Source organism: Kineococcus esterisolvens (genome assembly GCF_050871405.1).
Lineage (GTDB): Bacteria > Actinomycetota > Actinomycetes > Actinomycetales > Kineococcaceae > Kineococcus.
Map to the genome: position 1 here is coordinate 1 of NZ_JBJLRI010000030.1, position 45,189 is coordinate 45,189.

General features: G+C 73.9%; 37 protein-coding genes and 1 pseudogene. 18 read left to right on the plus strand and 20 right to left on the minus strand.

Annotated features, from left to right (window positions below; all coding sequences use genetic code 11):
- Positions 1 to 138: 138 nt before the first annotated feature.
- On the minus strand, positions 139 to 861 hold the full coding sequence (locus ACRYR8_RS11195; RefSeq protein ID WP_432484613.1) for a GntR family transcriptional regulator: 723 nt from the start codon (positions 859 to 861) through the stop codon (positions 139 to 141).
- Positions 862 to 923: 62 nt separating this feature from the next.
- The gene (pdxR, locus tag ACRYR8_RS11200; protein ID WP_432484615.1) at positions 924 to 2,378 is read right to left on the minus strand and encodes a MocR-like pyridoxine biosynthesis transcription factor PdxR; all 1,455 of its coding nucleotides are present in this window, start codon (positions 2,376 to 2,378) and stop codon (positions 924 to 926) included.
- A 156-nt stretch (positions 2,379 to 2,534) separates the two neighbouring features.
- Here pdxR and ACRYR8_RS11205 point away from each other — a divergent pair, with 156 nt between their 5' ends.
- The gene (locus ACRYR8_RS11205; protein ID WP_459078902.1) at positions 2,535 to 3,362 is read left to right on the plus strand and encodes an EamA family transporter; all 828 of its coding nucleotides are present in this window, start codon (positions 2,535 to 2,537) and stop codon (positions 3,360 to 3,362) included.
- Between the two features lie 125 nt (positions 3,363 to 3,487).
- On the opposite strand, the gene ACRYR8_RS11210 is transcribed toward ACRYR8_RS11205, so the two are convergent.
- Both ACRYR8_RS11210 and ACRYR8_RS11215 read right to left on the minus strand, forming a co-directional pair.
- Positions 3,488 to 3,898 carry a hypothetical protein gene (locus ACRYR8_RS11210; RefSeq protein ID WP_432484617.1) on the minus strand — a complete coding sequence of 137 codons (411 nt, stop codon included), beginning with the start codon at positions 3,896 to 3,898 and terminating at the stop codon, positions 3,488 to 3,490.
- The gene (locus tag ACRYR8_RS11215; protein ID WP_432484619.1) at positions 3,895 to 4,524 is read right to left on the minus strand and encodes a nucleotidyltransferase domain-containing protein; all 630 of its coding nucleotides are present in this window, start codon (positions 4,522 to 4,524) and stop codon (positions 3,895 to 3,897) included. The genes ACRYR8_RS11210 and ACRYR8_RS11215 overlap by 4 nt, the downstream gene beginning before the upstream one ends.
- A 185-nt stretch (positions 4,525 to 4,709) precedes the next feature.
- Between ACRYR8_RS11215 and ACRYR8_RS11220 the strand changes: the two genes are divergently transcribed.
- The gene (locus ACRYR8_RS11220) at positions 4,710 to 6,617 is read left to right on the plus strand and encodes an ABC transporter ATP-binding protein (RefSeq protein ID WP_432484621.1); all 1,908 of its coding nucleotides are present in this window, start codon (positions 4,710 to 4,712) and stop codon (positions 6,615 to 6,617) included.
- Entirely contained in the window at positions 6,614 to 8,404 is a 1,791-nt protein-coding gene (locus ACRYR8_RS11225; RefSeq protein WP_432484622.1) for an ABC transporter ATP-binding protein, read from the plus strand. Before ACRYR8_RS11220 ends, ACRYR8_RS11225 begins: the two co-directional genes overlap by 4 nt.
- A gap of 27 nt (positions 8,405 to 8,431) precedes the next feature.
- On the opposite strand, the gene ACRYR8_RS11230 is transcribed toward ACRYR8_RS11225, so the two are convergent.
- From ACRYR8_RS11230 to ACRYR8_RS11265, 8 genes are all read right to left on the minus strand, one after another.
- Positions 8,432 to 9,196, minus strand: coding sequence for an SDR family NAD(P)-dependent oxidoreductase (locus tag ACRYR8_RS11230; RefSeq protein WP_432484623.1), 765 nt, complete (start codon positions 9,194 to 9,196; stop codon positions 8,432 to 8,434).
- 84 nt (positions 9,197 to 9,280) lie between these two features.
- On the minus strand, positions 9,281 to 10,726 hold the full coding sequence (locus ACRYR8_RS11235; protein ID WP_432484624.1) for an ABC transporter substrate-binding protein: 1,446 nt from the start codon (positions 10,724 to 10,726) through the stop codon (positions 9,281 to 9,283).
- 50 nt (positions 10,727 to 10,776) lie between these two features.
- Positions 10,777 to 11,676: a carbohydrate ABC transporter permease gene (locus ACRYR8_RS11240; protein ID WP_242123479.1), complete on the minus strand. Its 900-nt coding sequence runs from the start codon at positions 11,674 to 11,676 to the stop codon at positions 10,777 to 10,779.
- Complete coding sequence (locus tag ACRYR8_RS11245) at positions 11,673 to 12,659, minus strand: carbohydrate ABC transporter permease (RefSeq protein WP_432484625.1); 987 nt, start codon at positions 12,657 to 12,659, stop codon at positions 11,673 to 11,675. Before ACRYR8_RS11245 ends, ACRYR8_RS11240 begins: the two co-directional genes overlap by 4 nt.
- A gap of 13 nt (positions 12,660 to 12,672) precedes the next feature.
- A complete protein-coding gene (locus ACRYR8_RS11250) occupies positions 12,673 to 13,527 on the minus strand; it encodes an aldo/keto reductase (RefSeq protein WP_432484626.1) in 855 nt (284 codons plus the stop codon).
- Entirely contained in the window at positions 13,524 to 15,251 is a 1,728-nt protein-coding gene (locus ACRYR8_RS11255) for a GH39 family glycosyl hydrolase (protein ID WP_432484627.1), read from the minus strand. Before ACRYR8_RS11255 ends, ACRYR8_RS11250 begins: the two co-directional genes overlap by 4 nt.
- 83 nt (positions 15,252 to 15,334) lie before the next feature.
- Positions 15,335 to 16,054: a GntR family transcriptional regulator gene (locus ACRYR8_RS11260; RefSeq protein WP_374115801.1), complete on the minus strand. Its 720-nt coding sequence runs from the start codon at positions 16,052 to 16,054 to the stop codon at positions 15,335 to 15,337.
- Positions 16,055 to 16,307: 253 nt separating this feature from the next.
- Positions 16,308 to 17,177: a helix-turn-helix domain-containing protein gene (locus ACRYR8_RS11265; protein ID WP_432484628.1), complete on the minus strand. Its 870-nt coding sequence runs from the start codon at positions 17,175 to 17,177 to the stop codon at positions 16,308 to 16,310.
- 106 nt (positions 17,178 to 17,283) lie between these two features.
- Here ACRYR8_RS11265 and ACRYR8_RS11270 point away from each other — a divergent pair, with 106 nt between their 5' ends.
- The 9 genes from ACRYR8_RS11270 to ACRYR8_RS11310 all read left to right on the plus strand — a co-directional run bounded on the left by ACRYR8_RS11270 (position 17,284) and on the right by ACRYR8_RS11310 (position 29,367).
- Positions 17,284 to 20,742 carry a DUF5107 domain-containing protein gene (locus ACRYR8_RS11270; protein WP_432484629.1) on the plus strand — a complete coding sequence of 1,153 codons (3,459 nt, stop codon included), beginning with the start codon at positions 17,284 to 17,286 and terminating at the stop codon, positions 20,740 to 20,742.
- Positions 20,739 to 22,103, plus strand: a complete 1,365-nt coding sequence (locus ACRYR8_RS11275) for a cellulase-like family protein (protein ID WP_432484630.1) — start codon at positions 20,739 to 20,741, stop codon at positions 22,101 to 22,103. The genes ACRYR8_RS11270 and ACRYR8_RS11275 overlap by 4 nt, the downstream gene beginning before the upstream one ends.
- On the plus strand, positions 22,100 to 23,398 hold the full coding sequence (locus ACRYR8_RS11280; RefSeq protein WP_432484631.1) for an ABC transporter substrate-binding protein: 1,299 nt from the start codon (positions 22,100 to 22,102) through the stop codon (positions 23,396 to 23,398). Before ACRYR8_RS11275 ends, ACRYR8_RS11280 begins: the two co-directional genes overlap by 4 nt.
- Positions 23,395 to 24,381 (plus strand): carbohydrate ABC transporter permease, encoded by a 987-nt coding sequence (locus ACRYR8_RS11285; protein ID WP_242123462.1) that lies wholly within the window; start codon positions 23,395 to 23,397, stop codon positions 24,379 to 24,381. Before ACRYR8_RS11280 ends, ACRYR8_RS11285 begins: the two co-directional genes overlap by 4 nt.
- 86 nt (positions 24,382 to 24,467) lie before the next feature.
- Complete coding sequence (locus ACRYR8_RS11290) at positions 24,468 to 25,253, plus strand: carbohydrate ABC transporter permease (RefSeq protein WP_432484651.1); 786 nt, start codon at positions 24,468 to 24,470, stop codon at positions 25,251 to 25,253.
- The gene (locus ACRYR8_RS11295; protein WP_432484633.1) at positions 25,250 to 27,292 is read left to right on the plus strand and encodes an alpha-galactosidase; all 2,043 of its coding nucleotides are present in this window, start codon (positions 25,250 to 25,252) and stop codon (positions 27,290 to 27,292) included. The genes ACRYR8_RS11290 and ACRYR8_RS11295 overlap by 4 nt, the downstream gene beginning before the upstream one ends.
- On the plus strand, positions 27,289 to 28,107 hold the full coding sequence (locus ACRYR8_RS11300; protein WP_432484634.1) for a hypothetical protein: 819 nt from the start codon (positions 27,289 to 27,291) through the stop codon (positions 28,105 to 28,107). The genes ACRYR8_RS11295 and ACRYR8_RS11300 overlap by 4 nt, the downstream gene beginning before the upstream one ends.
- A gap of 169 nt (positions 28,108 to 28,276) precedes the next feature.
- Positions 28,277 to 28,822, plus strand: coding sequence for a helix-turn-helix domain-containing protein (locus ACRYR8_RS11305; RefSeq protein ID WP_432484635.1), 546 nt, complete (start codon positions 28,277 to 28,279; stop codon positions 28,820 to 28,822).
- Positions 28,819 to 29,367, plus strand: a complete 549-nt coding sequence (locus tag ACRYR8_RS11310) for a DUF6036 family nucleotidyltransferase (RefSeq protein ID WP_432484636.1) — start codon at positions 28,819 to 28,821, stop codon at positions 29,365 to 29,367. Before ACRYR8_RS11305 ends, ACRYR8_RS11310 begins: the two co-directional genes overlap by 4 nt.
- Before the next feature lie 147 nt (positions 29,368 to 29,514).
- On the opposite strand, the gene ACRYR8_RS11315 is transcribed toward ACRYR8_RS11310, so the two are convergent.
- The gene (locus ACRYR8_RS11315; protein WP_432484637.1) at positions 29,515 to 31,395 is read right to left on the minus strand and encodes a DNA/RNA helicase domain-containing protein; all 1,881 of its coding nucleotides are present in this window, start codon (positions 31,393 to 31,395) and stop codon (positions 29,515 to 29,517) included.
- Between the two features lie 220 nt (positions 31,396 to 31,615).
- On the opposite strand from ACRYR8_RS11315, the gene ACRYR8_RS11320 reads away from it, so the two are divergent.
- Positions 31,616 to 34,708, plus strand: coding sequence for a DEAD/DEAH box helicase (locus tag ACRYR8_RS11320; protein WP_432484652.1), 3,093 nt, complete (start codon positions 31,616 to 31,618; stop codon positions 34,706 to 34,708).
- A gap of 230 nt (positions 34,709 to 34,938) precedes the next feature.
- Here the strand turns inward: ACRYR8_RS11320 and ACRYR8_RS11325 are convergent, their stop codons facing one another.
- From ACRYR8_RS11325 to ACRYR8_RS11335, 3 genes are all read right to left on the minus strand, one after another.
- A complete protein-coding gene (locus ACRYR8_RS11325; RefSeq protein ID WP_432484638.1) occupies positions 34,939 to 36,198 on the minus strand; it encodes a HipA domain-containing protein in 1,260 nt (419 codons plus the stop codon).
- Positions 36,195 to 36,455 (minus strand): type II toxin-antitoxin system RelB family anti-toxin, encoded by a 261-nt coding sequence (locus ACRYR8_RS11330; RefSeq protein ID WP_432484639.1) that lies wholly within the window; start codon positions 36,453 to 36,455, stop codon positions 36,195 to 36,197. The genes ACRYR8_RS11325 and ACRYR8_RS11330 overlap by 4 nt, the downstream gene beginning before the upstream one ends.
- 219 nt (positions 36,456 to 36,674) lie before the next feature.
- Positions 36,675 to 37,640 (minus strand): exonuclease domain-containing protein, encoded by a 966-nt coding sequence (locus tag ACRYR8_RS11335; RefSeq protein WP_432484640.1) that lies wholly within the window; start codon positions 37,638 to 37,640, stop codon positions 36,675 to 36,677.
- A 107-nt stretch (positions 37,641 to 37,747) separates the two neighbouring features.
- Here ACRYR8_RS11335 and ACRYR8_RS11340 point away from each other — a divergent pair, with 107 nt between their 5' ends.
- Positions 37,748 to 39,277 (plus strand): ATP-binding protein, encoded by a 1,530-nt coding sequence (locus tag ACRYR8_RS11340; RefSeq protein WP_432484641.1) that lies wholly within the window; start codon positions 37,748 to 37,750, stop codon positions 39,275 to 39,277.
- Positions 39,278 to 39,289: 12 nt separating this feature from the next.
- Here the strand turns inward: ACRYR8_RS11340 and ACRYR8_RS11345 are convergent, their stop codons facing one another.
- A complete protein-coding gene (locus tag ACRYR8_RS11345) occupies positions 39,290 to 40,066 on the minus strand; it encodes a hypothetical protein (protein WP_432484642.1) in 777 nt (258 codons plus the stop codon).
- Between the two features lie 102 nt (positions 40,067 to 40,168).
- On the minus strand, positions 40,169 to 40,702 hold the full coding sequence (locus tag ACRYR8_RS11350; protein ID WP_432484643.1) for a DinB family protein: 534 nt from the start codon (positions 40,700 to 40,702) through the stop codon (positions 40,169 to 40,171).
- Positions 40,703 to 40,782: 80 nt separating this feature from the next.
- Here ACRYR8_RS11350 and ACRYR8_RS11355 point away from each other — a divergent pair, with 80 nt between their 5' ends.
- Complete coding sequence (locus ACRYR8_RS11355) at positions 40,783 to 41,568, plus strand: hypothetical protein (protein WP_432484644.1); 786 nt, start codon at positions 40,783 to 40,785, stop codon at positions 41,566 to 41,568.
- 31 nt (positions 41,569 to 41,599) lie between these two features.
- A complete protein-coding gene (locus ACRYR8_RS11360; RefSeq protein WP_432484645.1) occupies positions 41,600 to 42,052 on the plus strand; it encodes a macro domain-containing protein in 453 nt (150 codons plus the stop codon).
- 44 nt (positions 42,053 to 42,096) lie between these two features.
- Here the strand turns inward: ACRYR8_RS11360 and ACRYR8_RS11365 are convergent.
- Positions 42,097 to 42,447, minus strand: a pseudogene (locus ACRYR8_RS11365) (very short patch repair endonuclease); the annotation flags it as partial.
- Between the two features lie 166 nt (positions 42,448 to 42,613).
- Here ACRYR8_RS11365 and ACRYR8_RS11370 point away from each other — a divergent pair.
- Positions 42,614 to 42,997 (plus strand): MmcQ/YjbR family DNA-binding protein, encoded by a 384-nt coding sequence (locus tag ACRYR8_RS11370; RefSeq protein ID WP_432484646.1) that lies wholly within the window; start codon positions 42,614 to 42,616, stop codon positions 42,995 to 42,997.
- An 82-nt stretch (positions 42,998 to 43,079) separates the two neighbouring features.
- Positions 43,080 to 43,886 (plus strand): nuclease-related domain-containing protein, encoded by an 807-nt coding sequence (locus ACRYR8_RS11375; protein ID WP_432484647.1) that lies wholly within the window; start codon positions 43,080 to 43,082, stop codon positions 43,884 to 43,886.
- Here ACRYR8_RS11375 and ACRYR8_RS11380 read toward each other — a convergent pair.
- A partial coding sequence (locus ACRYR8_RS11380) for a thiamine pyrophosphate-binding protein (RefSeq protein ID WP_432484649.1) occupies positions 43,873 to 45,189 on the minus strand: 1,317 nt, incomplete at its 5' end. The genes ACRYR8_RS11375 and ACRYR8_RS11380 overlap by 14 nt on opposite strands.

Genomic DNA, 45,189 nt, shown 5'->3' on the forward strand with positions numbered 1-45,189 from the left:
CGCCCACCCCCCCCCCCCCCACCGCCCCACCCCCCACCACCAGGCGCCGCCCCCCCCCCCCCCCCCCCCCCCCCCCCCCCCCCCCCCCCCCCCCCCCCCCCCCCCCCCCCCCCCGGGTGGGCGAGGGGTGGGGCGTGGTCACGAGTGGTGCTCCTGGTGGTCGCGGGCCATGCGGGTCATGGCGAGGGACTGGGCGGCGCGGGCCATGACGACCTGTTGTGACGCTCCGACGTGCTCACGGAGGCGTTGCAGCGCAGCGGGGAGGCGGCCGGAGAGGACGAGTTCGGCGATCTCGACGTGCTCGGCGATCGTCGCCGCCATGCGGTCCTCGGTGAGGTAGTCGTGCATGCGCACCGAGCGGATGCGCCCGTTGACGGTGGTCAGCGCCTGCACGAGCTGCTCGTTGCCGGCCGAGCGCAGCAGCGTGACGTGGAACTGCTCGTCGTGGGTGACGAACCCGGCGTCCGGTGCGGGAGGCTGCTCCCGCATCGAGCACCACCGGTGCAGTTCCGGCTCCAGGACCGCGCGGTCGTGCTTGACGGTGGGGTCCTCGATGGCACGTTCGACGCCGCGCCGCTCCAGCGTGATCCGCAGCTCGTACAACCCGGTCAGCTCGGAGTGGCTGGGGGTGTAGACGAAGAGGGTGCTCCCCCGCTTCACGAGGAGCCCGTCAGCCTCCAGGCGGGCGAGGGCGTCGCGCACGGGGGTGCGCGACACCTCCATGCGATCGGCGATGCGCTCCTCGGTCAGCGGCTCGAACGGCGACCACAGGCCCGTCATGACCTCGTCGCGCAGTTCGCGGTACACGCGCGCCCGGGCCGGCTCCTTGCGGCCCCGAACGGGAGCCGCTGCTGTGTCCATGCCTGGATACATTGCTGCATCCATCTTTCAGCCCGGTTAACCGCTGTGACGCTCGTGTTACGTCACGGACGGGCGGCGGTGACGAGCGGAGCGATCCGCCGCACCGCCTCGCGCAACCCGTCGGGCGTGGTCGCCGCGTACCCCAGCAGCAACCCCGGCGGCCCCGGCCGCACCCGGTGCCACGACAACGGGTGCACGAGGACCCCCACCTCGGCGGCACGGACGGCGATCTCCACGTCGCTGCCGGGTTCGCGGTGCGGCAGCGTCACGAGCAGGTGCAACCCGGCCGCGACCCCCTCGACCCGCGCCGCGGGCAGGTGGCGGTGCAGCGCCGCCAGCAGCGCGTCCCGGCGGGTGCGCTGGCGGGCGCGGACCCGCCGCACGTGGCGTTCCAGGTCGCCGGCGGCGATGAGCTCGGCGAGGACGAGTTGCGGCAGAGCGGGGTTGCCGAGGTCGGCGGCGTGCTTGGCCGCCACCAGGTCCGCCCGCAACCGGTGCGGTGCGACGAGCCAGCCGATGCGCGCACCGGGCACCAGGGTCTTCGAGGTGCTGCCGGTGCAGGCGACGTGCTCGGGGGCGGAGGCGTGCAGCGCGGGGACGGGCGCCCGGTCGTAGCGGTGCTCGGCGTCGTAGTCGTCCTCGACGACGAGGTTCCCGGCGCGCGCCCACTCCAGCAGTTCGCGGCGGCGCTGCGGCGCGAGCACCACCCCGGTGGGGAACTGGTGCGCGGGCGTGAGCAGCACCGCCTCCACCCCGCTGCGCGCGAGCGCGTCGACGCATGCGCCGTGCCCGTCCACCGGGACGGGTTCGAGCTGCAGGCCCCAGTGCGCCAGGGTTTCGCGAGCACCGCGCGCCCCGGGGTCCTCCACGCCGATCCGCGTCGCACCCCGGGCGTGCAGCGACTGCGCCAGCAGCGCGAGGGACTGCGCGACGCCCGCGACCACGAGGACGTCGTCGGCGCCGACCCGCATCCCGCGGGTTCGGGCGAGCCACCCGGCGAGCTGCGCCCGCAGCCGGAGGTGGCCGCGCGGGTCGCCGTAGCCGAGGTCGGCGCTGGTGGCGTCCCGCAGCACGGTGCGCTCGGCGCGCAGCCACGCAGCGCGCGGGAACGCCGCCAGGTCCGGAGCGCCCGGCGCCAGGTCGAACTCCACGTTCGTCGTGCGCAGCGGCAGCCGCGGGGGTTCCGCGGGGAACACCGGGTCCGCCGGCGGGCCGGTCGGGGCGGGGCCAGCGGGGACCGCACCCGCCAGCACCCGCGTCGCCGAGCCGGTGCGGGCGCCGACGAGCCCCTCGTCGGCGAGGCGCCGGTACACCTCGACGACCACGCCGCGCGAGACGCCCAGCTCACCGGCGAGCACCCGGGTGGGCGGCAGCGCGTCGCCCGGTGCGAGGCGGTTCGCGGTGATCGCGGCCCGCAGGCGCCGCACCAGCTCGTCGGTGATCCGCCCGCGCGGCACGCAGCGCACGTCGAGGGACAGGAAGTCGGCGCCCAGCCCGTCCACCGGCGCTCCCCTCATCGGTCCACTCGGCCCGGTCGCGATCGGACCTGTCGACCGGTCCAACGCACGGTCAGCATCCCACCCGTGACTGCTCCCGCCTCCCCCGCGCGCTCTCTGCCCACCGGCCCCGCCCCCGCCCGTCGGTGGCCCGCGGTGCTCACCGGCACGGCCGCGATGGCCCTGGTCGGCAGCAGCGCCGCCGTGTCGGGTGCGCTGGGCGACGCGCCGCTGTGGACGGTGCAGGCGCTGCGCTACGCGGCGGCGTCCCTCCTGCTGCTCGCCGCCGCCCGCGCGAGCGGGCAGCGCCTGCACCGCCCGCACGGTGCGGAGTGGGCCTGGCTGGTGGGGGTCTGCGCGGTCGGGCTGATGGTGTTCAACGTGGCGCTGGTGCGCGGCGCCGCGCACGCCGAGCCCGTGGTGCTCGGCGTCGCCGTGGCCGGGGTCCCGCTGCTGCTGGCGCTGATCGGGCCGCTGCTGGAACGGCGGCGGCCGGGAACCCGCGCCGTGGCGGCGGCCGCGGTCGTCACCGGTGGGGCGGTGCTCGTGCAGGGGTTCGGCCGCAGCGACACCACCGGGCTGGCGTGGGCGCTGCTCGTCTTGGCCTGCGAGGCGGGTTTCACCCTGCTCGCCGTGCCGGTGCTCGCCCGGCACGGCGCGTGGGGCGTGTCCGTGCACGCGACGTGGCTGGCGGCGCTCGGCTTCGGCGCGCTCGCCGTGCTCGTCGACGGCCCGTCCGCCGTGCTCGCCCTCACGGCCGCGGACCTGCTCGCCGTCGCCCACCTCGCCGTCGGGGTGACCGCCGTGGCGTTCGTGCTCTGGTACTCCGCCGTGCGGCGCCTCGGCGCGGGCCGGGCCGGGTTGCTCACCGGGGTGGCGCCGGTGGCAGCCGCGGGCAGCGGGGTGCTGCTGGGCGGGGCGGTGCCCGGAGCGGTGGTGTGGGCGGGGGTCGCGGTGGTGGCCGGCGGGCTGGTGCTGGGTCTCGCACCGCGTTCCCCGCGGTGACGCCCCCGACCCGCTCCCCACTCCCCTTCGGTGATCAAGGAAGTTGTCACTTCCTTGATAACCGAGACTCGGTCGAGCCGGGAGGGCGCGGGGGCGAGCCGTCGTCGACGAGCAGTACCGCTTGCTCAGCCGATGCGGACAGCCAGGTCGTAGAGCCGACGGGCCCACTGGACGGCCTGCTCTGCTCGCGGTGGGGAGACCATCGTGGCGGCGTAGTGGGCCTGATCCTTGATCTCCAGCAGCCGTCGCAGGTCCTTCGCCATCGCTGGACCGTCAGGTCGCACGGCGGACAGCAGGTCGACGGCTTGACGGTGGTCCTGGCCGCGGGAACGCTGCCCGAGGCGCGCGCAGCACACGGCGTCGGACGCAGCGATGCCGCACAGCACGGCGAGCGACGCGGCGACCTGCGGGGTCGCGAGGCCGTCGTCGGCCTCGTCGAGGACCAGCTCGGCGACTTCGAGGAAGGCTCGGGCCTGCTCCAACCGGACACGGCCCTCGGCGGGCGAGCAGGCGTTGACGCGGCCGGCGGGGCTCACCGCGCCACGCTGCGCAGGACCGCGGTGACGTCCCGACCGGCGAGGGTGATGGCCTCTCGCTGCCAGGACTGGACGATCGGTTCACCGGCGTCGACGTGCGCACGCAGCTCTTGCACGGAGATGTCGTACGGCTGCGCCCGGTTGCCGGTCCACGCCTGGACCGCGGTGACCAGCGCGTCCACCTGTTCCTCCCACACTTGCGACTGCTCGCCGGTGAGGTCGTCGGCGCGCACGAGCAGCAGGTCGACGTCGGAGTCGATGTTCCCCTCGCCACGGGCCAGAGAACCGAACACCGCCGCCGTGTGCACCGGCACGGACCACGCCTGCACCCGTTCTGCGATCCGGCCCAGGAGCTCTCGGCGCAGACCGGCGAGGACCTCCACGGCCGGCCACGCCAGGTGCTCGCGGTTCGCGCTGTAGTACACGGTGTTCGTGCGTCGCTCGGCGTGGACGACCCCCTCCGCCGCGAGGCGGGTCAGGACCCGCTGCACGCCGGCCGGCGACGCCGTTCCGACCAGGCGGCCGACCTCCCGCCCGGAGATCGGAGTGGCGAGGCCCGCCAAGACGGTCAGCACCGGGCCGTCCAAGGACGGCACGACAGCTCGCACCGGCTGCCCCAGATCCATGTGCTCACTATAAGAGTCAAGTGACTGGAATAGTGGTCAAGCCGAGGTGGTCGAGAGCCCCACCAGCGGCTGGACTTCACCGAGCACCAGCGTCCCCGAGCCGAGGCGCTCCGCGACCGGCTCGCCCTCGTGATCGGGAAAGCCTCATCCAGCACCGCGCACGCACCCGTGCCAGGCTTCATCCAGTGAGCGGCACCTTCGTCAGCGGCATGCGCACCATGGCCCGCGGCGCCCGGGAAGAGCCACGCCTCTTCACCATCGCGATCATCGGCTCGGCCCTGTACGGCGTGGGCACCGCCGCCAGCGGCTGGCTCGTGGGGCGGGTGACGGAGCGGGTCGTCGTGCCCGCCGTCACCGGCTCCGGCGAGGCGGTCAGCACGGCGGACGTGTGGCTGGCCGGGGCGACGCTGATGGCCGTCACCGTGGTGACGGTCGCGGCGATCCTCGTGCGGCGCATCTGGGCCGGCATGGTCGCGTTCGCCCTGCAGGCGCGCTACCGCCGCTCGCTGGCGCGCCGCTACCTGGAGCTGCCGCTGTCGTGGCACCACGCCCACCCGGCGGGGCGGCTGCTGGCGACGGCCAGCTCGGACGTGGAGGCCACCTGGCAGGCGATGTTCATCCTGCCGTTCGCGCTCGGCGTCGTCGTCCTCATCGCGGTGGCGGGCGTGGCGATGGCGGCGGCGGACCCGGTGCTGGCGGCGGTGGGGCTGCTGGTGCTGCCGGCGCTGGTGGCCGCGAACGTCGTCTACCAGCGGCGCATGTCCCCGCGGGTCACGCGCGTGCAGCAGCTGCGCGGGGAGGTCTCCGCCACCGCGCACGAGAGCTTCGAGGGCTCGCTGGTCGTGAAGACCCTCGGCCTGGCCGACGAGGAGGTGGAGCGGTTCGCGGGCGACGCCGACCGGTTGCGCGCGGCGAACGTGGCGGCCGGCCGCACCCGCGGCACGTTCGACCCGGTGATCGACGCCCTGCCGAACCTGGGCACCCTCGCGGTCCTCGTGGTCGGCACGGTCCGCGCCGCGAACGGGGCGGTGGGCGTCGGCGACCTCGTGCAGATCGCGTACCTGCTGGGCCTGCTGGCGTTCCCGGTGCGCTCCTTCGGGTGGCTGCTGTCGGAACTGCCGCGCACCGTCGCCGGGGACGCGCGCGTGCAGGCGGTGCTGCAGGAGGAGGCGACGACCCCGTGGGGGGACCGCCCCGCTCCCGGCACCGGTCCCCTGGCGGTCGCGGCGAAGGACCTCACCTACCGCCACCCCGCCCCCGCCACCGACCCGCTGGCCGAACGCCCCGACGTCCCCGGGCAGTTCGTGCGCCGCGACGAGGCACCCGCACCCCGGCGCGAGGCCGCCCCGGCGCTCGCGGACGTCACCCTCGACGTGGCGGCCGGGACGACGGTGGCGGTCGTGGGCGGCACCGGGTCGGGCAAGTCGACGCTGGCGGGGATGCTCGTGCGCCTGGTCGACCCCACGTCCGGGCAGGTGCTCCTCGACGGGGTGGACGTGCGCGACCTGGCCGCCGGCGAGGTGGCGGGCGCGGCGGCACTGGTGCCGCAGTCGACGTTCGTGTTCGACGACACGGTGCGCGGCAACATCGCCCTGGGCCTGGACGCCGACGACGTGCCCGCCGAGCGCCGCGTGGACGACGACGACGTGTGGGAGGCGCTGCGCCTGGCGCGCGCCGAGGACTTCGTGAAGTCCCTGCCGGGCGGCCTGGACGAGCTGGTCGGTGAGCGCGGTTCCACCCTGTCGGGCGGGCAGCGGCAGCGCCTGGCGCTGGCTCGGGCGCTGGTGCGCAAGCCGCGGCTGCTGGTCCTGGACGACGCCACCAGCGCCCTGGACCCGGCGGTGGAGCGGGCGGTGCTGGACGGGCTGGCCTCGTCGGGTTCCGGCACGACGGTCGTGGTGGTGGCGTACCGGCCGGCGACGATCGCGCTGGCCGACGAGGTGGTGCACCTGGAACGCGGCCGGGTCGTGGACCGCGGGCCGGCGGCGGAGGTCGAGGCCCGCGACGCGGGCTACCGGGACCTGGTGACGGCGTACGCGCGGGCGGCGCGCGACCGGGCGGACGAAGCGGCGAACAAGGCGGGGATGGCGTGAGCGCGACCACCATCGGGGCGGCGGCCGGTTCCCCCGACCGCGGCGGGGTGCTGCACCGCGCCCGGGAACTGACCCCGCAGATCGCCGAGGGCCTGGGCGTCACCCTGGCCATCGCGGCGGCCACGACGGTCGGCAAGCTCGTCGTGCCGATCGCGGTGCAGCAGACCGTCGACACCGGCGTCATGGGCCCCGGCGGGCCGGACGTCGGCAGGGTCGCGGTGCTGTGCTCGATCGCGGCCGTCGTCGTGCTGCTCACCGTGGTCACGGCGTGGGTGGTGAACGTGCGGCTGTTCCGCGCCACCGAGGCGGGGCTGGCGAGCCTGCGCACCCGCGCGTTCCGCCACGTGCACGACCTGGCGGTGCTCACCCAGTCCGGGGAGCGGCGCGGCGCGCTCGTCAGCCGCGTCACCAGCGACGTGGACACGATCTCCACGTTCCTGCAGACCGGCATGCTGGTGCTGGTGCTCTCGTTGGGGCAGGTGGTCCTGGCGACGGCGGTGATGTTCGTCTACTCGTGGCAGCTGGCGCTCGTGGTGCTCGGCTGCTTCGTGCCGTTGGTCCTCGTCCGCAACAAGCTGCAGCGGCCGGTGGCGCAGGCGTACGCCGGGGTGCGGGTGCGGATGGGCGAGATGCTCGCCGCGGTCTCCGAGACGGTCGTGGGGGCGGACGTGATCCGTGCGCACGCCGCCGAGGCGCGCTCGCGCCGCACCGTCGACGCGGCCGTGGAGGCGCACCGCAAGCAGGCCGTGAAGGCGCAGGTGGCGACCGCGGCGACGTTCACCACCGGCGTGTTCGTCTCCGGGCTCGTGGTGGCGCTCGTCATCGTGGTCGGCACCCTGCTGGGCGTCGACGGCGACATCACCCTGGGGCGGTTGCTGGCGTTCCTGTTCCTCGCGCAGCTGTGGGTGGGGCCGGTGCAGGCCGCGACGGAGGTGCTCAACGAGCTGCAGAACGCCCTCGCCGGCTGGCGCCGCGTCGTCGACCTCATCGACACCCCCGTCACCGTCCCCGAACCGCCGAAGGAACGCGTGAAGGAACTGCCGGCGGGGCCGGTGGACGTGCGCGTCGAGGACGTCGCCTACACCTACCCCGGCACCGACAAGGTCGTCCTGACCGGCGTCACCCTGCACCTGCCCGCGGGTTCGCGCACCGCCGTCGTCGGAGAGACCGGCTCCGGCAAGACGACCCTCGCCCGGCTGGTGACCCGCCTGGTGGACCCCGCCTCCGGGCGGGTGCTGCTGAACGGTGTGGACGCGCGCGACCTGCCCAGCCGGGAACTGCACCGCCGCGTCGTCGCGGTTCCGCAGGAGGGGTTCCTCTTCGACGCCACCGTCGGGGAGAACGTGCGCCGCGGGAAGCCCGGCGCCACGGAGGAGGACGTGCGGGCGGCGTTCGAGGACCTCGGCCTGGCGGGCTGGCTCGACGGGCTGCCCGACGGGCTGGACACCCCCGTCGGCCAGCGCGGTGAGCGCCTCTCCGCCGGGGAGCGGCAGCTCGTCGCGCTCGCGCGGGCGCACCTGGCGGACCCGGACCTGCTGGTGCTGGACGAGGCGACGTCCTCCGTCGACCCGGCCACCGAGGTGCGGTTGCAGCGGGCGCTGGAAGGGGTGCTCAGCGGGCGGACGTCCGTGGCGATCGCGCACCGGCTCTCCACGGCGGAGGCCGCGGACACGGTGGTGGTCGTGGACTCGGGACGGGTCGTGGAGGTGGGGCCGGCCGTGGAGCTGGCGAACGCCGGGGGGCCGTACTCGCGGCTGCACGCGGCGTGGACGGCGCAGCACGCCTGACGACGCTGGGTGGAGCGCTGATCCGCGTCAGTGGATGAGCTTGCCCCCGTCGATCTGGAAGCTGGCACCGTTGACGTACCCGGCCTCCTCACCGAGCAGGAAGGAGACGGCCGCGGCGATGTCGTCCGGCTGGCCGACACGCCCCACCGGGATGCCCGCGGCCATCCCCGCCTTGCGTTCCTCGGTGAGCTGCCCACCCATGATGTCGGTGTCCACGGGGCCGGGCAGCAGCACGTTCGCGGTGATGCCGAGCGGGCCCAGTTCCCGGGCGGCGCCCTTGGTGAGCCCGAGAACGGCGGCCTTCGACGCGGCGTAGGCGGTCTTGGAGAACGTGCCGCCGCCGTCGAGGGCAGTGATCGAGGAGGTGTTGACGATGCGGCCGACCCCGACGGCGGCCATCCGCCGCGCGGCCTCCTGGATCATCAGCAGGGACCCCGTGGCGTTGACGGCGAAGCTGGTGTTCCACTCCTGCACCGTCAGCTCCAGCAGGGGTGTCGGGCAGGCGGTGCCGGCGAGGTTGACGAGGCCCACGACGGGCGGCAGCGCGTCGTCGACGCGGTCGAAAACCGCCCGGACCTCCACGGGAGAGGTGATGTCGGCGGGCACGCCCAGCACGTCGGTCGTGCCGCTGAGCTCGTCGGCGATCTCCGAGACGCCGTCGGGCCGGACGTCGACGAGCGCGAGGCTCCAGCCCTCGCGGGCCAGCCTGCGCGCGACGACGCGGCCGATGCCGCGGGGTGCTCCGACACCGGTGACGACGGCGGTGCGCGCGGCGGGGAACGGGACGGTCATCAGCGATCTCCTCGGCGGTTCTCTCGGTGGTGCCGGCCGGGCGCGGTCCGCCCGGCCGGCGGGTGCTGCGCGTCGCGCGGCCGGTCAGCCGGCGGCCGGCGGGGTCCAGTCCTGCCCCGGCACCCACTCGGGGAACGCGTAGTCGTCCAACGACACCTGCGCACCGGCGGCGGTCGCGGTGGCGATGGCCTGCTCCCGGTCCGCGGAGAACGCGTCGCTGAGCGACTTCAGGGCCCCGCGCAGGTCGGTGATGTCCCCACCGAGGTAACCCTGGACGATGTCGCCGAGGTGGGGGCTGATGGGCTTCGACGCCGCCTCGACCTGCGCGATCTGCGGGTTGGCGACGACGGCCTCGGGGCCGCGCCGCACGGTCTCCTCGAACCAGCCGGCGAGCTTGCGGTAGGGCTCGACGACGTCGGCGTCCTGGACGACGGACAGGTCCAGCGGGGGCTGGTCCATGCCGCCGGCCAGGCCGGCCTGGTACTCGGTCGTGGTCATGGACTCGACGAGCCGGCTCGCCGCCTCCGGGTCGGCGGAGGACCCGGCGACGAAGAACTGCGCCCCGGGCGCACCCCGGTAGGTGACGACGGGGGTGCCGGCCTCGGGGACGAGGATCGGCCCGACCCCCAGCTTCTCCACGAACGCCGGCGCGACGTTCTTCACGCCACCGGCGCACCAGGGGCCGTCGGGGAAGAAGCCGGCCACACCCGCCCCCCAGCGGCTGCGGGCATCGGCGACGGTGAGCCCTCCGCTGCCGGCGAGGATGAGGCCGGAGTCGTTGAGCTCCTTCCAGAACTCGATGGCGTTGACGTAGGTGTCGTCGTCGTAGGCGTACTCGCCGGTGGCGTACTTCATGCCCTGGAACCCGGGGAACCCGGCGACCTGGGCGAGGTCGTCGATCTGCTCGCGCATGCGGGCGGTCCCGCCGAGGGCGAGGATCATCGGCGCGGCCCCGTCGCCCTTCGCCTTGATGGCTTCCAGAGCAGCGCGGTACTCGTCGTACGTGGTGGGCGGGTCGTCGGGGTCCAGGCCCGCGGCGGTGGTGATGTCGGTGTTGAACCAGTGCGCGGCGGCGTACTGCTGGGAGGTGAACAGCGGCAGGCCGTACACCTTGCCGTCGAGGCTGGTGATCCCCTCGGTGAGCGAGCCCTCCGGCAGTCTCGCCAGCGCCTCGTCGCTGAGCTGGAGCTCGTGGACCCACCCCTCGGCGACGAGGGCGGACAGCGGCAGGTCCAGCACGTTGGAGTAGACGTCGGGCAGCTGGTTGCTCTGGTTGGCGAGCTGCAGGGCCTCGGCGGAGCGGGAGACGTCGTTGTAGGTGTACTCCACCTGCTTGCCGAGGTCCTGGGACTGCTGGGCGGCCCAGTCGGCGTGGAACTTCTGCAGGGCGCTGAAGTGGTCCCACCAGCGCAGGGACCCGCTGGGCCCGGGGCCGGCGCTCTCCCCTCCTCCGCCGCAGGCGGCGAGCGCTGCGGTGCTGAGCAGGGCACCGCTGCCGACCAGCAGCGAGCGGCGGGTGACGTGTGCCATGGCGATCTCCTCATCGAGACGGTGGTTCGGAACGGTGGTGCGGGTGGTGCTCAGGACTTGACGGCTCCGGCGATGCCTTCGACGAAGAAGCGCTGGAGGAAGAGGAAGAGCGCGACGATCGGCAGGATCGAGACGACGCCGGCGGCGGCCATGCCGGACCAGTCGGTCGCGTTCTCCCCGACGAACGCCTGCATGCCGACGCTGAGCGTCCGCAGCTCGGGGCGGCTGAACGAGAAGACGAGGGGCAGGAAGAAGGCGTTCCAGGTGAAGAGGAAGGTCAGGAGCCCGACCGTCGCGGTGACGGGCATGGACAGCGGGAGCATGATGCGGAAGAAGACCCGCAGGAACCCGGCCCCGTCGACGACGGCGGCCTCCTCGAGCTCCTTGGGGAGCTGGCGGAAGTACCCGGCGTAGATGAGGATGGCCGACACGTTCGACGCCCCGGCCAGCGCCAGCACCATGCCGGTCAGCGAGTTCAGCAGCCCCAGCTCCATGGAGAGCTTGACGACGGGGATGATGGTGTACCCGGTGGGGACGAACAGGGTCGCGATGAGGATGCCGATGATGAGCTTGGACCCGCGGAACGAGTACCGCCCGAGCACGTACCCGCACAGCGCGCACCGGACGACGACGATGGCGACGGTCGCGAGCGTCACGATCACCGTGTTGATCATGTACCGGCCGAAGCCGGCGTCGGTCCAGGCCCGACTGTAGTTCTCCCAGGCGAAGTCCTCCGGGATGAGCGTCAGGCCCGCGGTAAAGACCTCCATGGAGCTCTTCAGGGAGGCCGACACCATCCACACGAACGGGTAGACCCACAGGACGGCGACGCCCGCGAGGAAGAGGACGGCGATCCACCAGGGGGCGCGGTGGGCGGCGCGCCGGGCGAGGGACGTGCGTGGCGGGGCGCTGACGGGTCGACTGCTGGTGGCGGGGGTGGTGGTGGTCACGACAGCTCCCTCCTGCTCTTGCGGCCGGCGTACAGCGCCCAGGCCTGCAGGACGCCGACGACCATGACGAGGACCCCGAAGAGGACGGCGGCCGCCGAGGCGAAGCCGAGCTGCGGGATGGAGGCGCTGAACGCCCAGCGGTAGATGTAGATCTCGATGATCTCGGTGGAGAAGAACGGCCCGCCGCCGGTCATGGTCTGCATGAGGTCGAAGGCGTGGAAGGTGTCCTCCACGGTGAGCACGGTGATGATGAGCAGGAACGGGGTGAGCAGCGGCAGGGTGATGTGCCGGAAGATGTGCCACGCCCCGGCGCCGTCGATGCGCGCCGCTTCGTACAGCTCGGACGGGATGGTCTGCAGCGCGGCCATCCAGTACACCATCGTGATGCCGAAGAACTTCCAGACGTAGACGGCCGCCGCGGTGGTGAGCGCCGTGCCGGAGTCGCCGAGGAAGTCGACGCCCTGCTCGACGCCCACCAGGCGCAGCATGCTCGTGACCGGGCCGCTGCTGGGGTCGAACACGAACTGCATGACGACACCGACGATGGCCGTGGTGGTGACGACGGGCAGGAAGTAGACGGTGCGGAACAGGTTGCGGAACGGCAGCTTGGGCGAGTTCAGGGCGATGGCGAGCAGCAGGCTGAGCAGGATGCGTGCCGGCGCCACGAGCAGCATGAACACCAGCGTGATCTTCACCGACGACCAGAACGCCGGGTCGGCGATGACGGCGCGGTAGTTGGAGATGCCGACGAACCGCTGCTCGGCCTGGAAGCCGTTCCACTCCACGAGGGAGTACCAGTAGCTCGCGACGATCGGGTACAGCGTGTAGGCGCCGTACAGGACGATCGTCGGCATCAGGAACAGCCAGATCCACAGCGTCTGCTTGCGGGTGCCGACGCGCTGGCCCTTCGGCGGTGTCCGCAGCACCTTCCCCTGCGGCGGCGCGGCGGCGAGGGCGGGCTCGGAGGTGAGGGATCTCGCCATCGAGGTGGACCTCCTAACGGATCTGGCTGAGGGCGAAGGTGGCGGGGTCGCCACCGATGCGGTGCCCGCGCTCGAGCGCGGTGATGGCGTCGACCTCGTCGTCGTCGAGGTGGACACCGGCGGCGGCCAGGTTCTCCTCCAGCCGGTCGCGGCGGCTGGACTTGGGGATGACGACGTGCCCGCGCTGCAGGTGCCAGGCGAGCACGACCTGGGCGGGGGTGGCGTCGTGGGCGCGGGCCGCGGCGAGCACGGCGGGTGCGTCGAGGTCGGCGCCCTGCCCGAGCGGCGAGTAGGCCTCGACGACGATCCCGCGGTCCCGGCTGTCCTCGACGAGGTCGCGCTGCTGGAAGGTGGGGTGCAGCTCGACCTGGTTGACGGCGGGCACGAGCCCCGTGGCGGCGGCGAGGTCGTCGAGGTGGGTGGGCAGGAAGTTGGAGACCCCGACGGCGCGGACGGCGCCCTCGGAGTGCAGGCGTTCCAGGGCGCGCCAGCTGTCGACGTAGCGGCCCGCGGACGGGTTGGGCCAGTGCACGAGGTAGAGGTCGAGCGCGTCGACCCCGAGGCGTGCGCACGTGTCGGCGTAGGCCCGCAGCGCCTCGTCGTACCCCTGGTCGCCGTTGCGCAGCTTGGAGGTGACGAACACCTCGTCGCGCGGCAGGCCCGTCGCCCGCAGCGCCGCCCCGACACCGGCCTCGTTGACGTAGGCGGCGGCGGTGTCGACGTGCCGGTAGCCGACCTCCAGCGCCTCCTCGACGACGCGCTGCGCCTCCTCCGGGGGGACCTGGAACACCCCGAGGCCCAGCTGGGGGACGGTGACGCCGTTGTTCAGGGCGATGTCGGCGACGTCGCTGACCCCGGTGCGGTTCACTTCGGCTCCAGGACGAGCATGGACACCGACGGCAGCGGGAGCGTGACGTCCAGCTGGACGGCGCCGTCCCGGGGGGTCACCGACCGGGCCGGCTCGAGCTCCTCGAGGCCCTGCCGCGCCTTGACGGCGGCGAGCTGCTCGGGCGTCGGGTCCTGCGGGCTCCCCTGGGCGACCCACGCGGTGTGGGCGTTGCTGTGGTCGGCGTCGATGCGGAAGTGGCTGACGGAGTACTCCGCCGCGGTGAGACCGGTGATGCGGACGTCGACGGGGGTGGCGGCCTCGTCGGTCCGGTACTGGTCGTCGGTGTGCCGCCAGACGAGGACGGTGACGCGGCCGGCGGCGTCGGAGGAGGCGAGGACGTCGACCTCCTCCCCCATGCTGCGCCCGTCACCGGCGTCGAGCTCGGCCGGGTCGCTGGCGGCGGTGGAGGTGGCGTCGACGCGCCGCCCGCCGAGCCGGGACACCATCCGGTAGGCGTTGAGGAAGGGCTTCTCGACGCCGCCGGCGGTGAGGAAGGCGCGGGTGCCCTCGAAGTAGCGCTCGCCCTCGAAGTAGAAGCTCCACGAGGTGGCCTGGGTGACGGTGGCGGTCTCGGTGTCGTTGAGGTCGAGGATCTTCTTGAACAGCTTGACCTGGAAGACGGGGTAGTACTCGGTGTTCTGGAACTGGAAGTTGGCGTTGTCGTAGACGCTGTAGTGGGCGGGGACACCCGCGTCGCACTCGTCGACAATGGCGGGCAGGCCGTGGTACTGCGGGAACTCCGCCATGACCCGCAGCATGCGGCGGATCTCGAAGAGCATCTTGTGCGCCGAGGGGTTCTGCTTCTCCGGTGCCGGGCCGCCCGTGGGGCCGTAGACCCGCCAGGGGGTGAACGCGGAGCCCTTGGTGTGGAAGGAGACGAAGTCCAGGGGGACGTCGTTCGTGGAGGTGTGGGTGAGGAAGTCGCGCATGAACTGCACCCCGCCACCGGTGACGGCCGGTCCGCCGACCTGGGCGTCGGGCAGGACGCTGCGGACGGCTTCGGCGGTGACGGTGTAGAGGTCGCAGAACTGCTGGGTGGTGCCTTTCCAGTAGAAGATGTCGGGCTCGTTCCACAGCTCCCACAGCCAGGTGCGCACCTCCTCGGCGCCGTAGCGCTCCAGGCAGTGCCGGGCGTGCGCGGCGACGAGCCCGCGCCACTTCTCGTAGTCCTTCGGCGGGTACGCCCACGCGCCGGCTTCGTAGTTGCTGTAGACGGTGGGGCTGGAGACGACCTTCAGCTCGTCCGCCTCGGGCGGGAGCAGGTCGCGCGGGGTGAAGGCGAGCTCGACGAGGACGTGGTGGCCGGCGCCGACGATGGCGTCGTACGTCTGGTCGACGATGGTGAAGTCGTAGTGCGGGTTCCCGTCGGCGTCCTCGTGGTAGACGTTCCCGTTGCCCCAGTGGGGGATCCCGAACCCGGTGCCGGAGCAGAAGACGTAGTGCGGGCGCACGTGGAACGGCCGCGGCGACAGTTCCGCGAAGGTGCGCAGGAGCTGCTTGCCGATGGGCGTGTACGTCCAGTTGATCTCGTCGTACCCGATGCTCTCCCAGATGCGGGTGAGCGGACCGCGGTCGCTGGACGCGTCGACGGTGACGGTCGCACTGGTGACGTGCGGCGCGGACGGGTCGCTGGGCGCGGAGCGCGGGAAGTGGTTGTGGTCGGTGGACAGCCCGGGGTTGTGGGCAGCGGTGTCGGTGGACACGGGGGGCCTCTCGGCTGGGTGGCCTCGCAGCGGCGCGAGGAGGACGGTCGGTACCGCCGGGGGTCGTGCGCGGGGTGCGGTGGTCAGGCTTCCGCGGCGGCGGTGCCGGGTGTTTCGTACGCCTGCAGGGCGCGGTCGCGCGCCTCGGTGATGTGGGCGGCCATGGCCGCGCGGGCCGTGGCCGGGTCGCCGGTGCGCAGCCCCTCGAGGACGCGGGTGTGCTCGGCGACGCAGTGGTCGGAGTCGGTGACGCCCCCGCCGCCGAAGAGGCGGAAGCGCTGGATCTGCCCGCCGAGGGCGGTGTAGGCACCGAGGAGGAACTCGTTGCCGGTCGCCTCGGCGATGATGCGGTGGAAGCGCTCGTCCGCTTCCCAGTACTGCCGGAACTCGTGGAACGACGGCCCGAGGGGTGCGGTCGCCAAGTCGTGCACGGCCTGCTCGAGCTGCTCGAGGACGTCAGGGGTGAGGTGGTGCGCGGCCAGCTCCGCGAGCGCCGGCTCCAGCAGGAGCCGCGCCTGCATGAGCCGCACCAGCTCCTCCGGCGTGGCCACAGGAGCGACCCGGTACCCCTTGAGGGCGACGCGCCGGATGAGCCCGGTGGACTCCAGCCGCGCCAGCGCTTCGCGCACCGGTGTCTGCGACACCCCGAACTCGCGGGCGAGCCCGTCGATGCCCAGGGCCTGCCCGGCCTTCAGCTCGCCGTCGATCAGCAGGTCGAGGACGGCGTCGTACACGTGGTCGGCGAGCATCTGCCGGCTCGACGCCAGTGAGCGTCGCGTCGTCGTCGGCTCCACGAGCACCATCGTAGACAGGCCCTTCGGACGGGTTGAGAGATCGCGGACCGGGCGGGGACACGAGCACCTCCTCAGCATCGGCTCGTCGGTGAGCTGATGTCGTAGACCGTAGATCGTGCACGATCGACGGTCAAGGTGGTTTTCGGTTCTTGCTCGGTGCGCCGGACAACGACGCCTCCGCCTGCACCACCCCGGGCCGGACCCGACGGCGCAGCACTCCTGATCCGGCGGAACGCCGGGCGGGCCTGACAGCCCCGCCCGATCACTCCTCCCGACGCCGGAACACCGTCGGGCTGCACCCGTGCACGCCGCGGAAGTGCCGGGCGAAGTAGAAGGGGTCGGCGTAGCCGACGCACCGGGCGACCTCGGCCACCGGCAGGTCGGTGGTCACCAGCAACTCGCAGGCGCGCGCCATGCGCAGCCGCTTGGCGTACTCGACGACCCCTCCCCCGGTCGCGGCGCGGAACAGCGCGGTGAAGTGCGAGGTGGACAGCCCCGCCTCGCGCGCCAGGGCGGCGACGGAGACGGGGGCGTCGAGGTGGGCGCGCAGGTGCTCCTGGGCCTGGCGCACGGGCTCGCGCCGCTCGGGGCTGCCGGCGGCGGCGTCGGCGGTCACCTGCGCCAGCACCGACCACGCCGCGCCGGCCGCGCGCAGCAGGGTGGGGCCGGTCTCGTCGGTCTCCAGGTGCTCCACCACGCGCTCGACGTCGCGCTGCACCTCCAGCACGTCGTGCAGGTCGACGACCGCGGGGCGCGGCGGGTCCCCGCCCAGTTGCCGGTCGAAGGAGAGGGCGTCGGGACCGGCCGCGTGCAGCCACCAGATCGTCCAGGGGTGCGCGTCGTCGGCGCCGTAGGTGTGCGGCAGGCCGGCGGGCAGCACGAGGGCCTGCGCGCCGGCGACGGCCACCTCGCCGCCCGCGGTGCGGCACCAGCCGCGCCCACCCACGCACACGATGACGACGGTGCCGCTGGCGCCCCGACGGCGCGTGCGGCCGTGGTGGTGGGCGTGCGGGAAGTACCCGGCGTCGGTGACGAGCAGCCGGGACGTCGGCCCGGACGCGGCCGCGGCGCGGGCGACGTCGGCGGGCAGGACCCGCAGCCGCTGCCCGGGGAACCCCTCGCGGATGCGCACGCCGTGACGCTAGCGCCGTCCGGGTGGTCCTGACCGTCGGATCGTCCAGGTGGCAGCGTCGGATCGTCTCTTCTCGCCGCGGTGATCACCGGCCTACCGTCACCGCATGCTCGACGACGAGACGCAGCTCGGCCTGCCGGCCCGGCCCGCCGCCCTGGCGGACGCCCCGGCCGCGGTCTGGAGCGCGCCGCTGACGCTGCCGACCTACCACCCGCTGCCGCCGGAGGTGTTCCCCGCCTACCTGGACCGCCGCGTCTACCAGGGCTCCTCAGGGCGGGTGTACCCGCTGCCGTTCCACCACCGCATCGCCACCGACCCCGTCGAGCACGCCTGGACGGCGGTGCACCTGCAGAACGAGTGGCTGCACGTGGTGGTGCTGCCCGAGCTGGGCGGGCGCGTGCACGTGGTGCGCGACCGCACCAGCGGGGTGGACCTCTTCTACGCCAACCCCGTGGTCAAACCCGCCCTGGTGGGACTGGCCGGCCCGTGGATCGCCGGCGGCGTGGAGTTCAACTGGCCTCAGCACCACCGACCGGCGACCTACCTGCCCACCGACTGGGAGGCGGTGACCGAGGAGGACGGCGCGGTCGTGGTGCGCTGCTCCGACCACGACCCGTTCACCCGCATGCGCGGCACGCACGCGTTGCGGCTGCGCCCGGGCAGCTCCGTGCTGGAGCTCGAGGTGCGCCTGGCCAACCGCACCGAACTGCCGCAGTCGTTCCTGTGGTGGGCCAACGTCGCCGCCCGCGTCGACGAGGACTACCAGTCGTTCTTCCCGCACGACGTGACGGTGGTGGCCGACCACGCCAAGCGCGCCGTGACCGCTTACCCGGCCGCGGACCGGCACTACTACGGCGTGGACTACCCCGCCCGCGCCGGCGAGGTGTTCACGGCTGCCGACGGCGCGCGCGGCACGGGCGACCGGATCGATTGGTACCGCACGATCCCCGTGCCGACGTCGTACATGTGCCTGGGCAGCCGGGAGGACTTCTTCGGCGGCTACGACCACGCCCGCGGGGTGGGGTTCGTGCACGTCGCCGACCACCAGGTCGCCGTCGGCAAGAAGCAGTGGACGTGGGGGAACTCCCCCTTCGGGCACGCGTGGGACGCGAACCTCTCCGACGACGGCGCGCACTACGTGGAGCTGATGGCGGGGGTGTTCACCGACAACCAGCCGGACTTCTCGGTGCTGGCGCCCGGGGAGACGAAGGTGTTCACCCAGTGCTGGTACCCGGTGCGGCACAGCGGCCCGCTGGACCGGGCGAGCGTCGACGCGGCCGTCAGCCTGCGCCGCGAGGAGGGTGTCGCACGCGTCCGGCTGGCCGTCGTCGTCACCCGCCCCCGTGCCGGGGTGCGGGTGGAGCTGCGCGCCGGCGGGCGGGTCGTGGCGAGCGAGACGGTCGACCTGGACCCCTCGGCGGCGCTGCTGCGCGTGCACGAGGTGCCGGCCGACGGGGCGGGGTCGCCGGACGTGGAGGTCTCGGTCGTCCACGAGGGCCGGGAGCTGGTGCGCTGGAGCACCGCCGAGGAGCGCGCGGGGATCGGGGAGGTCCCCGGCCCCGCCACCGAACCTCCCGCGCCGCGGGAGGTGGCGAGCGTGGAGGAGCTGGCGCTGACCGCCGAGCACCTGGAGCTCTACCGGCACGCCACCCGCTCCCCGGAGCCGTACTGGCGCGAGGCGCTGGCCCGCGACCCCGGGCACGTGCCGAGCCTGGTGGGCCTGGCGGTGCGCGCCTACCGCGCCGGCCTGGACGAGGAGGCCGAGGAGCTGCTGCGCCGCGCGGTGGACCGCTTGACCTCCCGCCACCCCACGCCGCGGGACACCACCGCGCTGTACCTGCTGGGCGTGGTCCTGGAGGCCCGCGGGCGTGAGGACGACGCCTACGACGCGTACGGGCGCGCGTCGTGGGCGCGGGCGTGGCGGGGACCGGCCGGGTACCGGATGGCGCGGCTGGACGCGCGCGCCGGGCGCACCGAGGCCGCCCTGCACCGGCTGGCCGACGTGCGCCGGGTGGAGCCGGAGCACCTGCAGGCCGCCGCGCTGGAGGTGGTGTGCCGGCGGCGGCTCGGCGCCGCCGCGTCCGACGCGGAGGACGTGCTGGCCGCCGCGCGCGCCCTGGACCCGCTGGACGCGTGGCTGCGCCACCTCGACGGCCTGCCCGCCAGCGCCGACGCGCAGACCTGCCTGGACGTGGCGCTGGAGCTGGCCGGCGCCGGGGAGCTGGAGGACGCGCTGCGCGTCCTCGACGAGGCCGAGGAGCGCGAGCCGCTGCGCGCGGCGGGGCAACCGGCGGCCGGCCCCCTGCTGGCGCACCACCGGGCCCTGGTGCTGGACCGGCTCGGCCGCACCGCGCAGGCGGCCGCTGCGCGCGCCGACGCCGCGGCGCGCGACACCACGTGGTGCTTCCCCGGCCGCCGCGAGGACGTGGCCGCGCTGAGCGCCTCGGCCGCCGACCCGCGGGCCCGCACCCTGCGCGGGCACTGGCTGTACGCGGCGGGCCGGCACGCCGACGCCGTCGCGGACTGGCGGGCCGGCGCGGCGGGCACACCGGGCGACCCGGTGCCGCACCGCAACCTGGGCCTGGCGCTGGTCAACGACCACCGCGACCTCGAGGCCGCCCGCGCGGCGTACGCGCGGGCGGAGGAGGCCGCCCCGGACGAGGCGCGGCTGCGCTTCGAGGTGGACCAGCTGGACGCGCTGCGCGGCCTGACCCCGCAGCAGCGGCTGGCGCGCTGGCGGGATCGCTGGGACCTGGCCGAGCAGCGCGACGACGCCCTCGTGGAGGTCGCGCACCTGCTGGTCAGCACCGGCGGCGCGGCGCGGGCCGTGCAGCTGCTGACCACCCGCACGTTCCAACCGTGGGAGGGCGGGGAGGGTCAGGTGCTCTCCGCGTGGGAGCGAGCCCGGACCCGCCTGGCCCTGGAGGCGCTCGCGGACGACCCGGCCGCAGCCGTGGCGCACCTGCGGGCGGCGCTGGACAGCCCGGCGTGCCTGGGCGAGGCACGGCACCCGCTCGCGGCGACGGCGCAGCTGCACCTGCTGCTGGGCGACGCGCTCGCCGCGACCGGCGACGCGGGCGCGGCGCGCGCGGCGTGGGAGGCGGCCGCCGAGCACCGCGGGGACTTCCTGGGGATGAGCACGCAGGAGCACAGCGAGGCGACGTTCTCCTCGGTGCTGGCGCTGCGCCGGCTGGGCCGCGACGACGGGCCGCTGACCGCCTCGCTGCGCCGCTTCCGCGACGCGTTCGCCGCGGCGGCGCCGGTGGTCGACTACTTCGCCACCTCGCTGCCGGACCTGCTGCTGTTCGAGGAGGACCCGCTCGTGGTGCGCGACCGTCGGGTGGTGGTGCTCGACGCGCAGCTGGCCCTGCTGGACGGCGACGCCGGGCGCGCCCGCGAACTGCTGGCCGACCCGCGGCTGGCCACCAGCCGGCACGCGGCCGACCTGGCGCACGCCCTGGCCACCCACCCGCAGCTGCTGGGCGTGCCCGCCACCGAGCCCGACACCGCGCCCGCCGCCGTGCCCGGTGGACCCGTCACCCGGATCGAGGAGGTGGCCCGGTGACCGCGACGCGGAGCCTGCCGGCCGGTGCGCCGGAGAAGCTCGTCATCAGCCTGTGGGACTTCTCCTGGTACGTGCGCACCGGGCCGGGCGAGCCGTTCGAGGACCTCGACGCCGCCTTCGCGCAGGCGGTGGAGCGCGGCTACAACGCGGTGCGGATCTGCGCGATGCCGTTCCTGCTGTTCCGCTCCGGCGTGGACACCTCCGCGCTGCGGCTCGGTCCGCTCGGCGGGGAGTACGGGCAGGGCGTGCGCTGGTACGACGTGGCGCACGAGACGACGATCGACGCCCGCGAGCACACGCTGGCGTTCTTCCGCGCCGCGCAGCGCCACGGCGTGCACGTCATCGTCTCCAGCTGGGAGTACCAGCAGTCGCCGTCGTTCGCGCTCGACCCGGACTGGTACGAGGCCCTGCACGCGGTGGGCCCCGACGAGCGCGCGGAGGTGCTGGCCGACGCGCACGCCGACCTGATCGACCTGCTGGTGGCCGAGGGCCTGGACGAGCGGGTGCTGTTCACCGAGCTGCACAACGAGGTCCAGATCGGCTTCCTCGTCGACGGCCTGGGCGTGGAACGCGGCGAGGCGGCGGTGCCGGCGCTGACGGACAGGCTGGAGCGCGGGATCCGCCGCTTCAAGCAGCGCCACCCCGACCGGCTGTGCACGGTGAACTACGCCGGGGTGCCGGTCGGCGCGCTGAGCGCGGTCCCGCCCAGCGCCGAGGTCCTCGTCGTACACCCCTACGCCTACGGCAACCTGCAGGAGCTCATCGACGTGTTCGGCCTGCGCGGGCCGGTGGAGGAGTTCTCCCGCGAGCGGGCGGCCCCGCTGCTGCGCCCGGGCGCGCCCGAGGTGGCCGACTGGGGACCGGGCGAGGACAACGCCTGGAAGCTGGACGCCACGGTCGTCTCGCTGCCCGAGGTGTACGTGCACGACTGGTGCGACCCGGAGGCCTTCGACCGCTGGCTGTACGAGCGCTGGGGTGAGCACCGCCTGGCGGTGGAGCAGAAGCTCACGCTGTGGCTGGAGGTGGCCGCCGACTGGGCCGCGGCGCGCGGGGTCCCGCTGGTGCTGGGCGAGGGGTACGTCGGCTACACCCCCAAGCGCGGGCGCTTCGAGGAGGGACCGGTCGGCGCGGAACTGTGCCGCCGCGCCGTGCGCGAGGCGCACCGCCTCGGTGCGTGGGGCGCCGTGGTCTGCTCCAACGCCGCGCCGCAGCACAGCATGTGGGCCGACGTCGCCCTGCAGCGCGAGTGCGCGGCCCTCCTGACCGGCACCACCCCCACCGATCAGCCCGATCAGCCCGATCAGCCTGGCACCACCCACCACGACCGCGCCGACGACGGCGCACAGGAGGTTCGACGATGAACTCCCGACTCTCGCGGCGCAGCCTGCTCGCGGCCACGGCCGGCCTCGGCGGCGCCGGCCTGCTGACCGGCTGCGTCGGCACCAGCGGCTCCGGCGGGTCTGGCGGCGCGGCCGCCGGCGGTGGAGGGGGCGGCGGCGGCATCGTCTTCCAGAACTCCATCCAGGACACCGCCCCCAAGGCCGCCCTCGAGGCGATCGTGCAGAGCTACGACGGCGACGTGACGATGAACTCGGTCGCCACCGAGCAGTTCCGCGCCCAGCTGACCAACTACCTGCGCTCGAACGACCCGCCGGACGTCATGAGCTGGTACGCCGGGTCGGTGGCCCGCGACTACGCCGCCCAGGGCCTGCTGCTGGACGTGTCGAGCATGTGGGAGGGCGACGGCGCGTGCGCGGGCTTCTCCGAGGCGCTGAAGAACCTGTCCAGCGCCGACGACGGCACCCAGATCTTCGTCCCCACCAACTACTACTGGTGGTCGGTCTTCTACAAGAAGAGCGCCTTCGAGCGCTGGGGCGTGCAGCCGCCGACGACGTGGGACGAGTTCCTCGCGCTGTGCGAGAACCTCTCCGGCCAGGGTGTGGCGCCGCTGGCCAACGGCATCGGCTCCACCCCGTGGATGGCGTCGGGCTGGTTCGACTACCTGGACCTGCGCATCAACGGGGCGCAGTACCACCGCGAACTGCTGGCCGGGGAGCACTCCTTCACCGACCCGGAGGTCGTCGCGGTCATGGAGCAGTACGAGCGGCTCATCCCCTACTTCGACCCGAACATGGGCTCGTACTCGGCGCAGGACGCGTCCGTGCCGATGGCGCAGGACCAGGCCGGCATGTACCTCATCGGTGCCTTCGTCACCCAGTACTTCCCCGAGGACCAGCGCGACGACCTGGACTTCTTCTCCGTCCCGGTGATCGACCCGGACGTGCCGACGGCCGAGGAGGCCCCGACGGACGGCTACTTCGCCGCGGCCGGCACCTCCGACCCCGACGCCACGATCGCCTTCCTGTCCTACTTGGCCGCCCCGGAGCAGCAGCAGGCCTTCATCGAGCAGTCCGGGTCCTCCAACCTGCCGACGTCCCCGGACGTCGACACCTCGCAGTTCAGCCCGCTGGTTCAGAAGGGCATCGAGCTGCTCAACTCCACGGAGGAGATCACCCAGTTCTTCAACCGCGACTCCTCCGACGCGCTGCAGACGACGGCAGACACCGCGCTGACGCAGTTCCTCGCCGACCCGGGCTCGCGCGACCGGATCCTGGAGGAGTGGCAGCGGGCCGCGGAGGGGGTCTTCGGGCAGTGAGCAGCGACGTGAGGGCCGCGGCGCGGCCGGCGCGGCGGGGGCCCGACGGCCCCCGTCCCGCCAGCGGCGCCCGCGGCCCCGCCCGGCCGGGCGGCCCTTCGCTGGGCGCCCGGCTGCGGCGGGTGCCGCTGCTGGTGTGGGTTTTCCTGCTGCTGCCGCTGGCGGTGGAGCTGTTCTGGGTCTTCTGGCCGGCCGCCAACTCCTTCTCCCTCTCGCTCACCCGCTGGGACGGCATCAGCCCGGCCGAGCCCGTGGGCCTGCAGAACTTCACCGACCTGGCCGAGGACCCGATCTTCCGCACGGCCCTGACCAACAACGCGCTCTGGGTGCTCGGCTTCGGCGTCCTGTCCGTGGTGGGCGGCCTGGCGCTGGCGGTGGCGCTCAACAAGCCCGGCCGCGGGGTGGGCTTCTACCGCAGCGCGATCTACCTGCCGATGGTCGTCTCGATGGCGGTGACCGGCCTGTTCTGGCGGGTCATGTACCAGCCGGGCGGCCCGGTGAACGCCGGCCTGGAGGCGGTGGGGCTGGGCTCGCTGCAGCGGCAGTGGCTGGCCGACCCGGACGTGGCGCTGGCGGCGATCCTCGTGGCCGCGGTGTGGCGGCAGGTCGGCTACATCATGGTGCTGTACCTGGCCGGGCTGAAGGGCTGCGACGCGACGCTGGAGGAGGCCGCGGCGGTCGACGGCGCGAGCGCCTGGCAACGCTTCTGGCACATCGTCATGCCGCAGCTGCGCGGGGTGAACACGGTGGTCTTCGCGGTCACCGTCATCGACTCGCTGCGCACCTTCGACATCGTGTGGGCGATGACCCGTGGTGGTCCCTACAACACGACGCAGCTGCTGAGCACGTACATGTTCCAGCAGGCGTTCACGTCGGGGAACCTCGGCTACGCCTCGGCGATCGCGGTCGTCATCTTCGTCCTGGCGATCGGCTTCATCATCACCTACCTGGCTCGCCAGGCCCGCGCGGAGGAGCAGTCGTGACCGCCACCACCCTCGCCCCCGGCAGCGCCGCCACACCGCGACCGCGGCGGCCACGGCGAGCCCGCTCGCCGTGGTTGCACGTGGTCATGGTGCCGCTGACCCTGCTGTGGCTGAGTCCCGTCGCCTACGTCGGGCTCATCGCGTTCCGCTCCTTCGACGACATCGCCGCCCGCGGGTTGGCGGCGCTGCCGGCGTCCTTCACGCTCGACGGCTTCACCACGGCCTTCAGCGGCGGTGGGCTGGTGCGGGCGCTGGGCAACAGCATCACCGTGACCGCGTGCGCCGTGCTGGCCTCGCTGCTGCTGTCGTCGTGGGCGGCGTACTCGCTGAGCCGCTTCACGATCCCGGGCCGCAAGACGATCCTGCTGGCGATGCTGGCCGGCAACCTGCTGCCACCGCAGATCCTGCTCGTGCCGGTGGCGCGCATCAGCGAGTCCCTCGGCATCGCCGACACCCTCTTCGCGCTCGTGGCGGTGCAGGTGGGCTTCGGCATCGGCTTCTACACCTTCGTGCTGCACGGCTTCATGCGAGGGCTGCCGGAGGAGCTGTTCGAGGCCGCCCGCCTGGACGGGGCGGGCGCGGGGCGCATCTACCTGCGGATCGTCCTGCCGCTGAGCCGCCCGGCGATGGCGGCGCTGGCGGCCCTGGCCACGACGTGGATCTTCAACGACCTCATCTGGGCGCTGACGGTCCTGCGCTCGGAGTCGAAGTTCCCGATCACGGCGGCGCTGCTGAACCTCATGGGCGGGTACTCCAGCGCGTGGAACGTCATCGCGGCGGCCTCGCTCGTCGCGGCGATCCCCACCGCGGTCGTGTTCTTCCTCTTCCAGAAGCAGTTCGTCTCCGGGCTGCTGGTCGGCTCGAACAAGTGAGCGGCCCGTGGACGCTGCCGACCCGCTCCGGGGAGCACGTCGTCGCGCTCGCCCCGGACGGGGCGGGTCTGGTGCGCGTGCACTGGGGCGCCCGCGACGGTGCGCAGCCGGCCCCGGCGCCGCGGCGCACGTCCTTCGAGACGCCGCTGGACCTGCTGCCGCTGGAGGCCACCGCGCTGGGCACCCGCTCCGCGCACGCCGCCGAGCTCGTCGCCCGCCGCGCCGACGGGCTGCGCGGTGTCCGGCTGCGCGCCGCCGGCGAGGTGACGCTGACGGTCGGCGGAGAGGTGCACGAACTGCGCGCGCCGTTCACCGACGAGGTCGCCGAGGTGGACGTGGAGCTGGTGCTGCGCAGCAGCACCGCCCACGACGTGGTCACCAAGCACGCGGTGGTGCGCAACCGCTCCCCGCACGCGGTGGAGCTACTGCGCTGCTGGGGCGGCGCGTTCACTCCGCCGGTCGGGCCGGGCGCGCGCGTCGGGACGCTGACGGGCGCGTGGTCGCGGGAGTTCACCGAGGCCGTCGTGGACCTGCCGGTCGGGACGTTCAGCCTGGGCAGCCGGCAGGGCATCACCTCGCACGGCGCCTCCCCCGTCGTCACCGTCCGCGCCCGCGACGACCGGGACGCCGGCACGTACGCGGTGGCGCTGGCGTGGAGCGGGTCGTGGCGGCTGCAGGTGGAGGCCGTGCCGTTCACCGACCACGTGCGCGTGGCCGGCGGCCCCGACGACGAGGCGGGCGTGGTGACGCTGCCGCCGGGCGGGTCGGTGACCACCCCGCAGCTGGCCGGGCTGTGGGTGCCCGGCGGCCCGGACGAGGCCGCGCAGGCGTGGCACGCGTACCAGCGCACCCTGGCCCGCTCCACCGGCCCCGAGCACCGGCCGGTGGTGGCGAACTCCTGGTACGCCACCGGCTTCGACGTGCGGGTGGAGCACCAGCTCGCACTGGCCGAGGTGGCCGCCGACCTGGGCGCGGAGGTCTTCGTCGTCGACGACGGCTGGTTCCGCGGCCGCACCTGCGACCGCGCCGGGCTCGGCGACTGGGACGTCGACGAGGCCAAGTTCCCCGGCGGGCTGGAGCCGCTGGTCGCGGGCGTGCGCGAGCGCGGCCTGCGGTTCGGGCTGTGGGTGGAGCCGGAGGCCGTCAACGAGGACAGCGACCTGTTCCGCGCCCACCCCGAGTGGGTGCACCGCGCGCCGGGCCGGGACCCGGTGCGGCTGCGCCACCAGCTCGTCCTCGACCTGGGCCGGCCGGAGGTGGAGGCGTGGGTGCTGGCGCAGTTGCGCCGGCTGCTGACCCGCTACGGGATCAGCTACCTGAAGTGGGACATGAACCGCGCGATCACCGACGGCGGCGCCGCCGTGCCCGGCGGGGACGACTGGTCCTGGCGGCACACGCAGGCCTACCACCGCGTGCTGGATGCGCTGCGGGAGGAGTTCCCGCACGTCACCGTGGAGGCGTGCGCGGGCGGCGGCGGCCGCATCGACCTGGCGGTGCTGGTCCGTACCGACGTGGTGTGGCCCAGCGACGAGACCGGCCCGCGCGACCGGCTGGCCGTGCAGCACGGGTTCCTGTCCGCCCACCCGGCGTGGGTGATGAGCTCGTGGGTGACCGACGAGCCGGACGTGCTGGACCGCGAGCGCGTCAGCGTCGACTTCCGGTGCGTCGTGGCGATGGCCGGGGTGATGGGCCTGGGCGGGGATCTGCTGCGCTGGAGCCCCGAGCAGCGGGAGCGGGTGCGCGAACTGGTGGCGCTGCACCGCTCGGTGCGGCACGTCCTGCACGGCGGCCTGGTGCGCCGGCACGGCACCCCCGCAGATGCCGCGTACGCGGTGCAGTACACGGGCGAGGAGGCGGTGGTCCTGCTGGCGTGGGCGCGGCCTGGCCGCCCCACCGCCTGGCGGGTGCCGCTGGGCGACCTGCCCACCGGGACGCTGCTGCGCTCCCGCTCGGACGGTTCCACGGTCCGGGTGGAGGACGGGCTGGTGGTGACGTGGTCGCGCGGCGACTGCGACGTGATCGTGCTGGACCGCGTGTGAGCACCTGGCGCCCGCGCCCGCTCCTCGTGGAAACCGACGACGCCCACGGCGGGCGGTGGACGTCCCTGCGCACGCCCGAACGGGAGTGGCTCTGGTGCAACCCCGCCGCGCCCGCAGCGGCCCGCACCGCCGTGCGCCCCGGTGACGCGTTCGTCGACGCGGGCGGGGTGGAGGAGTGCTTCCCCACCCTGCGCGGCACACCCGACCACGGCGACGTGTGGTCGCAGGCGTGGACCACCGAAGGGCCGGGCCGCGCGTCCGTGCGGACGGGAGCGCTGTCGCTGCGGCGCTCGCTGTCCGTGCAGGACGGGGCCGTGGTCGCCGCCTACGAGGTGACCGGCCCACCCGGCGCGCACGTGCTGCACGCCGTGCACGCCCTCCTCGACCTCTCCCCCGCCGCCCGCCTCGTCATCCCCGGCGCGCCGGGCGTGACCGTGCTCGACCAGCCGGCGCCCGGCCGGTCCGTGCGCACCACCTGGCCCGACGGCGCCGGCGTCCCGCTCGACGTGCTCGGTGCGGACGACGGCACCGCCCGCTGCGCCGTCGTCGCCACCGACCGCCTCGACATCCTCGATGGCGTCGAGCGGCTGTCCCTGCGGTGGCAGGTGCTGCGCGGCACCGGTCCGGTGTCCCTCGTGGTGTGGCGCAACCTCCGCGGGTGGCCGCAGGCGGCGCCCTACCGGTCCGTGGGCGTCGAGCCGCTGCTCGGCGCGACCGCGGACCTGGCGACCGCGGGCGCCGGGGAGACCGGAGTGCTCGACGCCGGCGGCCAGCTCACGTGGCGGCTGACGCTCACCGCGCACCGCGAGGGCTGACAGCCGGCGTGCGCGCGCCCGGACGGCACGCCGCTCGGACGACGAGGACCACCAGGGTCATCGCCGCACCGACGCACGCACAGCGATCCGTGCCCCGCTGAGCCGCTAAAAGCGCAACCATCGCGCACTGATATTGTGTCTGTTGTGTTTCACCCCCTACCTTCTCCCCATGCGTACCGCCGTCTTCGAGGACACCCGGTCCTCGGTCAGCGATGAGTGGCTGACCACCGGTGAGGCCGCGCGCCTCCTCGGCGTCTCGCGCCAGCACGTCGTCAACCTGTGCGAGCGCGGCGACCTGCCCCACACGACGACGGGCGTGCACCGCCGGGTGCGCCGCGCTGACGTGGAGGCGTTGCGCGCCACGGGCGCGCGCCTGAGCCGGGACCAGCGCCGCAGCCTGTGGCTGGCGCACGCCGTCGCCGGCCACCTGGTCACCGACCCGGAGACCACGATCGCGCAGGCGCGCGCCAACCTGGCCGTGCTGCGTGAGCGCCACTCGCGAGGGCAGGTGGCGAAGTGGCTGGCGGAGTGGGCGGACCTGCTCGACGGGCCCGTCGAGGGCGTCCTGACGGCCCTGACCTCCCCGTCCCCGCGGGCGCGAGAGCTGCGCCAGAACTCGCCCTTCGCCGCCGTGCTGTCCGAGGAGGAGCGCAGGCGCGTGCGCGAGGCCTTCGCCCAGCACTCCTCGGCGTCCTCGCCGTGGGGCGCGGAGTGAAGCGCGCGCACCTGGCTCACATCCTGCGGGCGGCGAGCCAGATCGCCGACGATCCCGACGTCGTGGTGATCGGCTCGCAGTCGATCCTGGGGTCCTTCGACGAGGACGACCTGCCCGATCCGGTGATCGGCTCGGTGGAGGCGGACGTCGCCTTCTGGGACGATCCGGACAACCGCAAGTCCGATGCGGTCGACGGCGCCATCGGCGAGGACAGCGGCTTCCACCAGATGTACGGCTACTACGCTCAGGGCGTGTCCGTGAGCACCGCGGTCCTGCCCGAGGGCTGGCGCGAGCGAGTCGTCGTGTGGGAGAGCCGGTCCAGCGCGCCGGGGCGGGCGCACTGCCTGGAGGCGCACGACCTCGCGATCGCCAAGCTCGTCGCAGCACGCATGAAGGACTACGAGTTCGTCTCCGCGCTGATCGAGGTGGGCTTCGTCTCGTGCGAGACCTTGCGGGAGAGGGCTGCGCTACTGCCCCCGCCACGCTCACGCACCACGCGCGTACTGCGCTGGATCGACGGGCACGACCGACGGGCTCACGGGTGAAGCGCCGGCAGCAGCACGGCTGACGCTCTCGCAGCGGGGTCCCGGACTGCCGTGACTGGATCAGGACCCCGACAGGGCCTACGACATGAGGGATGCTGACGCCGTAGTCAAGGTTGAGCAACAACCTTGACTACGGCGCGAAGTCGATCAACCCTTCGACATGAGATGCCGCAGTTGCCGCCGCGTCTCCTCGTCGGTGGCGTAGAGCACCGTCCCGACCATGCCGCGGGTGAGCAGCACCTTGTAGACGTTGCGCACGAGCCGATCGAAGTCTGCGTCACTGACCCGGGTGCGGTTGCGGAAGTCTGGGTCCTTGTTGGCGGAGCGATCGCTGACGAACCGGCCGTCCCGCCACAGCAGGTCCGGCCCGATGATGACGCCGCTCCAGTCGTACTCGAAGCCCTGGGCGGTGTAGATGCAGCCGACCTGCCCGAAGCCTCCAGGTTCGGTCGCCCACAGCGCCGCGGGTGGGGCGTCACCGACGGCGCGGTCGCCGGGGACGTTCCACGGCCGCGCCCAGTCGTCGATGCGCACGTCGGGCACCAGGCCGCCGCCCGGGGAAGGCGTCTTGCTCCACGGCCAGCAGTACCCGGCGGACATGCGCGCGGAGTACCCCTCCTCACGCTTGGCGGCGAGGAACTGCTCCATCTCCTCGGGGGTGTCCGCGACGACCACCTCGAAGGTGTCGTCACCGGCCCAGTCCTCCACATCGGCGTCGTCGAGGCCGAGCAGCCGCTGCACCCAGCGCACGTACTCGGCGCTGCCACCGCAGCGGAACTGCGCGTCCAGCTCCACGGTGAGAACGTCCAGCCCGAGGCGCTGCGCGTGCCGGGTGATCTCCTCCTTCGAGCCCATCTCCCCCGGCCGGACGACCTGGTGCTGGTCAAGCAGGAACACCGGTACCCGTGCGGCGGCGATGAGTTCCTCGACCTGAGGACGCCCCGTCCGGTGAGCCGCGGGCGTCCACCGGCTCGCCGACGTCTCACGGATGCGGTGCGCCTCGTCGAGGATGAGGACGTCGAGGTCGTTGGGTTCCGCGACGATGAAGTCGTTGAAGTACTTGAACAGGGATCGCACCTTCGGTGCCCGCTTCCCGGCGACCTTGCGCAACGTCTGCGTGAAGGAGCGCGAACCCGTGGCGTGCAGGACGGTCTGGCCTTTGCGTGACAACTCGCCGAGCAGGGAGAGCGCGACGACGCTCTTGCCGCTGCCGGGCCCACCGGTGACGAGGACGATGCGCTTGCTGTTGCCGGCCTTCGCCTGCTTCACCTGGTGCAGCACGAGGTCCACCGCCTCCTGCTGCTCGCCGACGAGGCGGAACTGCTCACGGTCCCGGATCTCATCGGCGGCGACCTCGAGCAGCTGCCGCGACGGTGCCACCTTCGACCCGAGCAGCTCGTCCGCCGCCAACGCACCGGAAACTCCCGGCGCGAGACGGGTGCGGAGGTAGTCGCGCAACGCGCCGCTCTCAGCACCCGTGAAGAGCCGGCCCGCCCGGTCCATCGTGTAGTCGCCCAGCTCCGCGACCGCTCCGGGCTGGGTGGCGTTGTGCAGGTAGGCGACGCCGGCGACGGCGTCCTGCGCGAACTCCAGGGAACGGGTGAAGTCGAGCAGGTACTCGACGTACCCGCGCACCTGCTTGACCGGGTGCAGCTTCGGCGGACCCGCCATGCCCGGCACCACGACGAGGTCGGGGTTGCCTTCGAAGCGGTGCGCAGCACTCCACTGCTTCAGCTCGACCACCACGTAGGAGGACCGGCCCGTGGTCGGATGCACACCGGCGAGCACGACGTCCGTGCGCTTCGACGTCAGCGGCAACCGGTGTTCGAGCAGCACCTCGACGTCCCCGAGCCCGGCCTCGACGAGGTCGGCGGCGAGCACCGGCAGGCTCTTCTCCCACGAGGCTCGCTCGCTCGGACTGGGCCCGTGGCCTGCCGTGTAGAGCATCTGCTCGATGAGCGCCTCCACGACGGAGCCGGTGGGCAGCTCGTCCTTGAGCTGAGCGGCGGAACGACGGACCAACGACACAGGACATCCCCAAGGCAGCACGAAGTCTCGTGCGGGTGGGGGCGTGTCCTGTGCCCAGCCAATGCATGGGCGGTGGAAGCCAGTCGGGCCGCGGTCACAAGCTACAGGCGTCAACTGCCGCGGTGCCGCTGTACGCGGTGGGAGGACACGCGATCCGACCACCTGGATGACCATCGTCTGAGAAGGTGTCGCCGTGAGCGCGGAGTGGGCGTCGTCAACCATGGACCTCGCAGAGGGACTGCACGAGAGCCTGGTGGCCACCGACCTGGCCGTAACCCTGGCCCGCGCCGAGGACTGGGCGACGGTCGTCCGCGGCGTCGACGACGCCGATGCACCACACGTCCTCGCCCGTCACGTCAGCTCGATCGTCCAGCGCGCGCTGGAGGCGACGACTGACCAGACGGGGCGGCTCACCCTGGTGGGCGCCCTGCTGGGTGTCCTAGGCGAGCACGGCGCGGTTCCCGTCCCCGACGAGAAGGGGGCACCTCAACAGCTCCTCGCGGCGCACCGACGGCGCGCGTTGACGCAGCCGTCGACGGTGCGGCCAGCGACCCCGCTGTCGGAGGCGGCCCTGCTGACGAACAGCACTGCCGACCCGAGCCTCGCGGCGGAGCTGCGGGCGGAGCTGGCCAGCGCGGACCGCGTCGACCTGCTGTGCGCCTTCGTCAAGTGGTCGGGGCTGCGGCTGCTGGAGAGCGCGCTTCGGGACCTCAAGGACCGCGGCGTGCCCTTCCGGGTCATCACGACGACGTACATGGGAGCGACGGAGCGCCGAGCCGTGGACGCCCTCGTGGATGAGTTCGGCGCCGAGGTGAAGGTCATCTACGAGACGACCCGCACCCGGCTGCACGCGAAGGCGTGGGTGGTGCATCGCAACACCGGCTTCAGCACCGCTTACGTGGGGTCCTCCAACCTGTCGCGCTCCGCGCTGCTGGACGGGCTGGAGTGGAACGTGCGGCTCTCGGCGGTGGCGAACCGGCCGCTGCTGGAGAAGTTCGACGCGACCTTCACCAGCTACTGGGCCAGCAGCACCTTCGAGAAGTACGTACCGGCGCGCGACGGCGACCGACTGGATGCCGCGCTCGCCGAGGCCGGCGGACAACGCGGACCGGGGACATCCGTCGACTTGTCGGGGTTGGAGGTCATCCCGCGCCCGCACCAGCAGGAGATGCTCGAGCAGCTCGCCGGGGAGCGGCAACTGCACGACCGGCACCGCAACCTCGTCGTCGCGGCCACCGGCACCGGCAAGACCGTCCTGGCCGCCTTCGACTACCGGCAGTTGCGCGAGCAGCACGGGCGCGACCTGACGCTGCTGTTCGTCGCCCACCGCCGGGAGCTGTTGGAGCAGGCGCGGCGCACCTACCGGGAGGTGCTGGGCGACGGCGCGTTCGGGGAGTTGCTCGTCGGCGGGGAGCGCCCGCGCCGGGGTCGACACGTCTTCGCCAGCGTACAGTCGCTGAACGCCGACCTCCTCAACAGGCTGGACCCGCACCAGTACGACGTCGTCGTGCTCGACGAGTGCCACCACGCCAGCGCCGGCAGCTACCAGCGCATCCTCGACCGGCTGGAGCCGATCGAGCTGCTGGGGCTCACGGCGACGCCGGAGCGCGCCGACGGTCAGGACGTGCTCGCGCTCTTCGGCGGGCGCACCGCGGCGGAGCTGCGGTTGTGGGACGCCTTGGCCGACGACCTGCTCGTGCCGTTCCACTACTTCGCCGTGGACGACGGCACCGATCTTCGCGACCTCACCTGGCGTCGCGGACGCTACGACGTCGAGGGCCTGACGAGCCTCTACACCGGCGACGACGCCCGGGCACGCCTGGTGCTGCGGGAGCTGCGCCGCCGGGTGGGCGACGTGGGTTCGATGCGGGCGATCGGCTTCTGCGTCAGCGTCGAGCACGCGCACTACATGGCGCGCGTCTTCCGCGAGGCGGGCATCGATGCGCTGGCCGTCAGCGGCAGCAGCACCCCCGAGGAGCGGACGGCGGCGCTGCGGCGGTTGAAGGAGGGTGATGTGCGCATCCTCTTCGCCGTCGACCTCTACAACGAGGGCGTCGACGTTCCACAGGTGGATACCGTCCTCTTCCTGCGGCCCACGGAGTCCTCGACCATCTTCCTGCAGCAGCTCGGCCGCGGTCTGCGCACCTCCCCCGGCAAGGCGGTGCTGACCGCGCTGGACTTCGTCGGCCACCAGAACGCCGACTTCCGCTTCGACACCCGCTTCCGCGCGCTCACCGGTGTCAGCCGCGGCGCGCTGCAGCACCAGGCCGAGCAGGGGTTCCCCTTCCTGCCCGCGGGGTGCTCCATCGTCCTCGACGAGGTGGTGCAGGAACGCGTCGTCACGAGCATCAAGCGCCAGCTCAGTCCGCGCACCCCCGCGCTCGTCAGCGAAGTGCGGACGCACCCGAGCAGCAGCATCGCCGGGTTCCTCACCGCCAGCGGGCTCAGCGTGCGGGAGCTGCTCGGCAGCAACCGCTCGTGGACGGACTTGCGCCGCCGCGCCGGGACGGAGACGCGGCCGGCCGGCCCCGCGGAGACCGCGTTGCTGAAGCGGGTGCGCGCCGTCACCCACGTCGACGACCGGATGCGCCGCGACGCCTACCACCGGCTGCTCAGCGACGACGTGACCGCCGACGCCCTCTCCCCCATCGAGCGCCACCTCGCCGGGATGCTCGCGGCGAGCCTGTGGCCCTCCGGCGCCCCGGGTGACGTGAGCGCAGTTCTGGACAGCTTGCGCGCGGAACCCGCGGTGCGCGACGAGCTGAGCCAGCTCATCGACATCGCCTTCGACGCGGCCCGGCACCCGACGACGCCGCTCACCGGCGAGCTCGCCGACCTGCCGCTCAGCGTCCACGCCCGCTACTCCCGCGACGAGATCGTCAGCGCGCTCGATGTCGCCACTACCGCTCGCCCGCCGATGTCGTTCCGCGAAGGTGTCGTCTGGGCGCCCGAGCGGCGCGTCGACGCCTTGCTCATCACCCTGACGAAGTCCGAAGCCGACTACTCCCCGACGACGATGTACCGCGACTACCCGTTGACGCGGGAGCTGTTCCACTGGGAGTCGCAGTCACGCACGACGGTCGCCTCACCGACGGGCCAGCGCTACCTGAACCACCGCGCGATGGGCACTCACGTGCTGCTCTTCGCGCGGCAGCGCAAGCAGGGCGACCTGGGCGCCGAGCCGTACCTGTTCCTCGGGCCGGCCGACTACATCTCGCACCAGGGCGAGCGACCCATCGGTATCACGTGGCGGCTGCACCACGCGATGCCAATGGACTTCTTCAGCGAGGCGGCGCTCGTCAACGCCAGCTGACCAAGTGCGAAACACCTGCTGCTACTCCTATGGGACTACAGGCGTGTCGACGTACGTCACTCGCTGCCCCTGCAGTTCGCCAGCGTCTGAATGGGGGACGAATCGGCCGTCTCGCTCCGAAAACTTCGCTCGACGATGCCCACCATGCTGCGGAAGCGAACAGGTGCCGCCATCACCCGGGAGCTCCTCGGCGCCCCGGTGTGGTGCACCATATCCCTCTCCTGGTGATGTCAGGACCTGGGCGAACCGGCGAGCCGATCGGCCCGAGCCGCGATCGCGGTGATCACATCTTTGCGCGCTCCTGTCAGCGTCGCCACCGACGGCTCGAGCGCCCGCTCGAGGACCTCGTCGAGCAGTCGTTCCACCGCCCGGGTGGGCAGCGGCCACGACGAGAACTCGGCCAGCACGTCGCCGCGGTCGACACCGTCGGCGTCCCACCGGCCGTTCACCGACATGGCCGTCCGGCGCTCCAGCGGCGCGGCGCCGGGTGTGCGGGCCAGGTGCAGGGTCGGCACGACGTCGTACAACGGCGCCAACCGGGAGCCGCCCTCGGTGTGCAGCAGGGAGAAGTTGCGGGCGTGGGCGTCGGCGTTGCCGACGAGCACCGTGGTGAGCAGCGCACGGGCGAGCGCCAGCAGCTCGGCTCGCGGGTCGGCGGCCACCGCCCGCACGACGGCGGCGATGTCCCGCCAGCCGGGCCCGCCGTCGGCCTGGTGCTTCTCGTCGGGCAGCCGCCCGCACGCCTGGCAGAAGTCCTCCTGGTGCGTGCGGACCACCCGTCCGTCCGCGCCGACGTGCCGGTCGTAGCGGGCGACGCTGAGCACCGGGCGGCCGGCCACCTCGAGGACCTCCGCGGAGGCGGTGTCGGCGCCGAGGTGGCGGGCGAAGGCCAGGCCGAACGCCTCGAGCTGCACGAGGCCGGGGAACGTGTCCGGCTGGGGTTTGAGCAGATGCGTCGAGGGGGCGCCACCGACGGGGCGCGCCCACGAACCGTCGGGGCGGCGGGCGAGCAGGAGCTTGTCCTGCCGGCCGGCGAGGGACAGCCGCACCCCGTGACCCACGCCGAGGGGTTGCTGCGGCAGGGCCGCGAGCGCTTCCTCGAGCCCGCCGGCGTCCAGCGGCTCGGTGCCGCCGAGGTCGTCGACGGGGCGCTCACCGTCCGGGAGCACCTGGACGGCCCCGGCGCAGTCCGCCCCGATGGCGGCGAGGAGGCGGGCCACGTCACCGCGGGGAACGTCGAAGGTGCGCTCGACGGCGGTGCGGAACTCGCCCTCGGGCAGCAACCCCTCGATGAACGGCCGGGTGCTGCCGACGCTGTACGGGGCAGGTCGCACCGGCAGCGACGCGGAGAGGACGACGGCGCCGTTCCCCCACCGTTCGACCGCCACCGGCAGGTACCGGAGTCTGAGCTGCCGGCTGCGGACCTCCACCAGTTCCGCGACCGGCTCGCCGCGCAGCCACACGGCCAGGGGTGGCGTGCGCGGGCTCACGGTCGCGGGGCGCCGGCGCCGCGGGGGACGACCGCGAGGTCGTGCCCGAGCACGGCGAAGAGGTCGAAGAGGCGCTTGACCTGCAGCGACACCTCACCGGTCTCCAACAGGCTGACGTACTGCCGGCTCACCCCGGCCCACTCGGCGAGCTCCTGCTGGTTCATCCCGGCCCCGTGGCGCAGGTCGGCGAGGGCCTGACCGAGCTGAGCAGGGGTCGCGGCACGGCGCACCCCCGGGCTGCCCGGATTTCCTGTCACAGGTCCCAGACTCACTGATGCCAGGAAATCTTGTCAAGGCACGTGGCGCGGCGATGCCGGCCCACGCAGCGGGCATCCCGTGAGGGTTCGTACCGCCTCACGACGTGGCTCCCTGTCTGCCGAGCGCACTGCGTCGGGTCGTCCGGCCAGGGGCCTGCGCTACCTTCTGCGCCCCTCCTGGGCTACCAAATGCGGGCCTTCAACGCTGCCGAACGCCGCTCACCCCTTCTTCGGCGTCCCCGGCGCGATGCCCGCCAGCAGCGCCTCGAACGCCTCCTCATCCACCACCGGCACCCCGTGCTTGCGCGCGTCGAGCACCTTGCGCACCCCGGCGTCCGGCTCGTTGGTCACGAGCAACCCGGTGGTGCGGCTGACGCCGTTCATCACGTCCAGACCGGCGGTGATCGAGCGGGCGATGAGGTCCTCGCGCGGGGTGGTCGTGTCGCCGCTGAAGACGACCTTGGTGCCCTGCACCAGCGCCTCGTCCGGCACCCAGCGCCCCGGGTCGGTGAACGCGCAGGGGGTGCGCGGTGCGGTGGCCGGGCGCCGCCAGCGCCGCTGCGCCGGGGTGGGCGGGTTCTGCCGCAACGGGACCAGCGGCAGGTCGATCCCCTGCTCGGCCGCCTCGCGCAGGGAGGCGCGCAGCACCTCGGTGAGCACGCGGGTGTCGTCGACGGCGTCGTGGGCGCGTTCCTGCGTCACGCCCCAGTGCGCGGCGACGCGGGCGAGGGTGAGGTCCGGCAACGGCAGGCGCAGCCGCCGGCTCAGCGTCACCGTGCACAGGAAGTGCGGCACCCGGTGCTCAGCGCTGGTCCGCTTGAACTCCTCGTGCAGGAAACCCCAGTCGAAGGGGGCGTTGTGGGCGACGAGCACCCGCCCGGCGAGCAGGTCCGCGAGCTTGCCGGCGACGTCCGCGAAGGCGGGGGCGTCGTGCAGCATCTCGGCGCTGATGCCGTGCACGTGGGTGGGGCCGGGGTCGCGGCCGGGGTCCACCAGGGAGTCCCACGCACCCTCCACGCTCCCGTCCGCGGCCAGCTGCACCACCGCGACCTGCACGACCCGGTCGGCGGAGGCGTCCATGCCGGTGGTCTCGACGTCCACGACGGCGTAGGGGTGCGGGTAGCGGGCGACGACGTCCGCGGGGAGGGGGTCGGGCACGTCGGCGGGCGGGGTGTGGGGGAGCACGAGCCCATGATGCGCGCCCGGTCCGACGAGAGCGGAAGACCTCGTCCCCACATGGTACATATACATAGTCCGTACCATGTAGATGTAGATGTAGATGAGGAGTCACCGTGCCCACTCCCGAGGAGGTGCGCACGGTGCTCGCGCTGCTGCGCCGGCACGGCGAGTCGGCCACCGTCGAGGCGAAGGCCGCGACCGGCGGACTGCCGAGGAGCGTCCGCGAGACGCTGAGCGCCTTCTCCAACGACCGGGGTGGGCTCCTGTTGCTCGGCGTGGACGAAGCCACCGGGTTCCGGCCCGCCGACGGTTTCGACGCCCCGCGCACCGCACGGCTCCTCGACGAGGCCGCCGCCACGGAGCTGACCCCACCGCTGCGCCTCGAGATCGACGTGGTCGACGTCGACGGCGCCCCGCTCGTGGCGGCCCGGGTCCCCGAACTGCCCGCCGACCGCAAACCGTGCTGGGTCACCGCGCGCGGCGAGCGCGCCGGCTCCTACACCCGCAGCCACGAGGGCGACCGGCTCCTCACCGACTACGAGACGCAGGCGCTGCGCGAGAACCACGGCCAGCCGCTGCACGACGTGGAGCCCACCGGGGCGTCGCGCGAGGACCTCGACGACGACGCCGTGGCCGCCCTGCTCGCCCACGTCCGGCGACGCCAGCCTCGGGTGTTCCGTGACGTCCCCGAGGACGTGGCGCTGCAGCGCCTGAACGTCCTGGTCCGCCACGAGGGGCACCTGGTGCCGAGCCTGGCGGGGCTCCTGACGCTCGGGACGTACCCGCAGCAGTTCCTCCCCCAGCTGCACGTCTCCTTCGTCAACGTCCCCGCCACCGACATGGGCTCGCTGCCCGTGGACGGGCCACGCTTCCTGGACAACCAGACGCTCACCGGGCCGCTGCCGGTCGTGGTGGAGGACACCGTCGACGCCGTGGTCCGCAACATGGCCCGGCGTTCCACCGTGGTCGGCGCCGGGCGCGTCGACACCTACGACTACCCGGTCGAAGCCGTGCGGGAGGCGGTCGTCAACGCCGTCATGCACCGCGACTACGGCCCGCTCAGCCGCGGCACCCAGGTGCAGGTGGAGATGTACCCGGACCGCCTGGAGGTCGTCAGCCCCGGCGGCCTGTTCGGCCCCGTCACCACCGACTCGCTCGGTGAGCTCTCCTCCAGCCGCAACAGCCGACTCGCCCTGCTGCTCGCGGACGTCCCGTTGCCGGGCACCGACCGGGTCGTGTGCGAGAACCGCGGCAGCGGGATCGCGGTGATGTCGGGCCTGCTGCGGCGCGCCGGGCTGCCCCTGCCGGAGTTCCGCACGAGCCTCACGCGCTTCCGGGTGGTCCTCCGCCGCACACCCGCGGTCGACGAAAGGGCAATCGGCCCGCGTGGCCGCACCACCGCACCCGCCGGTGGCGGACCTCCTGCCCCACCGGCTTCCCCGACCCGGGCGAAGCAGCAACGCGTGCAGGCGTTGCTCGACCTGCTCGACGACGGCCGGGAGCACCACGTCGCCGACCTGGCCTCGGCGCTGGGGTTCAGCCGCCTCGTCACGACCCGATACCTCACCGAGCTCGTCGAGCAGGGCCGGGTCGTGGCGACCGCTCCCCCGCGGGACCGGCGACGGCGGTACCGCAAACCCTGACGAGCAGCTCCCTCAGACGGGGCCCAGCAGCTCGCGCGCCCCCGGCGTCAGGAGGTGCTCGACCCGGTCCCACGGCACCAGGTACTGCCGGGTGCCGTGCCCACCCAGCTGGTGGTCCTGGAACCAGAAGGTGATCCCGTCCTCCCCGGACTGCCACGCCGCCCAGTTCGCCTCCTCCGGCGCGAGCCCTTCCGGATCGGTCACGGGCTCCCCCGCCGCGTCGGCGATCTCCTCCACCACGGGGGCGAGCGCCTCGAACGCCGCGCGCGGGTCGGAGAACACGTCGCCGAGCACCACGGGTTCCTGGCGCGCGACGTCGAGGACGACGGTGGTCACGGACGTCGTCGGGTGGGCGGTGCCCTCGGTGGAGTCGACGAACTCCAGCAGCACCTGCACGGTGCGCCCGTCGTCGGTGGTGACGGTGCCCTCCCCCGTGAGCAGGCGCGGCGGGTCCCCGTCGAGCACGGTGGCCGCGGCGGCCTCGACCACGTGGTCCGCGGAGACGGTCACGCGGCGGTTCACCTCGCCGGCCACCGCCGGGCCCGCAGCGCGCGGGACGGTGACGTCCCAGGTGAAGGTGCCCTCGGAACCCGTCAGGTGCTCCTCCTTCCACCGCAACGCCTCCCGCGTGGCAGAAGGCTCACCGCTCGGCGTGGAAGGGGTGGCCGAGGGGGACGTCGTGCTGTCCGACGCCAAGGCGGGAGACGCCGGCTCGGCGCCGCACGCGGACGCGGTGATCCCCGCGAGGAGCACCGCGGCGCCCCAGCGCGCCGGGCGGGAGGTGGACATGGCGGGACCCTTCGCCGGGGACGAGAGGTCGGGACCCTACCGAGGCGAGCCCACCCGCGAGGGGAGTTTCCCGGGACGACCCGGGACCCCGGCGGGAGGTGGTCAGGCGGGTTCCTCGCCGGTGGCGCCGTCGGCCTGCTCGCGCAGCAGGTCCAGGTGACCCAGGTGCCGGGCGGTCTCCTCCACCAGGTGCAGCAGGATCCAGCGCAGCGAGGAGTCCCGCCGGTGGGCGGTGGCGTCCAGGGACGCGGCGGCAGCCACCACCGCGTCGCACCGGCGGGACTCGGCGGCGTACTCGGCCAGGAGCTGCTCGACGGTCACGTCCGCCGGCACCCGCCACTCCCCGTCGGGGTCGTCGTCGCTCCAGTCGAACTCCAGACCCTCCTCACCCGCGAACACGTCGCGCAGCCAGGAACGCTCGACGTTCGTCAGGTGGCGCACCAGGCCGTGCGGGCCCATCCCGCTGGGGGTGGTCGCCGAGCGCAGCGCGTCCTCGTCGGCGCCGCGCAGCTTCCACGCCACCAGGTCGCGCTGGCGCTGCAGCACACCGAGCACGGTGGTGCGCTCGTCGCCGTGGTGGGCGGCCTCGGTGATGCCCGCCCGCGTGCCGTTGACCGCCCCGCTGCCGTCGTCCACGCGCCCACCGTAGCCAGGCGGTGCGCGGTGGGGGCGCGTCCACCCGTGACGGACCCGCGCCGCTCCCCTACGGTGAAGGCGTGGTCCCGGCCGAAGTCCCCTCCGCCGCCGCCGAGCACGGCTCCGGGTCACCGCCCGCGCTGCTCGAGGTCGTCCTGCACGACGACGGCCTGCACGTGCGGCTGGGCGCACCGGACCCCGAGGACCTGCTCGTCTCGATCTCCCGCGGCGCGGACGAGGCGTGGGAGGACGTCGACGTCCTGCCCGCCGGCTCGGTCGAGGAGGTCTTGGACGTCCCGGTGGGCCCCGGCGACCGGGTGCGGCTGAGCTCGGAGGACGGCACCCGCGTCTCCGGCACCGTGCACGTCCTCGGCCCCGAAGCGGCTGACCGGCCGGGGACGCCGGAGGAGCCGCCCGTCGCGGACCCGTCGGAAGCGGTGTCGGCGCTCGCGGGTGCCCTGGAGGAGCGCCACGCGGAGTGGACCGCGCACGCCGAGGGTGCGCTGCTGCACGTGCACGGCCGGTTCGGCAACACGTTCCGGGTGGCGGCGGAGGCGCTGACCGCCGGGGCGGGGGACGTGCGCGCCGTCTGCGCGATCTCCTCGCGCGGCGACTTCACGCTGCTGGCCACCAGGGGTTCGGAGCTGCTGCGCGCCGAGGAGCGCGGGGACGCCCCCCTGCAGTGGCACCTGTACGTCCTGCCGTCGCACATCGACGCGGCCGCGCTCGCCCAGAACCCGGAGGCCGCCCGCCGCTACCGGAACCCGCCGAGGGGCCGGCCGGACGCCCTGCCGGACGGCGCGCTCGCGCTGCTGCGGGGGGTGGGCGTCGACGTGTCCGCGCCCCTGGACCGGTGCACGGTCTGAACCCACCGGCCCGCCCCACGGAGGAGACCCCGTGCCCACCACCCGCACCCACGGCGACCTGTTCGAGCTCGGCCTGCCCGCCCTCGCCCACGGCTGCAACTGCCGCGGCTCCATGGCCGGCGGCATCGCCCTGCAGTTCCAGGCCCGCTGGCCCGACATGGCGCGCGCGTACCGCGACCGGTGCCTGGCGGGCGAATTCCAGCTCGGCGACGTCATGCCGTGGGAGACGGCCGAGGGGCTGGTGGTCTACAACCTCGCCACCCAGGTCGAGACCGGCGCCGACGCCCGGCTCGACGCGATCGACACGACCGTGCGGGCGGCGCTCGTGGACGCCGAGCGCCGGGGCCTGGACCGGGTGGGGGTTCCGCGCATCGGCGCCGGCATCGGCGGACTGGACTGGGCGGACGTGCGCGAGGTGCTGCAGCGGGCCGGGGACGAGTCCCCCGTGGAACTGGTGGTCGTCACCCGGCCGCCCAGCGCCTGAACGCACCTCGTCCACGACGAGCCCGCGCGTGCACGACCCCCGTGCACGCGGTCCGCGGCGGCGACGGGGTCCTCGTGCTCCCACACCCGCACCACGTGCCAGCCGGCTTCGGCGAGCCGGGCGTCGGTGTCGCGGTCCCGTGCGGTGGTGCTGGCCAGCTTCACCCGCCACCAGGCGGCGTTCGACTTCGGCCGGTGCACGTGCACCGGGCACGAGTGCCAGAAGCACCCGTCGACGAACACCGCGACCCGCGCGCCGCGGAACACCAGGTCCGCGCGGCGGCGCCGGTTCGTGCCCGGCGGGGTGGCGTCGACGAGGTAGCGCAGGCCGCGGCGGTGCAGCTCGCGGCGCAGCGCCAGTTCGGGGACGGTGTCGCGCCGGCCGGTGCGGCGCATGATCCCGGCGACGACGGCGCTGGAGGCGCGCGGGGCGGGACCGGGTTCCTCCCACGCGCTCACCGCCGCACCGTACGCCGCGCGAGCGCCCGCGTCGCCGCCGTGCACACCCTCGGCGTGCGGTGCTCGGGCCCTCGTGTCGCCGCGCCGGTCTACGGTGCCCTGCGTGGGCGGTTTCGACGACGTGGCACGCACCGCGCTGGCGCTACCCGGGGTGAGCGAGGGCGAGCGCCACGGCGGGCGGACGTGGATGGTGGCCGGGAAGGTGTTCGCGTGGGAGCGCCCCTTCTCGAAGGCCGACCTGCGGCGCGCGGGCGCTGACGGGGTGCCCGGTGGGCCGATCCTCGCGGTGGCCGTCGAGGACCTCGGGGAGAAGGCGGCCGTGCTGGGGGCCGGGGCTCCCGGCGTGTTCACGATCCCGCACTTCGACCGGTCCGCGGCGGTGCTGGTCCAGCTCGAGGTCGTCGCACCGCAGGACCTGCGGGAGCTCATCGAGGACGCGTGGGCGGCCAAGGCCCCCCGTCGGCTGCGGGAGGGCCTGGGACCGTGAGGGGCGCCGCGGCGCGGCGTGCGCGCTCCGCCGATCGGGTGAGGTTCCCCCAGCGGGTGCCGGGACGCGCCGAAGCACCGTCGTGGTCCCCCGTTCCTCCGTCCGGTTCGCCGGTGCCGGCGCCGCCGCGAAGGCGCGCGAGCACGCCGCGCGCGCCGAGGAGCTGCGCCGCGAGCTGACCCGGGTGGAGCGTGAACAGCGCAACTGGGAGGCCGGTGCGCAGGGCGAACAGCTCGTCGCCGAGGCCCTGGCCGTGCTGGAGGCGGACGGCTGGACGCTCCTGCACGACCTGCGCTGGCCCGGCCGGCAGCGCGCCAACGTCGACCACGTCGCGATCGGCCCCGGCGGGGTCGTGGTGGTGGACAGCAAGAACTGGACCGGGGTGGTGTCCTCCCGCGACGACGAGCTGCGCGTGGGTGGCCGGTCGATGGCGAGGGAGCTCACCGGGGTCGCGGCCGCGACGTCCGCCGTCACCACGCACGTGCCCGCCCGGCACCGCCGCGACGTGCTCGGCGTGCTGTGCCTGGTGCAGCAGCACGTTCCCGCGCGGGAGGTGGGGGTGGTGACCGTCGTCAGCCGGGACGCCGTCGCGGACCTGCTGCGTGCCCTGCCGACGGTGCTGAGCCCGCGCGAGGTGGCCCGGGTCGTCGACGTCCTGACGAGGGAACTCACGGGAGCACCGCTGGACGAGGCGCTCACCACCGCCGCCGTGCCCGCGCCGCGTGCGTCGGCGCGGCGCCCGGCTCCGGTGCGGCCGGTGCGCTCGCGACCGCGCGGGCCGGTGCGGCGGCGCCGTCGCGCGGTGCTCGGGGCGCTGCTGCGCGCCGTGCTGGCGGTGGTGACCCTCCTCGTCGCCGTGGTGGTGCTTGCGCTGCTCAGTGCCCCTTGAACGCCTCCGCCAGCCACCACGAACCCCCGTCGTCCGCGATCTTCGCGTCGATCAGGAACGGCCCGCTGCGGGGTCCGGCGAGCCACTCGTCGAGGGCGTCGAGGTCGGCGACCGTGCGCACGACGGCACCGTTGAACCCGTACCCGCGGGCGACGGCGGCCAGGTCGGTGTCGGGGAACGTCACGGTGGAGGTGTCCGCGCCGGAGGGGCCGAAGTGGTGCACCTCCGCGCCGTACGCGGCGTCGTCGTAGACGACGACCACCAGCGGCAGCCCGAGGCGCACCACGGTCTCCAGCTCGGCGGCCGCCATGAGCAGCCCGCCGTCACCGGTGCCGAGCACGGGCAACCGGCCGGGTTGCGCCAGCGCGGCGCCGATCGCGGTGGCCAGCCCGAGACCGACGGACTGGAACGCCTGGGTGAAGCAGAACCCCCGCTCGTCGGGCACTGAGAGGTAGGCGCTGGGGTAGCCCATGAAGTTGCCGGAGTCGATCGCGACGACGCGCTCGGCGGGCAGCCGCCGGTCCAGCTCGCGGCTGAGGACCCGCGGGTCGATGGCCGTGGCGGTCGACAGGTCCGGGGTCTCGACGTCGGCCCAGCGCCCCTGGCGGGCGATGCGGCCGGCGACCTCCGGGCTCCGGTAGCCCCGCACGGGCTCACCGAGCTCCTCCAGCAGCGCGGACGCCGTCTCGGCGACGTCGCCCAGCACGCCCAGGTCGATCGGCCGGTTCGCGCCGAGCGCGGCGTCCTCCACGTCGACCTGCACGACGCGCGCCCCGTCCCCGATGAGGGTTCCGTGCCGCATCGTCCACATGTTCAGCGTGCAGCCCCAGCCGACGACCAGGTCGGCGCCGCGCACGAGGTCCGCGGTGGTGGGTGAGGAGAAACCCCCGGAGATCCCGAGGTCGAACTCCTCGCCGTGGAACAGGCCGTTCGCGACGGCGGACGTCGCCAGCAGCGCGCCGGTGCGCTCCCCCAGTTCCCGCAGCACCGGGCCGGCGGAGCGGGCACCGCGGCCGGCGACGAACACGGGCCGCTCGGCGGCGCGCAGCAGCGCGGCGAGTTCCGCGACGGCACGGCGACCGGGTCGCACGGGATCGGGCTGCGGGACCGGGGGAACCGGGTCGGGAACCCCGTCCGGGGCCGGCTGCGCCTGGACGTCCAGCGGGAGGTTCAGCACGACGGTGCGGCGCTCGTTGGGGGGGGGGGGGGCGGCCCGCCCCACGTCGGCGCCGGCGCTGACCGCCGCGTCGGCGGGGGCGGGGCCCGGCCCCCCGCTGCGGGCCGCCGCGGGCTGGTCGTTGTG

Excerpts from the sequence above, each read along its gene's own strand:
- ACRYR8_RS11195 (WP_432484613.1), bottom strand. The coding sequence starts at position 861 with ATGGACACAGCAGCGGCTCCCGTTCGGGGCCGCAAGGAGCCGGCCCGG.
- pdxR (WP_432484615.1), bottom strand. The coding sequence starts at position 2,378 with ATGAGGGGAGCGCCGGTGGACGGGCTGGGCGCCGACTTCCTGTCCCTC.
- ACRYR8_RS11205 (WP_459078902.1), top strand. The coding sequence starts at position 2,535 with ATGGCCCTGGTCGGCAGCAGCGCCGCCGTGTCGGGTGCGCTGGGCGAC.
- ACRYR8_RS11215 (WP_432484619.1), bottom strand. The coding sequence starts at position 4,524 with ATGGATCTGGGGCAGCCGGTGCGAGCTGTCGTGCCGTCCTTGGACGGC.
- ACRYR8_RS11230 (WP_432484623.1), bottom strand. The coding sequence starts at position 9,196 with ATGACCGTCCCGTTCCCCGCCGCGCGCACCGCCGTCGTCACCGGTGTC.
- ACRYR8_RS11235 (WP_432484624.1), bottom strand. The coding sequence starts at position 10,726 with ATGGCACACGTCACCCGCCGCTCGCTGCTGGTCGGCAGCGGTGCCCTG.
- ACRYR8_RS11245 (WP_432484625.1), bottom strand. The coding sequence starts at position 12,659 with ATGGCGAGATCCCTCACCTCCGAGCCCGCCCTCGCCGCCGCGCCGCCG.
- ACRYR8_RS11260 (WP_374115801.1), bottom strand. The coding sequence starts at position 16,054 with ATGGTGCTCGTGGAGCCGACGACGACGCGACGCTCACTGGCGTCGAGC.
- ACRYR8_RS11270 (WP_432484629.1), top strand. The coding sequence starts at position 17,284 with ATGCTCGACGACGAGACGCAGCTCGGCCTGCCGGCCCGGCCCGCCGCC.
- ACRYR8_RS11280 (WP_432484631.1), top strand. The coding sequence starts at position 22,100 with ATGAACTCCCGACTCTCGCGGCGCAGCCTGCTCGCGGCCACGGCCGGC.
- ACRYR8_RS11290 (WP_432484651.1), top strand. The coding sequence starts at position 24,468 with ATGGTGCCGCTGACCCTGCTGTGGCTGAGTCCCGTCGCCTACGTCGGG.
- ACRYR8_RS11305 (WP_432484635.1), top strand. The coding sequence starts at position 28,277 with ATGCGTACCGCCGTCTTCGAGGACACCCGGTCCTCGGTCAGCGATGAG.
- ACRYR8_RS11320 (WP_432484652.1), top strand. The coding sequence starts at position 31,616 with ATGGACCTCGCAGAGGGACTGCACGAGAGCCTGGTGGCCACCGACCTG.
- ACRYR8_RS11345 (WP_432484642.1), bottom strand. The coding sequence starts at position 40,066 with ATGTCCACCTCCCGCCCGGCGCGCTGGGGCGCCGCGGTGCTCCTCGCG.